Annotated in this window: 38 protein-coding genes and 6 pseudogenes (2 of these 44 only partly in view); 13 read left to right on the top strand and 31 right to left on the bottom strand. The window is 62.9% G+C overall.

What is annotated here, in order from left to right; genetic code table 11:
- The 6 genes from CR152_RS18965 to CR152_RS18990 all read left to right on the top strand — a co-directional run.
- Window positions 1–1,286, top strand: the 3' portion of a protein-coding gene (locus CR152_RS18965; RefSeq protein ID WP_208640145.1) for an AMP-binding protein. It extends 5,098 nt beyond the left edge of the window; the window shows 1,286 of its 6,384 coding nt (coding positions 5,099–6,384); its start codon lies beyond the left edge, outside the window; it ends in the stop codon at window positions 1,284–1,286.
- Window positions 1,283–6,247 carry a beta-ketoacyl synthase N-terminal-like domain-containing protein gene (locus CR152_RS18970; protein WP_099877113.1) on the top strand — a complete coding sequence of 1,655 codons (4,965 nt, stop codon included), beginning with the start codon at window positions 1,283–1,285 and terminating at the stop codon, window positions 6,245–6,247. Before CR152_RS18965 ends, CR152_RS18970 begins: the two co-directional genes overlap by 4 nt.
- 16 nt (window positions 6,248–6,263) lie before the next feature.
- Entirely contained in the window at window positions 6,264–7,367 is a 1,104-nt protein-coding gene (locus tag CR152_RS18975) for a cupin-like domain-containing protein (RefSeq protein WP_099877115.1), read from the top strand.
- Complete coding sequence (locus CR152_RS18980) at window positions 7,360–8,136, top strand: thioesterase II family protein (protein ID WP_099877118.1); 777 nt, start codon at window positions 7,360–7,362, stop codon at window positions 8,134–8,136. Before CR152_RS18975 ends, CR152_RS18980 begins: the two co-directional genes overlap by 8 nt.
- A gap of 83 nt (window positions 8,137–8,219) precedes the next feature.
- The gene (locus CR152_RS18985) at window positions 8,220–8,948 is read left to right on the top strand and encodes a GNAT family N-acetyltransferase (protein WP_099877121.1); all 729 of its coding nucleotides are present in this window, start codon (window positions 8,220–8,222) and stop codon (window positions 8,946–8,948) included.
- Between the two features lie 60 nt (window positions 8,949–9,008).
- Entirely contained in the window at window positions 9,009–9,860 is an 852-nt protein-coding gene (locus CR152_RS18990) for a 3-hydroxyacyl-CoA dehydrogenase family protein (protein WP_099877124.1), read from the top strand.
- A gap of 476 nt (window positions 9,861–10,336) precedes the next feature.
- On the opposite strand, the pseudogene CR152_RS18995 reads toward CR152_RS18990, so the two are convergent.
- Window positions 10,337–10,657, bottom strand: a pseudogene (locus CR152_RS18995) (IS6 family transposase); the annotation flags it as partial.
- Window positions 10,658–10,700: 43 nt separating this feature from the next.
- Here CR152_RS18995 and CR152_RS19000 point away from each other — a divergent pair.
- From CR152_RS19000 to CR152_RS35050, 3 genes and pseudogenes are all read left to right on the top strand, one after another.
- Window positions 10,701–11,415: pseudogene (locus tag CR152_RS19000) on the top strand (Tn3 family transposase); the annotation flags it as partial.
- Window positions 11,416–11,627: 212 nt separating this feature from the next.
- Window positions 11,628–13,835: a DOMON domain-containing protein gene (locus CR152_RS19005; protein ID WP_099877127.1), complete on the top strand. Its 2,208-nt coding sequence runs from the start codon at window positions 11,628–11,630 to the stop codon at window positions 13,833–13,835.
- A gap of 254 nt (window positions 13,836–14,089) precedes the next feature.
- Window positions 14,090–14,251 (top strand): annotated as a pseudogene (locus tag CR152_RS35050) (hypothetical protein); the annotation flags it as partial.
- A 26-nt stretch (window positions 14,252–14,277) separates the two neighbouring features.
- Here the strand turns inward: CR152_RS35050 and CR152_RS34255 are convergent.
- The 26 genes and pseudogenes from CR152_RS34255 to tssJ form a co-directional block, all read right to left on the bottom strand.
- Window positions 14,278–14,466 (bottom strand): hypothetical protein, encoded by a 189-nt coding sequence (locus tag CR152_RS34255; protein WP_099877129.1) that lies wholly within the window; start codon window positions 14,464–14,466, stop codon window positions 14,278–14,280.
- A 616-nt stretch (window positions 14,467–15,082) separates the two neighbouring features.
- The gene (locus CR152_RS19015) at window positions 15,083–15,436 is read right to left on the bottom strand and encodes a hypothetical protein (protein WP_099877132.1); all 354 of its coding nucleotides are present in this window, start codon (window positions 15,434–15,436) and stop codon (window positions 15,083–15,085) included.
- 3 nt (window positions 15,437–15,439) lie between these two features.
- A complete protein-coding gene (locus tag CR152_RS19020; protein ID WP_157778590.1) occupies window positions 15,440–16,090 on the bottom strand; it encodes a DUF3540 domain-containing protein in 651 nt (216 codons plus the stop codon).
- A 35-nt stretch (window positions 16,091–16,125) separates the two neighbouring features.
- The gene (locus CR152_RS19025) at window positions 16,126–17,208 is read right to left on the bottom strand and encodes a pentapeptide repeat-containing protein (RefSeq protein ID WP_157778591.1); all 1,083 of its coding nucleotides are present in this window, start codon (window positions 17,206–17,208) and stop codon (window positions 16,126–16,128) included.
- A gap of 8 nt (window positions 17,209–17,216) precedes the next feature.
- Window positions 17,217–19,655 carry a type VI secretion system Vgr family protein gene (locus CR152_RS19030; protein WP_099877140.1) on the bottom strand — a complete coding sequence of 813 codons (2,439 nt, stop codon included), beginning with the start codon at window positions 19,653–19,655 and terminating at the stop codon, window positions 17,217–17,219.
- Window positions 19,656–19,704: 49 nt separating this feature from the next.
- On the bottom strand, window positions 19,705–20,496 hold the full coding sequence (locus tag CR152_RS19035; protein WP_208640146.1) for a dienelactone hydrolase family protein: 792 nt from the start codon (window positions 20,494–20,496) through the stop codon (window positions 19,705–19,707).
- Between the two features lie 25 nt (window positions 20,497–20,521).
- The gene (locus CR152_RS19040) at window positions 20,522–20,875 is read right to left on the bottom strand and encodes a PAAR-like domain-containing protein (protein WP_054267264.1); all 354 of its coding nucleotides are present in this window, start codon (window positions 20,873–20,875) and stop codon (window positions 20,522–20,524) included.
- A gap of 37 nt (window positions 20,876–20,912) precedes the next feature.
- Window positions 20,913–23,570 (bottom strand): DUF2169 family type VI secretion system accessory protein, encoded by a 2,658-nt coding sequence (locus CR152_RS19045; protein ID WP_099877145.1) that lies wholly within the window; start codon window positions 23,568–23,570, stop codon window positions 20,913–20,915.
- A 222-nt stretch (window positions 23,571–23,792) separates the two neighbouring features.
- Window positions 23,793–24,554 (bottom strand): PP2C family protein-serine/threonine phosphatase, encoded by a 762-nt coding sequence (locus CR152_RS19050; RefSeq protein ID WP_099877148.1) that lies wholly within the window; start codon window positions 24,552–24,554, stop codon window positions 23,793–23,795.
- Window positions 24,548–26,008, bottom strand: coding sequence for a type VI secretion system-associated FHA domain protein TagH (gene tagH, locus CR152_RS19055; protein ID WP_099877150.1), 1,461 nt, complete (start codon window positions 26,006–26,008; stop codon window positions 24,548–24,550). Before tagH ends, CR152_RS19050 begins: the two co-directional genes overlap by 7 nt.
- Before the next feature lie 12 nt (window positions 26,009–26,020).
- On the bottom strand, window positions 26,021–26,521 hold the full coding sequence (locus CR152_RS33660) for a TssQ family T6SS-associated lipoprotein (protein ID WP_167399919.1): 501 nt from the start codon (window positions 26,519–26,521) through the stop codon (window positions 26,021–26,023).
- Between the two features lie 109 nt (window positions 26,522–26,630).
- Window positions 26,631–29,242: pseudogene (tssH, locus tag CR152_RS19065) on the bottom strand (type VI secretion system ATPase TssH); the annotation flags it as partial.
- Window positions 29,235–30,311 carry a type VI secretion system baseplate subunit TssG gene (tssG, locus tag CR152_RS19070; protein WP_099877156.1) on the bottom strand — a complete coding sequence of 359 codons (1,077 nt, stop codon included), beginning with the start codon at window positions 30,309–30,311 and terminating at the stop codon, window positions 29,235–29,237. The gene tssG and the pseudogene tssH, both read right to left, overlap by 8 nt.
- A complete protein-coding gene (gene tssF, locus CR152_RS19075; protein WP_099877160.1) occupies window positions 30,308–32,176 on the bottom strand; it encodes a type VI secretion system baseplate subunit TssF in 1,869 nt (622 codons plus the stop codon). Before tssF ends, tssG begins: the two co-directional genes overlap by 4 nt.
- Complete coding sequence (tssE, locus tag CR152_RS19080; RefSeq protein ID WP_099877163.1) at window positions 32,176–32,736, bottom strand: type VI secretion system baseplate subunit TssE; 561 nt, start codon at window positions 32,734–32,736, stop codon at window positions 32,176–32,178. Before tssE ends, tssF begins: the two co-directional genes overlap by 1 nt.
- Window positions 32,729–33,613, bottom strand: coding sequence for a type VI secretion system accessory protein TagJ (locus tag CR152_RS19085; RefSeq protein WP_099877167.1), 885 nt, complete (start codon window positions 33,611–33,613; stop codon window positions 32,729–32,731). The genes tssE and CR152_RS19085 overlap by 8 nt, the downstream gene beginning before the upstream one ends.
- Window positions 33,613–34,089, bottom strand: coding sequence for an Hcp family type VI secretion system effector (locus CR152_RS19090; RefSeq protein ID WP_099877172.1), 477 nt, complete (start codon window positions 34,087–34,089; stop codon window positions 33,613–33,615). Before CR152_RS19090 ends, CR152_RS19085 begins: the two co-directional genes overlap by 1 nt.
- Before the next feature lie 45 nt (window positions 34,090–34,134).
- On the bottom strand, window positions 34,135–35,643 hold the full coding sequence (gene tssC, locus CR152_RS19095; RefSeq protein ID WP_099877175.1) for a type VI secretion system contractile sheath large subunit: 1,509 nt from the start codon (window positions 35,641–35,643) through the stop codon (window positions 34,135–34,137).
- Window positions 35,636–36,187: a type VI secretion system contractile sheath small subunit gene (tssB, locus tag CR152_RS19100; protein ID WP_099877178.1), complete on the bottom strand. Its 552-nt coding sequence runs from the start codon at window positions 36,185–36,187 to the stop codon at window positions 35,636–35,638. Before tssB ends, tssC begins: the two co-directional genes overlap by 8 nt.
- 48 nt (window positions 36,188–36,235) lie before the next feature.
- Window positions 36,236–37,285 (bottom strand): type VI secretion system protein TssA, encoded by a 1,050-nt coding sequence (tssA, locus tag CR152_RS19105; protein ID WP_099877181.1) that lies wholly within the window; start codon window positions 37,283–37,285, stop codon window positions 36,236–36,238.
- Window positions 37,286–38,070: 785 nt separating this feature from the next.
- A pseudogene (locus tag CR152_RS35160) lies at window positions 38,071–38,946 on the bottom strand (serine/threonine protein kinase); the annotation flags it as partial.
- Window positions 38,943–39,647, bottom strand: a complete 705-nt coding sequence (gene tagF, locus CR152_RS19115; protein WP_099877187.1) for a type VI secretion system-associated protein TagF — start codon at window positions 39,645–39,647, stop codon at window positions 38,943–38,945. The gene tagF and the pseudogene CR152_RS35160, both read right to left, overlap by 4 nt.
- Window positions 39,647–43,273, bottom strand: coding sequence for a type VI secretion system membrane subunit TssM (tssM, locus tag CR152_RS19120; RefSeq protein ID WP_099877190.1), 3,627 nt, complete (start codon window positions 43,271–43,273; stop codon window positions 39,647–39,649). The genes tagF and tssM overlap by 1 nt, the downstream gene beginning before the upstream one ends.
- Window positions 43,270–44,604, bottom strand: a complete 1,335-nt coding sequence (locus CR152_RS19125) for a DotU family type VI secretion system protein (protein WP_099877193.1) — start codon at window positions 44,602–44,604, stop codon at window positions 43,270–43,272. The genes tssM and CR152_RS19125 overlap by 4 nt, the downstream gene beginning before the upstream one ends.
- A pseudogene (tssK, locus tag CR152_RS19130) lies at window positions 44,601–45,988 on the bottom strand (type VI secretion system baseplate subunit TssK). Before tssK ends, CR152_RS19125 begins: the two are co-directional and overlap by 4 nt.
- Window positions 45,985–46,503, bottom strand: a complete 519-nt coding sequence (gene tssJ / locus CR152_RS19135; RefSeq protein ID WP_099877196.1) for a type VI secretion system lipoprotein TssJ — start codon at window positions 46,501–46,503, stop codon at window positions 45,985–45,987. Before tssJ ends, tssK begins: the two are co-directional and overlap by 4 nt.
- A 242-nt stretch (window positions 46,504–46,745) precedes the next feature.
- On the opposite strand from tssJ, the gene CR152_RS33105 reads away from it, so the two are divergent.
- Genes CR152_RS33105 through CR152_RS19150 form a run of 4 tightly spaced genes read left to right on the top strand, consistent with a single transcriptional unit; the run spans window position 46,746 to window position 48,998 of the window.
- A complete protein-coding gene (locus CR152_RS33105; protein WP_157778592.1) occupies window positions 46,746–46,910 on the top strand; it encodes a hypothetical protein in 165 nt (54 codons plus the stop codon).
- 45 nt (window positions 46,911–46,955) lie between these two features.
- Window positions 46,956–47,267: a hypothetical protein gene (locus CR152_RS19140; RefSeq protein ID WP_099877199.1), complete on the top strand. Its 312-nt coding sequence runs from the start codon at window positions 46,956–46,958 to the stop codon at window positions 47,265–47,267.
- Window positions 47,264–47,515 carry a hypothetical protein gene (locus CR152_RS19145; protein ID WP_099877201.1) on the top strand — a complete coding sequence of 84 codons (252 nt, stop codon included), beginning with the start codon at window positions 47,264–47,266 and terminating at the stop codon, window positions 47,513–47,515. The genes CR152_RS19140 and CR152_RS19145 overlap by 4 nt, the downstream gene beginning before the upstream one ends.
- Entirely contained in the window at window positions 47,508–48,998 is a 1,491-nt protein-coding gene (locus tag CR152_RS19150) for a PepSY-associated TM helix domain-containing protein (RefSeq protein WP_157778593.1), read from the top strand. The genes CR152_RS19145 and CR152_RS19150 overlap by 8 nt, the downstream gene beginning before the upstream one ends.
- A gap of 28 nt (window positions 48,999–49,026) precedes the next feature.
- On the opposite strand, the gene CR152_RS19155 is transcribed toward CR152_RS19150, so the two are convergent.
- The 4 genes in view from CR152_RS19155 to CR152_RS19170 are tightly spaced (at most 14 nt apart) and all read right to left on the bottom strand, a layout consistent with a single transcriptional unit that may run on beyond the window.
- Entirely contained in the window at window positions 49,027–49,788 is a 762-nt protein-coding gene (locus CR152_RS19155; protein WP_099882497.1) for a thioesterase II family protein, read from the bottom strand.
- A gap of 14 nt (window positions 49,789–49,802) precedes the next feature.
- The gene (locus CR152_RS19160) at window positions 49,803–51,437 is read right to left on the bottom strand and encodes a cyclic peptide export ABC transporter (protein WP_099877207.1); all 1,635 of its coding nucleotides are present in this window, start codon (window positions 51,435–51,437) and stop codon (window positions 49,803–49,805) included.
- Entirely contained in the window at window positions 51,434–55,276 is a 3,843-nt protein-coding gene (locus CR152_RS19165) for a non-ribosomal peptide synthetase (RefSeq protein ID WP_167399920.1), read from the bottom strand. The genes CR152_RS19160 and CR152_RS19165 overlap by 4 nt, the downstream gene beginning before the upstream one ends.
- A gap of 11 nt (window positions 55,277–55,287) precedes the next feature.
- Window positions 55,288–57,671, bottom strand: the final stretch of a protein-coding gene (locus CR152_RS19170) for a non-ribosomal peptide synthetase (RefSeq protein ID WP_099877211.1). The gene runs 6,601 nt beyond the window's last position; 2,384 of the gene's 8,985 nt are visible here — the last part of the coding sequence; the start codon falls outside the window, past its right edge; its stop codon occupies window positions 55,288–55,290.

The following is a 57,671-nucleotide window of genomic DNA, read 5'->3' on the forward strand; positions in this document are numbered from 1 at the left end:
GAACGGCGGAAGCTTGTCTTGTATTGGCGCTAGAAGGCGAGGCAGGCAATCTGGCCGGGTTGCAACAGCACCTGGCCCGCTATTACACCCGCTCACACCTGCCGTCGGCGGTCTTCCCGGTGGAACGGCTGCCGCGTACCGATACCGGAAAGCTGGACCGGCCAGGGGTCGTGGCGCTGTTTCACGCTTGGCGCGAACGCGCCCGCCCGGCCGTAGAGGAAGAATCGCTGGGTGAGGACCTGCGGACCTTGATTGCCTGTTGGCGGCAGTGCCTGGATTATCAAGGACCACTGACGGAAGATTCCGACTTTTTCCTGGTCTCCGGCTCCTCGTTGAGCGCTGTCCGGCTGGCCAGACACATTGAAATTCGCTTCGACGTTGCGTTCAGTCCGGTCGATGTGTTCCGCAACTCCACCGTCGGCGGACAGTGGACGCTGATCGAGGCGCGCCTTCGCATGTCCGGAACCCCTCCTGGCCCAGTGGTCGAGGAGCGCTTCCTGAGTGCTGACCAGCCCGCCACGCCGAAGCTGGTCTTGCTACCGCCGGCGATGGGGAGCTTGCAGGAGCTGCAAGCCCTGGCCGAGCGCTGGTCGGGCAGGGTAACGACATCGGCGCTGACATTGGCGCCGGAAGCTGCGGCCGGGCTGTCGGCGCCGGAGCTGGAAGCGGCGCTGCTGGAGGCCTTGCAGCGCATCCTGACTGCCGATGACGACCGTCCTCTATGGCTTGGCGGCTATTCGCTTGGCGCAGAGATGCTGGCGGCCTTGCTGGAGCGGCATCCTTCGCTGTCCAAAGGCGTGGACCGGCTCATTTTTCTCGATCCAAATTTGCAGACCCGCGTATTCGATGGAGCAGGGCTGTTTCGCGAATTCATGGATTTCTTCCGCGATTTCAATCGAGAGGCCGGTTTGGCTGCCGCGAGGGAGGTTGCCGATGAAGCCGACCTGCGCGAGCGTTTCCCGGCGCTGTACGGTGAGTGGCGCCATTACCGGCTGCAGCACGCCTTCCTGTCCGGCCGCAGTTTTCTGGCCAGGACGCGGACATTGGCATCGCTGGAACCCGAGTTGGCGCTTCTGCTGTCCGCTGATGCGCAGGACGTCGCCGCCCTGCCGCACGAACTGTGGGAGCAGGGCATCGTGCGCCAGTTACCGGGCAGCCATGTCGGTTTCCTGCGCCTGCTCGAACCCGATGTGCTGATTCGCCCGACAACGGGTCAAGAAATAGAACCAGGGTGGGGACAAGGAGCCGCCACCCAATTGCTTGAACAAGGGGAAACACAACTATGAGCGCAGTAATCAGAGAAGATCTCGACATCGCCGTGATCGGCCTCGCTGGCCGCTTTCCTGGCGCCGAAAACTGTCAGGCATTCTGGCGCAATTTGCTGACGGGCGTGGACAGTGTGTCGCGTTTTTCGGAAGAGGAACTATTGGCGGCCGGCCACGATCCCGACAAGATCCGCAACAAGAATTTCGTACCGGTTAACGGCGTGTTGCAGGGAGCCGAGTATTTCGACGCCGAGTTCTTCGGTTACAGCCAGGCCGAAGCCGCGGTGATGGACCCACAGACCCGCCTGATGCTGGAGTGCGTATGGCATGCGCTCGAGAACGCGGGAGTCGATCCCGACCGACGGGGGCGCAACATCGGGCTCTTCCTGGGAGCACGCAGCACGGTGCAGTGGACAATGCAGGCCATGCTGTCCGGGCAGGTCGACAATGTGGGTGGCTTTCTGGCATCCCAGCTGTCGAACAAGGATGCAATGAGCACGCTGATCTCGTGGAAGCTGGGATTACAGGGGCCGAGCTTCACGATGCAGACAGCATGCTCGACCAGTCTCGTGAGCATTCACCAAGCGGTGCAAAGCCTCTTGAACGGTGAATGCGAATTCGCCGTTGCCGGTGGAGTCAGCCTGCTGCTGCCTCAGCAGAACGGTCATACCTACCAGGACGGCATGCTGTTCTCACGCGACGGCAAGACCCGTGCGTTCGACGCCGAAGCCAGCGGAAGCGTGTTCGGCAGCGGCCTGGGCGCCGTGGTGTTGCGCCGTGCCGGCGATGCGATTGCCGATGGCGATTCGATCTGGGCCATTCTCAAGAGCTCGGCCATCAACAACGACGGCGCCCGCAAGGTCGGCTACACCGCACCCAGCGTGAAAGGCCAGGCCGATGTGATTCGCAGCGCACTGGGACTGGCGGAAGTCGAGGCGGCCGACCTCGATGTCATCGAATGTCACGGCACCGCTACTGCGCTAGGCGACAGCATCGAGTTCATGGCGCTGCAGGAAGTCTTCAATGCCAACGGCGTTGCCGATGCCGTAACGCCTAACCGCTGCGCGCTCGGCGCGGTCAAGGGCAATATTGGCCACCTGGATGCCGCTGCCGGGGTGGCCGGCTTCATCAAGATGGTGATGGCACTGCGGTACGGCGTGATTCCACCGACCCTTCATTTCCAGCGACCCAATCCACAGCTGGAATTCGAACGATCGCCGTTTTACATCAACACTTGCGCCCAGCCCTGGACTGGTCGCGCCGGCAAGCCACGCCAAGGCGGCGTCAGCAGCTTCGGCATCGGTGGCACCAATGCCCATGTCGTGTTGCAGCAATACCTGCCGGCCAACGAACAGGGGCCGGCAGCAACCAGCGCCGCTCCGGCACTCCGGCTGTTCCCGTTCTCCGCCCGCAACCCGGCGGCGCTAACCCGACTGTTAGAAACGATGGCGCAGTGGCTGGTGACGCAAGACGTGCTGGACCTGCAAGCCTTGGCGCATACGCTGGCCAGACGGCGTAGCCTTCCCTGCCGCCTGCTGTTGGCGGCCGATTCGCGATCGGCCTTGCTGCAGGAAATCAAACGCTATCTGGCACAGGACGAAGGGGGCAATGCGTTGGCGTTTTTGCGCCCGGCATTGGAATCGAGCTCGTCGGACAAGCTGGAAGCCGTTGCCGGCTGGCTGGGTGGCAAGCAGCGCGACCTGCCTGCCAGCGCGCTCGAAGAGTATGTCGGGCCGCCGCTGATGGACGTGCCGGCATACCCGTTCGAGCGGGAGGCGCATGGCGCCAGCCATATTTCCGACAAGACGTGGGTGCAGATCGCCAATCTTCTCGCAGCGCCGGAAGAGCGCAACCGGTCGAACAACGAGGCAGGGCTGTTATTGCCGTTCTGGCGGCCGGTTCGGGTTCCGGCTGCCGCCACAGCATCGGCTGTCCGTGCCGTGCTGCTGGCCGATTCATCCCTGTCCACGCTGGCCGATGGCCTGGCCGGGCGCCAAGTCGAGACGAGGAGTCTGGACCTGCGGTGCCCGACCGCGCTGCGTTCCGCCTTGAGCATGCTCACTGCCGATGCGCAGCCGGACCGGCCGCTGGTCGTGGCGCTGGCCTTTCCGGCCGAGGCGTTCCTGCTGGCAGACGATTCGCTGCACCTCCTGGCCGAGCTGGGCAAGACCTTGGCGATGATCGATTTTTCCGGTTTCGCGTCGACCCATCTCTACCTCCTGGCGCCGCAAAGCCGCATGACCGGAGAGGCAAGCAGCCAGGCCCGTGCAGTCTTCACCGTGGCGGCACTCAAGGCGCTGGCCCTGGTTGCCCCACAGGAGATCCCCGGCATCCGCTGCGCCTTCCTTGGTATCGACGACGCCGGTTCGACAATGACGCAAGCCGCTCTTGCCGGTCTGCTGCGCGCACCACTACCGGGACCGCTCAAACTGACCGAGGAAGGCCTGTTCGTCGAGGACTTCCGCAGCCCTGATGCGGCGGAGAATGAAGTGCTCGACGCCGACCGGTTTGTAGGCAAGACCTTCGTCATTACCGGCGCCGGCGGCCGCATGGCCAAGGCAATGGCCCTGGTCTTGGCACGGCGCTTCCAGGCACGGCTGGCGCTCGTCAGTCGCCAGCCGGCCGATTCGCCCGCAATGCAGGAACTGCGCGACACCTTGCTGGCGGCGGGGGCCGCGGCAGTCGAGGTTTTCCCATTTGGGCTGACTTCGGCAGCAGAGGGGGTGACGCTGTTCGCGGCGATCCGCGAGCGGCTGGGCGATATCTTCGCCGTGATTCACGCTGCCGGGGTGACCGATGGCGATTCGTTCTCGCCACTGGCCAGCCTCGAAGCCGGTCATTATCAGGCCCAACTCGGCCCCAAGGCACTGGCTGCCCAGATCCTGGCCCAAGTGTTTGATGAAGTTCCAGTCGAGTATTGCTTTGTCACCTCGTCGATGTCCGCCTTCTTCGGTGGCATTGCCCATGCGCCGTACGCGGCGGCCAACCTGTTCTTGGATGGTTGGGGCCAATGCAGGAACCGGCGTCCGGGCGGGACGCGCTGGGTGGTGGTGAACTGGGAAACCGTGCATTTCGAAGAGCGGCCGCAGGGCGATTCCCACGCCTGGGGGGCCAACGAGGTTGCCTTCACCGGTGTTGCATTTCCCGCCTTGTTCGAGAAGAGCCTGCGCGAATACGATGGCGAGAGCCAAAAGATTTTCTCGGCGGGCAGATTCGTGGGCCGGCTGTATGCCTGGGGTGGCCGGCGTGCGCCGGCTGGCGCACGCAGTCAAACGGCAGCCGCCATCAAGCTGAAATCCCGACCGTCGGCCGTGAGCGCTGCCTATCGGGAACCTGGCACCCCAATGCAACGCGAGCTTGCCGCTATCTGGAGTGCGATCCTGGGTGTGGACGGCATCGGCGTGGATGACCATTACATGGAGCTTGGCGGCGACAGCCTGAAAACCATCGTCATGGCGGAGAAAATCTACAAGAAACTAGGCAAGCGCATCGCCATCCAGGCGTTTTTCGCGCAACCGACTATTCGTGAGGTGGAGCGCCAATGCCTGCAGGCCGAACAGGCGCCTTCCCGCTCGGTTTTGCCCGATATCGATCCCGCCGCGCCCATCGTCGCCAGTTCGGATCAGGAACGCTTGTACATCCACCAGAGCACGTTCCGGGATGCCAGCTATAACATGCCGGTGGCTTTCCAGTGTCCTACCAGATACAGTGCGGCTGCCATTGCCGCCGCCATCCGGCAGGTCGCTGACCGGCATCTGGTCCTGAAGTGCCTGTTCGAACACCAGGATGCGAAGCTCATGATGTTGCCTCAGCCCGATGCCGAGATCGATCTTAGCGTGGCGTTTGCCGCATCGACGCAGGCGGAAAACCTTGCCCACCTGGAGCAATTCGCTGCCATGCCGTTCGACCTGCGCACGGCGCTGCCAATCCGCGCCATGCTGCTGGAGTCGGCCGGGGCCGGGCAACCCCACCAAGTGCTGATCGTCGTCCACCACATCGTTTGCGACGCCGTGTCGCTTAGCATCCTGGCGCACGATTTTCAAAGTCTGCTCGAAGGCGCTCCGCTGCCGCCGTTGGAGTACAACTTTGCCGCCTACCGGCACCGGCAGCAGGTGTCCGAAAGCGCGAAGCAGGCGCGCAAGGACAAAGCCTACTGGTTGGCCAACTTGCTGCCGCTGCCCAAGCCACTGGAGCTGCCAATCACGCAAGGCGCGGCCAGCAGCATCGAGGCTGGCAGCCATCGGGGCGTTACCGTGGTCCGACCCGTTCCGGCTGCCATGAGCGAGGCGATTCGGCGTCTGTGCGATTCGCAGGGCATTTCTCCCTTTATTTTCTTCCTCGGCGCATTCGGCGCGCTGATGACCAAGATCGGCCGGACCGATGCCGTGCTCTTCGGCGTTCCAGTCACCGGTCGCAGCCAGCCCGAGGAGCTATCGCTGGTGGGCTATCTGGTCAACATGCTGGCGATGAAGGTGGAGCCGGACCCCGACTTCCCAACGGCGGATTATTTGCTCGACCTGCAGGCCCAGTGGGAGGAGAGCATGCCTTACCAGCGCTGTGCGCTGAACGATCTGCTGGACACGCTGCGCAGCGACCCGTACTGCCAGAACCGGCATGGACGGCATCCGCTGTTCGACGTGGTATTCGGCTACCTGCCGTTCAGCCTGAACGGCGCAGCCGAGGCCGCTCGTGACGACGGTTTCTCTCGACTCGAGCTGGCTGCCGATACCGCCAAGTTCGATCTGTTGATGGAAGTATCCGAAACGAGCGATAGCTTCGATTGCTTGATCCAGTACCGCGAAGGCCTGTTCAGCAAGGCGGTCATAGCCTCCACATTCGATTACTTCTTCATCCTGATCGAAGCAGTGCTGGCCGACCCCGACATCGAGCTTGGTCATCTGCTGCCGAGCTTGAACCCGCAGACCACACAGGCGCCGCCTGTCATGGCCCTGGAAGATGTGGATAAGGAATTCGATTTTTAATGAGAAAGAATACGCCATGAGTTTCTTGAGCAAGGCTTGGAACGCCCTTGGAGATGGTGCGCTATGGGCGTTCGAGGAAGTCAGCATCTACCGGCGCAAAAGGAAGCCGGCCCCGCGGATAGGCAAGGCCGAGGCGCTGGCGCGCCTGCGGGCAGCCGATTACGGCGTTGTCGAGCGTGTGAAGGATATGTCGAGTGCTGATTTTCTCGAGCGCTATCTGATGCAGCAACGACCCGTGATCGTTACCGATGGCCTACGCGACTGGCCAGCACACCAGCTCTGGAGTTTCGACTACTTCCGACGCGAATTCGGCGGCATGACCGTGCAGCTGCAGGACGCGGGGTTTCGGCCGGGCGCGCAGGCCCGGCTGGACAGCTACTTGGCCGAGATCGCCGCGCGGTCTCCGGTGGAGCTGGGGCAGTTGAACAAAGACCTGGATTACTTGCGCTATACCTACGACTCGTATGTCAAGCATTTGCTTTTCACCTGGGGCTTTGGCCATCACGTGAAAACACAGTCATTCAGCTTTGTGGCGTTCCAGCGCATCCGCGAGCACTGGGGCCGACCGTACTTCCTGCCGGCAGGCGGTTACCGGATCCCTTGGGTACAACTAGGCAGCCTGCGTCCGAACGAACGAATGTGCCAGGACTGGGGGCTGTATTTCTCCGCGCCGGGAGCCTGCACCCGTCTGCATGCCGACGGCATGCGCAGCAATGCCGTCCTTTGCCAGATTGCGGGCAAGAAGGCCGGGTGGATCTTCTCGCCTTCGCTCGAAGGCGCGGCAAGAAGCGCGGCTGAAGGCAGCGATGCAGAGGACTTCGCGGGCAGTGGCGCGGACTCGGCAGACCGCATATGGCGGTTCGATCTGGCGCCAGGGGAAATCCTCCTGATTCCACGTGGGTTGGCTCATGAGGTCCACACCTTGTCACCCAGCATTTCCCTGACCTTCAATTTCGTGACCAATCTGGAGTTTCAGGACTATTTCCGCTACAAGGCGGAGCGTGGTGCGGGCTGGATTGCCAGCGCGCCGATTTCCGCCGTCTCGGAATTTGCCGAGATCTACCGTGCCGATCCGAACTCGGTTGTGGCCGATGCCAACAGGGAGGTGCACCTTGCCTGATCCAATTTTGTCCATTGCGCAGAGAAGGCCGGGCGCAGCCGTCCAGCTACTCTTTCTGCACCATGCCGGCGGTTCCAGTTATCCCTACCTGCAGATCGGCAACCAGCTGTCGGCGTCGATCGAGCCCTTTTGTCTGGAGCTGGCGGGCCGCGGATCGCGCCTTCTAGAACCGCTGCAGGCAGACCCGGAGCTGACGCTGTCCGGCATTGTGGCAGCTATCGGTCACCTTGGACTGGGCCGTGACAAGCCCTTGCTGCTGTTTGGCCATAGTTTGGGTGCCGAGCTGGCTTACCAGCTCGCAGACCGGTTGCAACGCGAATCCCCGCAGATGGTGCTGGGCCTCATCCTGTCGGCCCGGTCGTTTGTCGGCCCTGACGCTGAGGGCGGCGCGCCTAGCATGCCGATGTCAAATGCTGAGATCCTGCACCTGCTCCAACAGTACGAAGGCACGCCAGCCGAGGTGCTGGCCGATGCCGAACTCAGACAGTATGTGATCGGCGTCATGCGCAATGACCTAGCCTTATTGGCGGCGCTTTGCCGCCTGCCCAAGCCCATCCTGCCGCTTGCCGCACATGTGGTGGGCGGCGACGGCGACAGCCGGGTTCCCGTTTCGCGGCTGGCGGACTGGGAGCGAGTGTTTGCCGCGTTAGTCACGCAGAGGCTCTTTCCGGGCGGGCATTTTTACCTGTTCTCTAGCCCAGAATTCATCCCTTGGCTCGAGGAACGGGCGCACAAACTTGCCCGGCAGGAGCCAGTCTTGTCCGGATAGATGGCCTAAAATTTTACCGGCCATCACTTTTTTACAGTCCATTTTCTCAAGCAAGTTTTCTCAACCAAGTCGAGTAGAAACACATGTCTAACTTTTCTAAAACCATCGAATCCTTCTGGCAGGAGTCTTTCCTCGCTGGCGACATCCTTTACCGCAGCGACACGCTGATCGTGGCGGCCAATCCAGATATGGAAGCCGGCCGGCAGTTGATGCTGCTGGAAACTACGGACGGCAAGGCGATGGTGGTGCTAACCCCTGCGCTGGCAGACAAGCTGGGACTGTACCACCAGCAGGACTTGACCGAGGCGATGTTACGCCAGAAGCTGCAAGACACCAATGTTCGGTTACATGGTGCCGACTATGTTTTCCACTTCACTGAGGCGGAGCGGCAGGCTCTGCTGCAGGAACCTCTGCCGGACGACCTGCGGCAACTCAGCGCGACTGACGACGCGATGTTTGCCGAGTTCCAGTCCAATGCGTCGGAGCAGGATCTTGACAATGCCTATGTCGAGCTCGATCACTGGGTCGTGTTCGGTTCGTTCGAGCAGGATCGGCTGGTTTGTGCCGCGAGCATGTATCCTTGGGATGACCAGAAGATTGCCGATGTCGGCGTCCTGACGCTGCCACCGTTCCGGAGCAAGGGTCATGCGCGCCGCGTCATCCGCGCGATTAGCCGTCATGCCTACGCACAGGGCTATGAACCGCAATACCGCTGCCAACTCGACAATGCGGCATCCGTCGCGCTCGCCAAGGGGGCAGGGCTGACCCTGTTTGGAAAGTGGGATGCGGTCCTGTCTGAGTCCGCCGAGTAACTCTTCACGGCCACATCCGGCCGAATCAGCCGCGGCTGTCCCCAAGAATAAGGAAACGTCATGTCACAACTAAAAATCGCCGTAGTTGGCGGCGGCAATATCGGTTCAAGTCTGGCCTTTGACTGCGCTCTGCACGACCAAGATGTAGTCGTGGTCGAGAAGGATGAGCCATCCTGTGCACAAAGCAGGGCCTGCGTCGAGGAAACCGCTAGCTACGCACCCCTGTTCAGCCCGCTGGCCAAGGGCAAACAGCCGCAAGACATACTGCGCCGCATCGTCTGGACGACCGATCTGCAGTCGATCGGAGATTGCGACTTCGTGGTCGAAAACATCCCCGAGAATGTCGAACTCAAGCAGGCGCTCTACCAGCGCATGGCCGAGTTCGTTGCGGCCGACGCCGTGCTGGCGGCCAACACCTCCTGTATTCCCATTACCAAGCTTGGCTCTTTCCATAGCCGGCCGGCGCAGGTGATTGGTGTGCATTTCATGAACCCCGTTCACATGAAACATACGGTGGAGGTGATCGTCGGCCTCAATACCTCCGACCAGACCCGCGACCGCTGTCTGGAGATGCTGACGGTACTAGGCAAGAAGTCGGTGGTGGTAAAGGATGGCCCCGGCTTCGTTTCCAACCGCATTTCCCATTTGTTCATGAACGAAGCGGCTTTTACCATCCAGGATAGTATCGCCAAGCCTGCCGACGTCGACACGATTTTCAAGGAATGCTTCGGCCACAAGATGGGCCCGCTCGAAACCGCCGATCTGATCGGTATTGACACCGTGGTCAACTCCCTCGACGTGCTGTACCAGCTGTTTCAGGACTCAAAATACCGCGTCTGCCCGCTGATGCGGAACATGGTCGACGCCGGCCATCTAGGGCGCAAGGTCGGCAGGGGCTTTTACGCCTACTGATCCGACAAGGCGGGGGCAGTGCGCGAAGCAAGCTGCCTGGCCTAGCGGGACCTGCCTTCCTGCTCCTGTTTTAAAAATTGAGGCAGGTAGAATGCAGGCGTCTGTTATTACTACTATGCTATGAAGCCATTTCTGTCAGTTCGTTCACTCATGCATGCAGGGAGTAGCCTACGCAAGCCATACTGGCTTGTTCTGTCGGCCCTTCTTCCTGCTTTGTCGCACGCTGCGGCGTTCAAGGCATACACGCTTGCCGCGGTTGATCAGCCCATCGCCGTCGACGGTCGGCTCGACGAGCCGGCTTGGCATATGGCCGCTCGTCACAGCCGCTTTTCGCAACTCTCTCCCGAAGCCGGCGGTGCGGTGCCGGACCATCTGCGGACCGAAGCCCAGGTGATTGTCGATGGCCACGCGCTGGTAATCGGAATCCGAGCCTGGGACAAGGAGCCTCCCCGGGTCATATTGTCGCGACGAGATGCAACCGTCTTGCCTGCCGAGTCGACCGCCCTGTAGAGATAAGCCCACTGACCGGGAATGTTGACGTAGGTCTCGTCAACGCGCCAAGATGTGTCTGCTTGAGTAGAAAAGCGGCCCCAGCGCTTGTCAAATTCAGGCGTGTAACGTCGTACCCAGCGCAGAATGGTCGAGTGGGCAACCGACAGGCCTCGCTCAGCCATCATCTCGACCAGGTCGCGATAGGAAAGTTTGTAGCGCAGGTACCAGCGCACGCACAGGACGATGATTTCTTGCTCGAAGTGTCGGCCCTTGAACAGGTCGCTCTTGCTCTGACGGTTACGCATGCGGAACAAAGCTCGTCATTTAGCCCAGCCGCAGATTTGCACCAGAGCCGGCGACATCTGGGTGCAGGGTTCGCGCCAATTCCGCGACTTCGAGGAATACCTGCTACCCACGGAAAAATTCGGGGCCATGAAAACGGCGCGCGAGTTGCCGATCGCCGTCACTAGGACTGCGACCAGTACCTGCACGACCGCCTCCTCTTGCTCGAACAGCAGCTGGCCATCGTCAACCGGCTCGCGCTGACGAACGAACTGCCCGATGCGATCATTACTGAGACAGGACTGAGGATCAGCCCCCGGACGCCGTGGTGCCGGATGAGGCCCAGGCGCTGATTGACTTCGCCGGCGGCACGCTTCCTCGGATCAAGATCACCGAACTGCTGATGGACGTGGACGACTGGACCGGTTTCACGCGCCACTTTGTCCATCTCAAGAGCGGGGAGCAGGCCAAGGACCGGACTTTCCTCATGTCCGCTATCCTGGTCGACGCCATCAACCTCGGCCTGACCAAGATGGCGGAATCGAGTCCCGGCGCCACTTAGGCGAAGCTCTCGTGGTTGCAGGCCTGGGACATCCGGGACGAAACCTATTCGGCCGGCCTGGCTGAACTGGTCAACGCCCAGTTCAAGCACGCCTTCGCGGCGCACTGGGGCGACGGCACAACGTCGTCGTCGGACGGCCAGCGCTTCCGCGCGGGCGGCCGAGCCGAGAGCACGGGCCACATCAACCCCAGGTACGGAGCCGAGCCCGGCAAGCTGTTCACAGTATGGACTCAGGGTATGTGCAACTGGGCGTGCGGGTAGGTTTGCTGGGATATGATCGAACAAATTGAGCTTAGCGCCCGATTTTTTCCGTTTTCCCTATCCGCCTCAACATACCGGCTATAACATTCATTCCACGCGCCAACGAAGTTCACTTGCATCTTTTGCAATGTTTCATGTAGAATTGTGGCCCCGCCCTATAAGTCGCCAGCATGTTCGTACCCTTTGTTACCTTCGCGGCCGCCGCGCTTTTCGGCGGGACGCTCCACGCGCAATCACTCACCGCGACACCCAACGGCGCAACGCCAGCCGTCATTATCGACGGCGCGCTTGGCGAATGGCAGTGGACTGACGCGCCGGCCCTTGAGCACTTTCTTGAGTATGAACCGAGCAACGGCGTCAAGGCGCCCGACCACCTGCGCACCAGCGTAAAGCTGCTGGTTGATGAACACGCTCTCGTTTTTGGCATCCGCGCCTGGGACAACCAAGCTGCGCGTATGCAAGGTTCACTGGGGCGGCGCGACAAGGTGGGCACCGATCAAGACTTCATCGGTATTTGGATCGACCCAACGGGACAAGGACAGTCAGCGCAGTTTGTACGGGTCAACATCGCCGGCGTGCTCACCGACGGCATCAGCCGCCGTAATGCCGACGACGACTTGGGGCCCGATTACCCGATCGATGCCGCAGTCAAGGTCCTGCCCGACGGCTACAGCATGGAAGTACGCTGGCCGCTGTCGAGCCTGCGCTTTCCTTACCGTGACGGCAAGCCCTGGCGCGTAATGATCGAACGCAGCGTGCCGCACGACGGGAGCAGATTGCTGCTGAGCGTGCCCTTGAAAACTGGAGGCAGCAACTACATGGCCGACATGGCGCCGATCGCGGGGATGGACCGGACTGTTGCAGCGGTGCGTGACCGCCGCTTTGTGGACGTGCGCCCAGAGCTGACTGTGCGCAGCGGCAAGGGACCCAGCCTGGGTGTGGAAGTGAACGCCCGGCCACGCGCCGACTGGGTGCTCAACGCCACGCTCAATCCCGATTTTTCGCAGGTCGAGATCGATGAACCGGTCAGCGGTGCCAGCCGCATTGCATTGAGTCTGCCGGAAAAGCGCGGCTTCTTCCTTGAGAGCGCCGATGTGCTCGGGCTGCCGCTGGCGCCATTCTATTCGCGGACGGTGGCCGATCCGGCCTGGGGCCTGCGCGCGACTTGGCGCTCGGCCGGCGCGGATGCCACGGCGATGAGCCTGCGCGACCGCGAAGGCGGCGTCGTTCTGCGAGGGGGCACCTATGAAACTGCCGCTCATGTTCAGCGCCACGAGACACTGGCCAGTTTCACGCGCATGCGCTGGCACCAAGACAGCGGCGTGGTCGGCGCTTTTGCCTCGATGCGCGACTATGGCGCTGCCGGCAGCAATGTGGTGGCGGGGATGGACGGCCAGCGTGACCTTGGCAGTGGTAACCAGGCCGCTTGGGTTGCCATGCACTCGCGGACCACGGCCGGCTTTAGCGACGCAGGCGCCACATTGGCGCCTGCGCGGCGCGGCAGTTATCTGTGGACCCAGTTCAAGCACAATTCCAACGACTGGATCAACGATTTAGAATTGCAAGCCATCTCGCCGGGATTCGTTAACGATAACGGCTTCGTGCCGCAGGCCGGCATTGCCGAGGCCAGACTCAACCTGGCCAAGCGCCTGGGCGAACACGACATCGGCATCAAACTGTATGAATCGGAAGCCTATGTGCGGCTGCACAAGGTCGTCACACTTTCCCACGCGGTCAATGGCCAGCGCGGTGGCGAGACGATATCGAGTGCGATCCATCCGGGTGTGTGGACGTTTGGGCCGCGCCAGACCCGGCTGTGGGCGGAGTACGGGTTTGATCGCCTGCGCGGAAAGCGCGACGGTAAGTTGCACGATATCCCCGCTCTGCACGCTGGTTTCGAAACCAAACCGGTCGCCTGGATCTCGCAAGTGGGCGGCGAAATGGTGCTGGGACGCAGGCTCGACGTGGAGGCTGACCGAGTCGGCCACGGCGGCGAACTGCTGGGCATACTCAAGCTTCGCTTCGCCTTGCCCTTTGGCTGGGCCACTGAGCTTGATCATCGCCTCAGCCGCACTTGGGTTGACGCTGGCGACGGCCGTGCCGCTTTTGCCGACACTGGATGGCGGTGGCTGGCCATGCTTCACTTCAGCCCGCGCGACTCGCTGCGCCTCCTGGCGCAGAACATGGCTTACGCACGCCACCTCGACGCCAGCGCGGGGATCGATGCCTACGCAGACCGCCAGCTGCACCGTTCGTTGTTATACCGTCACCTGTGGCAACATGGCCGCTCCATGTCACTTGCCTGGTCGGCCGACCGCACCCGCAATCCGGATGTGCTCGACAAGACCCTCACGTTCAAACTGCAGTGGGAAATGTAGCGTCCTGGGATCAAAGGCTGATTGGATGTCAGAACTCGCCGAATCATATCTTGTCCACACGCGCATGTTTGATTCATAGACCCCTACAGCCATCCCAGCGTCGCCAATGTGTCAGTTGCAGTTATTACCGGTTGGCGGCTCTGGAATGCAGGTCGGCGCCTATAAATGCAGGTTCATTTGCAGCTCAGTGACGGTCAGTGTCGAAATAGCTTTACGCCAGCCAGGTCTACGCGGCCGGGGCACTGGTCTCGAACGTGGACGACCTGGCGCGCTGGGAGCGTGCGATCGCCAGCGGCACGCTCATCAGCCCAGCGAACTGGACCCGCGCATTCACGCCCTACCGGCTGGTGGACGGTAACACGTGCGCGTACGGCTATGGATGGGAAATCGGCGCGCTACAGCAACGCCGGCTGCTGGCCCACAGCGGCGGCATCAATGGCTTTCAGACCTCGCGCTGCGCCTGCCGGAAGATCGGCTGTTCGTGGCCGTTCTCAGCAACGCGGACTTCGGCATCGTGGATCCGTAATATATCGCTCATAAAATCGGTGCGATTGCGCTCGGTGAGCCGCTTGTGGATTTCGAGGAGATCCACCTGGATATGGGTGTGCTCGACGCGTACGTCGGCGTGCAAGGCCTGGAGGCGATCGGTGCATTGGTCGGCCTGCCTCCCCGTTTGGGCGGATAAAGGGTGTGAGTCGTTCCACTCGATCGAGAGAGGATTGAGTGGAAGGGAACATGACAAGCAAGTATACGGACACCGTCCCCGCCGTTTTCTTCAAAGCATAAATGATAAAACGGCCTGCAAAAGATGCTGAACACGCAATAATCTATTATACGAATTCGCCGCCTGCTGAGGCGAAAGAGTTGCCTGTCTAACATAAAACTTTTACGGAAAATTTATCGAAAAGCGGTGAAAAAAGAGGTACTCGCGTAAGTCGTTGATTCGCAAGGTGGATCAACGGCCTGCAAAGCCGTTTAGACGGGTTCGATTCCCGTCCTCGCCTCCAGAAAATCAAGAACCTGGCTCACTGCGAGCTGGTTCGAACAAGGTTCGCATCTCCCGCTACGGGAGGTGCACCTCCCTCAAAACGGCCTGTTGGCCGTTTTTTGCTTTTCGGCGTTTGAATCCTGTCCTGGGTTCATGGCCTCGATAAAAACCACTCCCTCCAGGTACTTTCCAGCTCAGCGTGAAGAGCAAACGTCTGCACTGATTCCATGCTCGCCAAGTCGGACGCTCGATGCCGGGTTCAGGAGCGGGAAAAATCAATCAGTGCCCGCCCGCTTGAACGGTCTACCCGCAAGGCGACCGTACAGCCGGTTTGTATTGCCGGCAGATTGATCAGTTCGATGGGCTGGGCGATGTCGCGCTGCGTTGCGGGCGCCTGCACATCCACCAGGCGCACCACGCACAGCGGATGGTCATTGATCAGGGTGCCGCTCTGCCGCGCACTGACGACCTTTGCATAGCAAATATCGCCGTGCGCGAGCAGTTTGGCGTCGGCTGCCTTTGCTCGAAACAAGCCGCGGATCTGCCAGGCGGTGTGCCCGCCAACCAGCACGACCACTGCCGCTGCGATCGCGATATAGGTAAAGTTGCTCATGCGTCAGCCCAGATGAATCTGTTTTGAATCCATTTTCAACAGCTTGTCGCTGGTTACCATGACGTGGTCGCCATGCAGCCGCAGATAGTCCCTGGCCTGATAATCGAGCTGACCTGCGCGCAGGTGGTCGGTTTGCTCGACCTGGCGATAGCACACTCGTGCGACCTGGCGTACTTTGTCCAGCAGCATTTCCAGCGCCTGCCCGGTATGACGCAGTACCCCAAGTGCGCCTTGCCACTGCCGGCCCTGATAGCTCAGTTCCTGCGCGACGACGAGGGCGCTCTCGGCACGTATGCCCAACTGCCCCGATGCCAGGGACAGCGATGCGCTTTCCACGCTGATGGCCTCGTCGCTGAGGACCTGAACCGCGCCGCCGTACCCGATCGCCATGGCGCCCTCGACGCCGACCCGGGCGGTGCGCGCGCTATCGCGTTCCAGCACAGCGATCAGGTAACTTTGCTGGCGGCTCGGACCGGAAACCAGCACCTTGTCGCCCGTTTCCGGATGAAGCAGGCAGCTGACGGCGCGCTTGCAGGTCAGGGTGCCACCATGGAGGTCCAACAAGAAATTGCCATGACCAAGATCGGCGGCGACCGTGGCGATGGTGTGAATTGCCGCGTCAAGGGCGCTGGCGTGTTCGAGTACGGTATGCATCGTGGACATCCTTTAAAAAATAGGTGGAGGCAGGCTCAACGCGACCAGAGTTCGGCATGCAGGAGTGGCTCATCGTGTTCGATGACGCCGCGCCGGCTGGTCCATGTCGCGCCATCTTGCGCGCTGCGATGCAGCCGGGTGTGGTCAAAGCCGGCGTGGCTGAAGCTGGCATCGCGCAGATCGGCATAGGAAAAATCGGCGAAGCGCAGGTCGGTGTCGCGAAAGTCCGCTCCTTCGCAGCACGCCGCCTGGAAATTGGCGTAAGCGAGCCTGGCACCGCGCACGTTGGCTGTACGCAGACTGGCACGCGGCCACAGCGTTTGCTCAAAAAACCCGCCGGACAGATCGGCGCCGTCCAGGTTGGCCTCGGCAAACAAGGCAAAACGTGCTTGGACGCCTCGCAGTAGCGCGCCCTGCAGTTGCGCACCCTTGAACATGCAGTGCTCGATAGTGGCCCCGCTGAAATCGGACTCAGCCAGATTGCTTTCGACGAACTGGCACATCGGCATTGCCAGTCCGGCAAAGACATTTCCGGTCAGCTTCGCTTTGGCGAAAACAACGTTCTTCAAGCTGGCTGCGCGCCACAGGGCGCCAGCGAAATCGACCTCCATGAACACGGTTTTTTCCAGCAGCGCTTCGGAGAAATCGCAGCGATGCGCCGAGCATTCAGTGACACACAACACGTCTGCCCTGAGACCGGCCAGCCTGGCATCGTCGAGCTTGCATCGAAGTAGCGTGGCGTTGCTAAAACACGATGATTGCAGCTGCGCAGAGCGCAGATCGCAATTGAGCATGCTGGCGCCGTTGGCGTCCGCGCCTTCAAACCGGGCGTGGCTTAAATTGCAGTCATGCCAGGTTGTTTTAGCCAGTCTGGCTCCGCGCAGGTCGGCTTGCTCGAACTGGCAGTTCATGAAGTCGCACTCGGTCAGATCGGCACCTCCGAGCTGTGCACCGCGCAGGTCGACCCGGTCGAACTGGCCGCCTGAGAGATCGAGCCCGGTCAGTACGGCGCCGCGCAGGTCGCGTTTTTCCACGCCCTCGCCATTTCTGATAGCCGATTGCAGTTCTTGCGCCGACATAAGCGGGCTGGCGGTACTGGAGAAACTGGTGGAAGACATGGCGCGGCTCAAAAAATCAGGTTCATGAATCTGTTGTGAACAGCTACGCCACCGTTAACCGTCTCTACCGCGTTGGTTTGGTTGAACATGACATTGCCTTCGACTTTTGCACCGTTGACATCGCGCTTGAACACGGCGAAGTCGGTCTTGAAAACAAAGAAGCTTAATGCTTTGATATTGAAAGAAGAATGCAGCATCCGGAAGTTCAGATTAATTGGAACGATCGATACCGCACTCGTCGCGTAGGAAAATTTGACAATCCCGACTATGTCGACCGCGTAGGTAGCAGTAATACCGAGTTTATTGTCGTAGGTGCCTCCGCCAGTTGAACCGGCAGCCCCGCCGCCGCCGCCGCCCGCTTTGATGAACACGTCACCCGCAAAAATATTATGTACACCGGTCGTATGGTAATCGGCATTGCTAGCGGTCACTTTATGTCCGCCATGCACAACGTGAACGTGACTGCCATCGACGATATGGTCCTGGTTTCCAGTGACCGCGCGCAAATAATTACCGATGACGCTTTGTTCCTGGTTTCCGTTCAGCATGTGCGCCTGGTTGCCATGTAAATCGTAGTTGCGATGTCCATGCACAGTGTAATTATGGTCCCCGTGCAAGACGTAATTGTGATTGCCATAGATGGTTTCGTTGTAGTCGCCGGTGACGATATGCTCATGGTGCCCGGTGACTTTGTGCGCATGGCCACTGTGATGCTGCTCGGTGCTCGCGCCCGTGACAGTGCGGGTACTGGTGCCGCCAACCGCATGGGCATGATTGGCGCCGATGGCCGTCACCTTATTGGCGCCGACACTTTCCGTCAGGTTGGCCGCCACCGATTGGGTCGCGTTGGCGCCAATCGACTCCGTATGGTTGGCGGCAATGGTCTCTACCTGATTGTTGCCGACCGTATTGGTCTTGTTGTTTTCCACTTCGATCAGCATGTCTTTTTCTGCATGCAGCGCCAACCGTTCTGCGCCCATGGCGTCCTCGAACTCGAGCGAATTGGCATTGGCGGGTGAACCGCCCTTGGTCGAGCGCGACACGATACCGCTTTTGCTGGCAGCACCCGGCAGCCCGAACGGTGGCATCTGGTCGGCGTTGTAGGTGCTGCCAATCACAATCGGCCGGTCGGCCTCGCCACCGATGAAGTCGACCACGACTTCCTGCCCCACCCGCGGGATGTACAAGGTGCCGAAATTGGAACCGGCCCAGCTGGTTGCCACACGCAGCCAGCACGAACTGTTTTCGTCCATGTTGCCGTAGCGGTCCCAGCGAAACTGGACTTTGATGCGGCCGTATTCGTCGGTCCAGATTTCTTCGCCTGCCGGGCCGACCACGGTTGCCGTTTGCGGCCCGTTGGTGCGCGGCTTGGGCGTGACCCTGCGCGGGCGAAATGGCAGGCTGGCCGGCTGGGTGACGAAATCGCATTCGTAGCAGGCCGGAGTCGGGTCGCTGGCGTAACAAGGTTCCTGGAAGCGATACGTCACGCTCACCAGCAGATATTCGCGGTTGGCATCGTCGCGCGGGCAGTTGCTCAGGTTGAAGCGGTAGCCGGGCGCCAGGGCGCGCACAGTGGCGTGGCCATGGTCGCGCTCACGCTCGGACTGCAATCCTTCAAGGCGAATGCGGCTGTAATGGTCGGAATCGCCCATGTCGGCATAGCCACCCATCCAGTCGTAGATTTCCATGTCGCCATGCTGGTGCGAACCGGCATTGGCGCGCTGGTTCTGCAACCTCGCGCGCGGCTTGGTGAAATTGTAGTCGTCCGTCACGTAGCTGCCCGGCGCGATTTCCTGCGCCACGTGGTAGCGGTCGATGAACTCTTCCTGGGGCGTGGCCACGCGCTCCGCCTTGAAGAAGGGGATCGAGGCGTAGTCCGGCAGTGCCTCGTGCGCGCCAATATCGTCGGCCAGCACCAGGGTATGACTGCCCAGCGCATGCTTGAAGTAATAATAGATGCCTTCGTGCTCCATCAGGCGGCTGACGAAGTCGAAGTCGGTCTCCTGGTACTGCACGCAGTAGGTCCACGTGCGGTAATTGCCGGTCAGATTAAGCTCCAGGGCAAAGCCATATTCCCCGAGAACTTCCTGCAAGATCTCGGCGACGCTTTTGTTCTGGAAGATCTTGCAATCCTTGGTTTGTGTAAGCAGCCACAACCATGGGCGCACGATGGCGCGGTAGCGCCAGCTGCGCGCGGTTGCCCCTTCCCGGCCCACCAGCATGCCGCGCCCGACGATGCCGTCCAGGTAGCGCACTGCGCCGTCGCGCGTTTGGATTTCCAGCGTCAAAGGCTGGCCCAGCAGCGCCTTCAGGTCCAGCGCGTTACTGTCGGCAATCATGTCAACTTCAAATTCGAACAACTGCGACAGGGCTTCGGTGCCACGCAGGGCGCTGAAGAGCAGCACTTCGTCGCCGAGGGGAGTGTGGGCTTTTACAATGCGGTCCATATCAATTTCCTTCCAGGCTTAAACATAAATTCCGGATGCGAACAGTCGCTTATGCTTCGATTTCACGTAATAGTTCAGCCACTTTCGGCCACCAGAAGCCGACGCCATCCGGGTCCAGTACATAGCGGTGGGCGCACTCCTTGAAGTGGCCGAGGTTGACAAATTCGGCGTTGGCGCCGTGCTCGCAGTAGGCCTCGTGCAGCCCCCTGGCATAGTCCAGCGGCCAAAAGCTGTCGTTGTCGGCGTACAGCCACAGCGAGCGCACCCTGGCGCGCCGGCCGTAATACCGAAACGCGTCGCGCAGCGGCTCTTGCCAGCCCTGGTCCGACTCCCCGCGCAAGCCGCCCGCAAAGTTCACCAGCGCGCGTACGCCGGCATGTGGCTTCATGCCGTAGGCCAGCGTTCCAAGTGCGCCATACGAATGCCCGCTGACGATGATGCGGCTGGCGTCGATATACGGCTTGCCAGCCATGGCCAGCACCACGGTCTCGATGTCACGCGCACAGCACAGTCCGCCGGAAAGCGGGTTGGCCCAGTGGCTCAGATGCCGGCCGCCCGAGTCGGCAAAACCTCTGCGGTTGGGGGCGGCGACGGCATAGCCCTCGCGCAGCAGCACCTTGGCCAGGGCGTCTGGCCGGCTGCGCGCTTGATGCACGGGATTGCCGAAGTTCCTGCCGTGGTTAAATACCCAGAGAGGAAACGGGCCCGGCCCGCTGGGCAGGTACAAGGTGGTCACCATCATGACCGGGTCGGCCTCGCGCGAGGCAATATGCAGAAGACGACGGGCCCGCCCGGGGGCAGGGCAATAGGCCGGACTGGCGACGACGCTGCGGTACTTCAAGGGCAACCCTTTCTGAAGGCCCTGGCTAAAATGCCAGCACCTTGAACTGCCCCGGCACCAGATAGATACCCGGTGCATTGGTGGAATTTTGAATCGACATGCTGGTCATGCGCGTTGCCGGCGTCGCTTTGATCAGCAGGTTGTATTTGCCGGTCACTTCACGCGACGGTCCCATCACCGTACCGCTGGCCACGCCAACGCCGGGCAGGGTCATGGTCATCGGCGCAAAGGTGGCCAGGTTGTGGGCCGGGGTGCCGCCCACCAGGATGTTGAAGGCATTCGGGATGTGCATGGGCGCCGGCGCGGCGTTGGGCGAGGTAATGGGAATCTTCGCATCGACCGGCGCCAGGCTCAGGCCAAGCTGGGTTTTCAAAAACATGGGATGTCCTGCTGAAAGGGTAAGAAAAACATCGGCCTCAATCGGCCAAGGCGGTGTCCAGCACCAGCCGCGGCAAGAATTTGGTTTGCTCCAGGTAGGCCTGGTCGAACAGGGTCCCACCGTCGCCCAGCGTTTGCGCCAGGTCGGCGCGAAACAGATTGGCGCCGCGCAGGTCGCACGATCGCAAATCGGCCTTCTGCAGGCTCGCGCCGATCAGATTGGCGTCGCGCAGGTCGCAGGCGACCAGGATGGAACGGGTGAAAAAACTGCCGCTGGCGTTCATGCGCTGCAAGTTGGCGCCGGTCAGATTGGCTTCGGAAAAATCCGTGATCGCCGCTGTCGCGCCGCTGAAATTTGCTCGTTGCATGCTGATTTCACGGAAATTGCATTGGGAGAGTTGGGCATCCGTGAAGTCGGCTTCGTCCAGTGCGGTTTTGTCGGTGACCGCGCAGGTGCGCAGAACGCTGCCGCGAAAACTCAGCCGTGCCGCATCCGTCGTGACCCATGCACAGTCTTGCAAGGTGGCCCGGTCAAAACAGAGATCCTCTTGCCGGCCTTCGATAAAGACGCATTTCTCGAAATGAGCTTGAACAAAGCTGCAATTGCGTAGTCCAATCTTGTAGAAAGTTACCGAGAAAAAGCGCGCACCTTCAAAACTTGCCGACGCGATCTGCATCTCTGTCAGCATGACGTCACCGATCTGTGCGTGCGAGAAGTCGCCATGATCGAGTCTGGCTTCTTCCCATGCGCACTTGTTCAGTACGGCGTGCGCAAACGAGGCGTAGCGGGCGTCAGCTTGCGCCAGGCTGGCGCCATCGCACCTGGCGTGCGCAAAGCTGGCGCCGGCCAGCGAGGTGCGCGCCAGGACCGCTTCCGTAAAGTCGCAACCGTCCAGTTTTGCATCGCGCAAGTCGGCGCTTTCCAACATGGCACGACCAAAATTAGCATTGCGCAGATCCATGCCTGACAGATCCGCTCCAGTCAGGTCCAGGCCGGCAAAGTCGCGCGTGCCGGCGTAGATCGCCGCTACCTGCTCGCGCATGCGCCGGGCCGCTTCACCGACCAGCACGGCGGCTGGCGCGAAACTGGTCGCGCCATGCAAGTACATTCTGTGCATTGTCGATTTGAGCTCCGCAGCCGGGATGATCTCGGGAATGGGCGTACCTGAAAATGATTCTGCCTCGCTTGCCATGCCGGCGTGGCTGGCGCTGAACTCGGCGAAGCTGTGGGTGGGTGCCAGCGGCGGTCGCGTTACGCCGGTATCACTGTCGAGCAGAGGCGCCAACTGATCGAGCATCGCAAGCGGGCCTTGGTGTTCGGGCGGCAGATTGCTCGCCATTTCACCACGCGTCCTGGCCAGCGCCGCCCGGGCTTCCTCCATGTCGGCGGCGTGCAGCCGATCCACCTTTTCCATAAATTGCGGCAACTCTTCCAGGCGGCGCGGCAGCTCGGGGGCGGCGTCCATGGGCGGAAGTATCTCGTCGGGGTCGAGCCCTTCATCACGCGCCGTATGCGCACTCTTGTCGCGTTCGTTTTGCATGCGCTGCCGCTGATTGCGTTCCAGCGGGCCTGGCACCTTGTCGAACATGGTTTCCTCGCCGGGAAACAGGGGGCCCAGCGCCACGCCTTCAGGCAGCAGGTCGCCATCGCGAAAGGCGTAGTGACTGCCGGTTTTGGCGTCGAGCCGCTGTGCGAGCACCTTCAGGAAGTGAGCGTGATCGCGTTTTGCGTGGCGATGCTCCAGCGCTGGCATCAGTTGCACAACGTCGTGGGCATCGTCCTGGCCGATCTCGACCACGCCGTGATAGATCAATACGCTTTCCAGCCGGTGCGGGAAGAACCACGCTGTGGTGAGCCGCAAGTCGATGTCGGCAGTAATGTGCTTGCCATCCTGCCGTTTCACCACGAGGCAACGGCCAACCCAGTCGGGAATGGTTCCGCTCAACACCGGATGCTCCGGGTGCAAGTTGCGCAGCGTGTACGGCACGCCGGCAAGTTCAAAGCTGGCAGGGAAGTGCTGATCGTCGGGCGCGGCGTTCCATGCGCGCCAGTCCATGCTCCGGGCAAGGCCGGGGAAGTCGTTCTCGAACCAGCTTTGGTCGTGCACGCCCATGCGCGACTGGCGCTGCTGCCAGGCGAGGTCGATCGGTCCCATGCCGGCCGGCGCCGACGGTGGCCTGCCTGGCGACTGGTACAGTTCGCCGGCCAGCTCGACGTTTGGCAGCCGGAGCACCTTTTGACCGCCAATATTGTCGGCGTCAATGCCGCGACCAAGCGGATTGGTAGCGCAGCCCGCGCCGCCCAACGCATGAGTCCAGTCCAGCGGCATGGCATCGAACGGCGCCGGCGCACTGGCGCCACCGGCGATCCAGTACCGGTCGCCAAAGACGGTCAGGCGTTTCTCTATATGAGCAACCCGGGCGGAGACGGCGCAGCGGGTTTTGTCTTGCTGATGATGGGTGTAGCCAAAACCGGATACCAGAAACTCCGGATATTGCTTCGGCAAGCCCAGGTCGAGGACGCTGGTTTCCCCCAGCTCATTTGCCAGCATCGGCCACAACCCTTGTTCATTCAATAGTTGAGGATTGGGGCTCAGCGTGGCATGCGCGTACGCCGTCACGCATAAAAAATGCTTCTTCTGCCAGGTAAAGGGCCGGGGTAATACGCCTAAGCGCATCGGTTTGATGATCTTCATACGTGCTGGTTTATCCGGTGACGCTCGAACTGAAATAAATGTGGGCCGCGCGATATTCTATAAACTAAAATCTGATACGTAATATTGCAATTATTTTAATTGGCGAACTATGCTAACGTTATTGAAGCAGCCCGGTCAATAATGTTTCCCAACGTTTTGAATATATTAATTTGGTCATTAACAGGTAATATAAATATCGTATGGTTTGCAATCGATCGCTTATCAACCGCCATGCGCGCGGGTGACCAATTGCGGATCTCCGACCCATACTCCCAGCGCTGAATAGTTGTCTTGCGTGCCGTTGCAATCGCTGCGTTGACGCACTTGCTCGGCAAGCAGGGTGATCCAATCTGTCACATTGCCTGCCACTTGCAGGCAGCGGTGCATCGCCGCGTCATCGAGCCCATTCCACAAGCCGTCGGTGCACAGCAGATAGGCATCGCCGTCTTCAAGCGTGCAAGCCACTCCAGGCTCGATGGTGTCGGTATCGGCCTGGCCCAGCGCGTGGCTGAGCAAATGCGCCTTGTCCGGGCTGCAGGACAAGCCCGCCTGTTGCAGTTGGGAGGCCAGGCTGTGGTCTTGCGTGCGTCGCACCAGATGCCCGCGCCGGAACAGGTACAGGCGGCTGTCGCCGACATGAATCCACTGCGCCATCCGTTCGCGCCGGTCGATAAACAGCGCCACCATGGTCGCTGCCATGCGCGCCCGTTCGGGATTGCGCCGTTGTTCCGCGACGATGGCCGCGTCGGCGGCATCCACGCTGCCGTGCGTCATCGCTTGCAGGCCGACCGATTGCTTGTCGTCGAGTTGCTGCAAGGCCCAGTGCACCGCCAACCTGGATGCGATGGCGCCGCCGGCCTGGCCACCCACGCCGTCGCTGATCACAAAGCAGGCGTCGTTATCACGCACGCGAAAACCCAAGGCGTCTTCATTGCTGGTGCGGCTGCCCCGATGCGAGCATTGCGCCGTGGTCAAAGTCAGCATGCCTGTTGCATCCTCTGTGCGCGGTAGAGTTCGACTTCGGCGTCGTAGGCGGACAAAAATACCTGCCCAAACACGGTATGGAAGTCTTCCTCCACGGCGGTCACCGCCGCCTGGTGCAGCGCGCGATAACGCACCCACGCGCGCCCGTCGCGCCCCTTTGGCATCAGGCGGTCGTACCAGACGTCGGCGCCCATCTGCTTGTCCACCACTTCCGGACTGAAATTGCGTAACAGCTGATTGAGCGCGGCGCGCATGCCCGCCAGCATGCCCATCTGGTGGGCTTGCAAGTCATGGAAGGTATCGTCGACGGCGCGCTCGGACGTCATGAAGCCGGAAAACGGTGGCCCGAACATTTGTTTGAGTACGGTCTGGGCGTCCGGCAGCAGCTTGAGCGGATTGTTTTCCTTGTCGAGCATCATGGTCAGCTCTGCCTTGACTTCACGCTTGATGATCGTGCGGCTGGTCAACAGGTTCATGGAGCCTGCGACCAGTTTGCTCAACAGGCGACCGGCCTGATGAAAGTGCGCTTGGGTCAAGGTGCCTTCATTTGGCGTAAAGCCGGCGCCATCCAAAAACGCCGCGACCATGCTTGCTGCGTCCGCCGGTGGCGGCGCCGCCATTTGGATAGGCGGCGAAGCAATGTCAGCAGCGAACCGGCCTGGCGTGGGTTCAGCTTGCACGCCGCTGGCAAGGGATCGACCAAACAAGGAGCCGGTGTCGAAGGGGGCGCCAGCCGCATGTTCTTGTTGCACCAGTTCCAGCAGCGCAGTGCTGGTGTCGGGCAGGGCGCTGGCACTGTCGGCGAACAGATTGCTGTGCGATTCCGCGCCAGGGTTGGCAAAGAAATCGAGCGGATCGACCGACGGATTGCTCAGCGTCGCAAGAGCGTCATCCGGCAAGGGCACGTCTGGCGCTGCCGCCTGCACGACCGCCAGCGGCGCTGACACGGGCGCTGTGGCCGCAAAGTGCCTGGCGCTCGGCGCTGGTGCAAAGTCGGACACAAGGTTGTCCCAGAAAGAGTCGTCGGGAGCGACCGTCGCCGCTCGCGGGGCTGGCGCCGGTGCGACATTGACCGGATCAATCTTGATTGCGTCCTCCACCTCGGCCACAGTGGGCACCTGGCTGGCGCCGGTATCAACCACCTGCGCGTCGCCAACCCGCAGCAGATACAAACCAATCCGCACCTGGTCGCCATCCTGCAGGCGCCAGGGCCGGTCGCCCGTCAATGCCGTGTCGTTCACTTCCACCGGGCAGACCGTACTCAGGTTGGCCAGATAAGTACCACTGTCATCGATGCGCACCGATGCCTGCAAGCGCGAAATCTGCCTGGTGTCATCGACCAGCACCAGATGGTTGTCCGCGCCCCGGCCAATGGTTGCGCCAGGCCGGGAGAAGTCCTTGCTGACCGGCGGGCGTAGCGGCTGTCCGGCGTGTTCGAGGATGGTCAATCGCATGCGTGTTCCTGATTATGGCTTGGCTGGAAGTGCGGCTTTTTTGCGGGCGGCATCGAACGCCGGCCCCCACATCGGATGCGAGCGCTCGGCTTCGGGCAACTGAAAGCCCGGATCGAGCAGCATCACGCGCTCCGCTTCAGCATTGCAAAGCGCGGTTTTCTTTGTGATGCAGTAGCTGAACGCCAGGAGTTTGTGCGCCTGGACTTGCGTTGCGGCGCTCGAAAAATCGATCGCCTTGCTGGTGTTCAGGTGAGCGATGACTGCCTTGAAGTCACCGGCGGCAAATTGCTTGTTTGCTTCCGCAATGGCAGCCTGCGCGCGCTGGTCCATTCCGTTCAATATCACTGCTGCAGGCCGGGCGGCTGGCTCGGGAGCGGCAACCGGCACGGTGGCAGTGCTGGCGCATGCGCTTAGCCAGAGCGGGGCACTGATCGCCAACGCCGATGCGCCGGTTCTGACAACAGCGGCTCTGAACATCGATATCGGAAGGCGAACGTTAACAAGTCGGTTCATCAAAAAATCTTTCGTAATAGGTGAGGCAATGTCAGTGTGGGAGTGCCGACAGTTCGACGTCCAGGTCGTCGGCCCGCGCGGTCGGGGTGGCCGGCGCAGCGTGCGCATGCTCGAAGCGATACGTGAACTCGCCTCCCTGCGCGCCGATCGTCACACCCGTCAGCTTTTCGGGCGCCGACAAGCGCAGCAGGATTTCGCGGCTGATGTGCGGCAGCACCGTCTGGGTCAATACCGCGTCGACCATGCGCCCGCCGGATTCGAGCTGGGTGCAGCGTTGACCGAGCAGGGCCACGGCGGCGTCTTCATAGATGAACACAATGCGATGGTTGGCCAGCAGGCGGCTGCGGATGCGATCGAATTGCAGCGCGACGATACGCGCGAGCATGCTGTCCGACAGAGGGAAGTACGGCACCACCGACAGGCGACCGAGCAAGGCGGCCGGGAACACTTTCAGCACGGCTCGCGCAGCGCGCCGGCCAGCGCATCCACGTCCGGCATCAAGTCCGGGTCCTGGCAAAGGCGCATCAAGAGATCGCTGCCGACATTCGAGGTCAGGATGATGACGGTGTTCTTGAAGTCGATGTAGCGGCCTTCGCCGTCTTCCATCCAGCCCTTGTCGAACACCTGGAAGAAAATTTCGTGCACATCCGGATGGGCTTTTTCGATTTCATCGAGCAGGACCACACTATACGGACGCCGGCGCACCGCCTCGGTCAGCACCCCGCCTTCGCCGTAGCCAACATAACCTGGCGGCGCGCCTTTCAAGGTGCTGACGGTATGAGCTTCCTGGAATTCGCTCATATTGATGGTGATGAGATTCTGCTCGCCGCCGTACAGCGTTTCGGCCAAGGCCAGCGCGGTTTCGGTCTTGCCGACGCCGGACGGACCGGCCAGCAGGAACACGCCCACTGGCTTGTTCGGATCGTCCAGACGTGCGCGAGCGGTCTGCACGCGGCGCGCAATCGCTTCAAGCGCATGCTGTTGGCCGATCACGCGCTGGCCCAGCGTGTTGGCCAGTTCCAGCACCGCTTCGACGGCGTCGCCGACCATCCGTCCGACCGGAATGCCGGTCCAATCCGCAACCACTGCCGCCACTGCATGGGCGTCCACCGCGGTGTGGATCAGCGCTTGTTCTTCCTGATGCAGTTCCAACTGCACCAGTACCGCTTGCAATTCGGTCAGGCGCGCTGCGCGCTCGCCGGGAGCGGCCGCCTGCAAAGCTTCGCGCAGGGTAAATATTTTCTCCGCCATCAGCTTCTCGGCGTGCCAGCGCGCGCTGATGGTGTCGAACTCGTGCTGCTCGGCGGCGATGCGCCGGGCCAGTGGTTCAAGGCGACTGGCATCGCCGGCGCCGACATTGCATTCATTGGTCACGATGTCCTGTTCAACCAGCATGGCGTCGATCCGGCGCCGGCAGTCTTCCAGCATGGGCGGCTGGCTGTGCTGGCTCACTGCCACGCGGGCGCAGGCGGTGTCGAGCAGGCTGACGGCCTTGTCCGGTAACTGGCGCGCCGGAATGTAGCGGTGCGACAGCGCCACCGACGCAACGATGGCATCGTCCAGCAGCAGCACGCGGTGGTGGGTGGCCAGCTTGTCAGCCAGGCCACGCATCATGGTGACGGCGCGCGCCTCGTCCGGTTCTGCGATCTGCACGACCTGAAAACGGCGGGTCAGGGCGGCGTCTTTTTCAATGTATTTCTTGTATTCGGCCCAGGTGGTGGCGCCAATGGTGCGCAGTTCGCCGCGCGCCAGCATGGGTTTTAACAGATTGGCGGCGTCGCCGGTGCCGGCCGCGCCGCCAGCGCCGATCAGGGTGTGAATCTCATCGATGAACAAGATGACCGGACGGGCGCTGGCCTGCACCTCGGTGATCAATTCGCGCAGGCGTTTTTCGAATTCACCTTTGACGCTGGCGCCAGCTTGCAGCAGACCGATGTCAAGCAGCAGCAGGTCGACGTCGCGCAGCGGCGGCGGCACGTCGCCGTTGGCAATGCGCTGCGCGAGGCCTTCCACCACGGCGGTTTTGCCGACCCCGGCTTCACCGGCCAGCAGCGGATTGTTCTGGCGGCGACGCAGCAGCACGTCGACCATCTGGCGAATTTCTTCATCGCGTCCGGTAACAGGGTCGATCTCGCCAGCACGTGCGCGTGCGGTCAGGTCGACCGTGTAGAGCGCGAGGGCCTTGCCGCTTCCGGCTGGGGGCAAGCTGTCGAGGGGGCCGGCTGCGGCGGTGGTCGCCGCTTGTTCCGGCGAGCCGGACAGGATCTGGTCGAAGCTGCTGGACAGTACGTCTGGCAAGACCCGCTCGAACTGACGCGAGATACCGATCAGCACATGGCGCAGGCTGCCGGTTTTTAGCAAACCGAGCAACATATGCGCGCCACGAATCTTCTCGGCGCCGAACGTCAGGCTGGCGTAGACCCACGCGCGTTCGACGGCTTCGTCGATATGGCCGGACAGGTCGCTCACGGCGCCCACGCCACGCGGCAACCGGTCCAGCGCTGCCAGCAAGTCGCGCGTCAGCTGGTCCTGGTCCAGATTGAAGTGGCGGGAGACGTGCTGCAGATCGCCGTCAGGCGCCTGCCACAGCTGGTGGATCCAGTGTACCAGCTCGACGTACGGATTGCCGCGCAGGCGACAGAATGCGGTGCCGCTTTCGAGTGCCGCGTACAGCATGGGATTGAGCTTGCCGAACAGGGCCAGGCGGCTGATTTCAGACATGAAGTGTTCCTCGTTGAAGGTGAGAGTTGGCGCGCGGCGCGCCACGCTTGCTGGCCGCGCGTGCCGTGTAATCGATAATGAGGTGTGCGCTCGCTGCGCGCGGTGTGCCTGAAGGCCGTCTCCCCAGCCACGTCGACAGGCCGAGCGGCTGCATCTGGCTCAGCGCCGCCATCGGCTGCTGGTCGTCGGCCAGCAGCAGCTGGACATCCCAGCTCAAATCCATGCCGACAAATTCGTGGACCCATTCGACCAGGGCGGCGACATGTTCGCCGCCCGGCAAAAAGCGTTTGTAGTCGTCCAGGGTCAGCGGCCCCAGTACCAGCCGAAAGCGCGACTGGGCGTCGCGCACGGCCACGCCAAGCGTGCTGCCTCGGCCAAGCCCCATGCCCGCGCTACCGAGCGCCATGCGGTCTGCATCGGCCAGCCTGACCCAATGCGTCACATGCTCGATGACGTTGACCGGGATCTCGAAATAGCTGTGCAAGATGGCCCGCAAGCCTTCCGGATTGCGGCTTTGCCGGCCCAGATGGCCAGCCTGGCAGTAGCGCGCATGCAGACCGATGGCGCCAGGCCGTTTTTGTGCCGGCAGTCCCATGCCCAGCAGGCTGGCCAGATGCGCATCGAAACGCGCCTCGCCCGGACGATCCAGCGTGGCGGTCACCTGGCTATCGGCCCATGCCCGGTAAAACAGCGTAATGAGGCGATGATGAAACAGGTCGGCAAAAGCGACCAAGGTCGGATCGGCCGCCATGCGCTCGCGTTCACGCGCGTATTCGGTCAGGTGCAGCGGCAGCGGGCCGTTCGGTCCGAACAAGCCGAAGCCGTAAATGCTCAGTTGCGCCGCGCGGCCGTCCTCCTCGCGCAGGCCGGCGATCGAGGCGGGCGCAAAGGCGAGCGATGCCTGTTGCGCCAGACGCACCGGTTCCTCGGCCGGGTGACCGGTCCGGCCCAGCAACTGCGCGGCGCCTGCGCGCGCGTCGATCCAGCGCAGCAGCGCGAACAGATCGTGTTCGTACGGCGCCTCGCGTAGTTGCCGCCACGGCGCCTGATCGGTCCAGGCCGCGTTCATAACAGCGGCCTGTTGCCCAGGCGGGCCGGCCAGCTGGCGATCCGGCCCCGATTGCCGCTATGGAGTTCCAGCTCGGCGAACAGATTGATCGACACGTAGCGTGCGAAAAACTGTTCCAGCACCGCGCCGAACAGATACGGACTGTCGCCGGAGAATGCCTGCTCATCGACGGTCACGGCGATTTTCACGCCGCGGCCATGAACAGGCGGGCCAGGCTGGGGCAGGCGACGGAACACCGGTTGGTGTACCACCGAACGCACGCCTTCGACCTGGCGCTGCAATCCCGCCTGGCTGTCGTCCAGATACAGGCCCAGCAATTGACGCAGAATCGCCGCGCCTTGCTCGCCATCTTGCTCGAACAGGCCCTGGTGATTCAGGCCGAGGTGGCTGATCAGCTGCCAGGCCAGCTTGCCATCGGCCAGCGGCGCCTGGGGACGTGAAGGCGCGCGTACTGTCGTGATCGCACCAACCGGGGCGGAGACGTTCAGCGTGAAGTCGCTGTCGCCGCCGGTACTGAGCAGCAAGGCCAGGTCGCGGTTGGTGCACAGCGTATCGACCGACAGTTGGCGCAGCGTGTCGGCAAACGGCGCCTCGTGCTGATCGACCAGCGAAATATAGACATCGCTGCCGTTATACGAGGTGCGCGCCCCATGCTGGCGGGCGCGCTGTGACAGAAGGCGTGCTTCGCGCCGCAGGCAGTAGTAGGCGCCATGGTCGCGCGCATCGCGTGCGAACGAGGCATGAAATGGCCGGAACTGGCGGTCGTCGCCGCTGCCGTGACCAAGCATGGACGTCACGCTATGGACTTCAAAGTCCAGTGCCTTGCTGCGGTCGACCAGCAGATGGTATTCATTGACCTTGGGCGTGACCAATACCCGGTCCGCGCGCTTCGGAAACAAATTCACCACCGGCGTGCAATGCATGGCCAGGTCGCCCGTGCCAACCAGGCGCTCAAGCGTTGCGTCATCCTGGTCGAGCAGGATCGTTATTTCAACCTGCGTGCCGGTCACGCCGCGCAAGGCGCGCTGCAAGCCGGCGATACTGAAAAACAGCAGACGGGCAGGGTAGGCAAAATACTCCTGCAATATCCGGTAGCCCTGGAAGTGGCGCTGGTCGTCCGGCAGGAGGGCTTGTTCCATATCGAAGCCTTCATGGCGCACGGCGCTGGCGTCGAGCACCTCGCCCCATGGCCGGTAGGCTCCATTGCCGCTGTCGGTTTGCCGGCACAGCACGGCGACGGTGTGACCCGCCACCAGTTCCAGCAAGCGCAGGGCGCGCTGCTCGGGACCGGCCAAATGGAAAGTGAGCTTGTCGAGCGGCGACACTTCGCAGCGCTGGCCGCCGCCAAACTGCAGATTGATGCGCAGCGCGGCCATGGCCAGGTTGCGCAAGCGTGCCGGCACATCGCCCGGTGCAGGGCCGAAACGCACCTGGTCCAGGGTCAGCGGCCACAGTGTGACGGCGTGGCCGGTGCGAAACTCGCAGGCAGTCTGCTCACCGCGCGCCAGACCGGCGCGCAGCGAGGTTTTGGCCGGCAAGGTGAAGCCCGACGCCAGGCTGCCCACGGTCAGGTCCGGCTGCAGTTGCACGACCGCCATGGACGGCGTCGGCGCCAGATAGCCAGGATAGATCGACGTCAGCAGCTGCTCGGTAAAGCGTGGAAACTGCGCATCCATTTTCAGCTGCACGCGCGCCGTCAGGAAGCTGAAGCCTTCCAGCAAGCGCTCGACGTAGGGGTCGGCCACTTCAATGCCGTGCATGCCCAGGCGGCCAGCGACCTTGGGAAATTGTTCCGCGAATTCCGCGCCCATCTCGCGCAGGTAGCTCAGTTCGCGGTTGTAGTAGTCCAGCAGCCGTGCATCCATCAGTCGGCCACCAGGTTGTGCAGTTTGGTGTGGCCGGTTTCGATGTCCACGTCGGAACGCACCAGAAACTCCACCGGATACGGTTGCGACCATAACTGGGCGCGGATCTCGAACGCCAGTTCGTTGTGCAGCGACAGGCTGTCCGGATCGGATACGCAGCGAACGTGGAGCGTGTCCGGCAGCAGGCGCGGCTCGAATTTGAGAATCGCGCGGCGCAGGCTGCCGGCCAGTTCCTGGCTATCGAGCTCGGACAAGTGCTTGCCCGACAGCGGAAGGATGCCGTAATTAAGCACCGAGCGATGCACCTGCGGGTAAGCCTCAAGATCGACGTCGGCAGCCATGGCCGTGCAATTGAGCAGCCAGACCAGGTCACGCATGACGGCGCTGCGCAGGGCCGCACTGGACGTGCCGGGCGGCTCCATTTCGATGCGTTGCAGCCGATCGTGGTCGGTCAGGCGTTCCAGCAGGGCCGGGCGCAGACGGTCGCGCGCACCCAGGCGCAGGCGCTCGGCGTCGTCGTGCCGCCCGTGGAGGGGGACCTGATTGCCTGATTTAAACATTGCCAACCTGCGCGTCGTCAACGTCGAAAACAATCTCGGCGATATCAAGCAGGGCGTATTCACCCTGGTCGGTCACCAGCATGCGCTGGCCGATGCCCAGGTACTGGTCAGAGCCCGCCAGCGGCAGCCATTCGGTATAAGCGGCGGTCAGGATTTTTTGATCGCTCACGGCGGCAGGCAAGGGGTAACGCACCGGCAAAGCCGCGTGGATTTCCTTGCCGCTCACGGGATTGATTTCGCTATGGGACCAGACCAGCGCACAGCGGCTGGTCGGCGGCACAAAGCGAAGGCGCTGTACCTGGCTCAGCGGCAGCCAGAGATAGCGCTCGCCTGCGAACATTTCGAGCACTGGGCCAAGGCGGCCGTCGCCATCGGCCAGCCAGGCGAACGGGACAAGTGTGTCGCTGCCGTGCAGCCGCAGGTACCCGCTGCGCGCCGGCAGTTCGGCCATGGCAGCGGCGCGCAATGCGCCAGCCTCGGCATCGCTACCGAGTGCGTCGAGTTCAAGGGCGTCGACCAGGCGTTCCACTGCCGCATCGGCTCCGGAGACGTCGGGCCGCCGGGCACCGGCGAACACCTGCGCGCGCACCAGTTCGGCAGCGAGCGGCCGCAGGTAAATCCCCGCGAGCGAATGGGCGTTCGGATTGAGTTCCAGCGTCATCTTGAGCGCCGCTTGGGCACGGAGCCAGTCACCACGCAATGCCAGCACCTGGAACAGCTGCGCCCGCAAGTCCGCGTCTTCCGGCTTGCGCCGGATGCGCTCCTTGAGCTGCGCATGTTCTTCATCCAGACTGGCTACGTCAGCGATCGCGCTTTGATTCATGTTCCACCTTTGAGAAGGGGTTCGTCGAGCTTCGGCTCGATGAACCCCGAACATTACATTTCGATGTTGTCGGTGATGTTCCAGCCCATTGGGCTGCTGGCGCCGTTGCCTTGCTTGTCGGTATAAGCCTGACGCACTTTTGCAGCCTGGAAGCCATAGTTCATGACCAGACGCTCAAGCGTGTCTTGTGGATCGACGCCGACGATTTGCGCCGACGTCACCAGCACATCTTCCAGGGTGACGACGCAAAACTCTTTCTTCGTGCCGGTCGATTTGCATACGTGGACAATCACGCTGCCGAGACGCAAACCGCTTGCGCAGTGCTTGATCAAGGCCGGGGTGGCCTTGTCCATGAAGGCGACTACTTGCAGGTCATTGAAGCTGGCGCGGCCCGCGCCGCCACCGACGACCATGCCGCCCGGCTGGCTGGCGCCCCATGAGAACGATTTGATGTCGCTCCAATCCTTGTGCTTGTCATCGGTTGCTTCGCCGGTGACGCCAGTTACTTTCATAAACATCATTGCTGCCATGTAAAACTCCTAAATTGAGAAAAGACTTGCAGGGTTGGTGCTTGCTTAGCCATCCACTTTCTTCAGCGACGGCAATTTCGATACCAGACGCAGGGAGACGGTCAGGCCTTCCAGCTGGTAATGTGGACGCAGGAAAAACTTGGCGGCGTAATAACCTGGGTTATCGGCCAGTTCTTCCACTTGGACTTCGGCGGCGGCCAGCGGCTTGCGCGACTTTGTCTCCTGCGACGAGTTGGCCGGATCGCCATCGACGTAGTTCATGATCCAGCTGTTGAGCCAGCTGGTCATTTCATCGCGGTCCTTGAACGAGCCGATCTTGTCGCGCACGATGCACTTCAGGTAGTGCGCGAAACGGCAGCAGGCGAACAGGTAGGGCAAGCGGGCCGACAGGCGCGCGTTGGCCGACGCGTCGGCGTCGAAATACTCGGCCGGCTGCTGCAGCGATTGGGCGCCGATAAACGCGGCAAAGTCAGAGTTCTTCCGGTGCACCAGCGGCATGAAGCCGTTCTTGGCCAGTTCAGCTTCACGGCGGTCGCTGATGGCGATTTCCGTCGGGCACTTCATGTCCACGCCGCCGTCGTCGGTCGGGAAGGTGTGGCACGGCAGGTTGTCGACCGCGCCGCCCGATTCGACGCCGCGAATCGAGGTGCACCAGCCGAATTGCTTGAACGAGCGATTGATGTTGACGCCCATGGCGTAGGCCGAATTGGCCCAGGTATAACGCTCGTGCGATGCGCTGTCGGTGTCTTCTTCAAAACTGAATTCATCCACCGGATTGGTGCGCGCGCCGTAGGGCAGGCGACCGAGGAAGCGCGGCATGGTCAGGCCGATGTAGCGCGCGTCTTCCGATTCGCGCAGGCTGCGCCAGGCGGCGTATTCGGTGTTCTGGAAAATTTTGGTCAGGTCGCGCGGGTTGGCCAGTTCCTGCCAGGATTCCATCTGCAGCACGGTCGGGGCGGCGGCGGAAATGAACGGACAGTGCGCGGCAGCCGAGATGCGCGCCAGTTCCGCCAGCGTTTCAACGTCCTGCGGGCTGTGGTCGAAGTAAAAGTCGCCGATCATGCTGCCGAAAGGCTCGCCGCCGAACTGGCCGTATTCTTCTTCGTAGACTTTTTTAAAGAGTGGGCTCTGGTCCCACCCCACGCCCTTGTGGCGTTTCAGGTTACGTGCCAGTTCTTTTTTCGAGATTGGCAACACGCGGATCTTCAGCAGTTCGTCGGTTTCGGTGTTGGTGACCAGATGATGCAGACCGAGCCATGCGCCTTCCAGCTGCTGGAAGTCGGCGTGGTGCAAGATCTGATTGATCTGCTCCGACAGCTTCAGGTCGATCTCGGCGATGATGGCCTGGATCGAGCTGTAAGCGTCCGACGACATCGTCACCGTGTGCGCCAGCGCTTGCTGGGCCAGCGTGCGCACGGCGTTTTGCACCGCGTGGTTGGCTTGCTCGCTCTTTGGCTTGAATTCCTTTTGCAGCAGCAGCGCAAAGTCGCTTTCGGCGCTGGTGCTCTGGGCGGGCAGGGCGCTCGGTTCCAGCAGGGCGGAAAAATCATTCATGTGCGTCTCCCTGCACGGCCGCAGGGCCGGTAGCGATGTCATTGGCCGGCCGGGCGGCCAGGCTGCCGAGCAGTGCCGGATTCTTGAGCACCTTGTTAATCAATTCCTCGGCGCCGCTCTTGCCGTCCATGTAGGAAAGCAGGTTGGACAGCTGGGTGCGGGCGTCGAGCAGCTGCGCCAGGGAATCCACATTGCGCGCCACATTGGCCGGCGAGAAGTCGTCCATGCTGGCGAAGGTCAGATCGACTTGCAGCATGCCTTCGCCGGTCAGCGTGTTGGGTACCTGGAAAGCGGTGCGCGGTTGCAGCGACTTCATGCGTTCATCGAAATTGTCGATATCGATTTCCAGGAATCTGCGCTCTGCCAGGTCTGGAAGCGGGTTCAGCTGCTTGCCGGCCAGGTCGGCCATGACGCCCATGACGAACGGCAGTTGTACCTTGCGTTCGGCGCCATATACTTCGACGTCGTATTCAATCTGCACGCGCGGTGCACGGTTGCGTGCGATGAATTTCTGGCCGCTGCTTGCGGGCCGTCGGTTAGCCATGGAAATAACTCCTTGTGAAAGCTGTCAATAAAAGGGAGGGGTGCCGTGTCATGTCTGTGGGCCCATCAGCAGGTCGATCTGGCTGACGCTGTCCGGCGCGAGGTCGCGCATGATGTCGTAAAAGCTCATCTGCATCAGCCGTTGCGCGCGCCGCAGCAACAGCGGCGCCGGGTGACTCGGTTCGTGCTTTTCCAGGTAAAAGCAGATTTTTTCGAGCATCAGGCGTACGTCGTCCCGACTGTCAAGCTCCTGCGTGCGCCAGTCCGTTGCGCGCATGCCCGGCGCCGGCGGCGCGCCAGGCTGACCGGCTGCTTGCTCAGGCGCGATCTCGGCAGCAGCGTGGCCGCTGCCGCTGGTTTCGGTGATGCGTTGCAGCAGTTTGCTGACGTGCTGGTGCTCCGGCACCCATTCCGAGCCCAGGTGCTCCTGCAGCAGCGCGACAATCGTGTCGAGTGCCCAATGCGCTTCGCCCACGGCCAGCAGGGCCGGATGATGGTCGTGGCGGGCGCGCGCCAGTTCCATGCGCAGGCGGTCCGGTCCACCCGCATAGTTCACATGCTCCGAGGCACTGTTATTGAATACCGATTCAATCTCGCGCAATGCGAGGCTGTTGGGACCGAGCAGCGGCACTGCGCGCAAGTCGCGCAGCACGCTCTGCGGCTCGAACAGCGGTGCCAGCGCGTTGGTGCGCGGGAAAGGGTCGATGTCTTCGTCGTCCTCGTCGTCGTCCTTCAGGCGCGGGTAAAGATCGGTCCAGTAGCGGCTCAGCAGCCCTGCCACCAGGCGCAGGCCCTGGGCGTAGCCCTGCATGCCTTGCAGGTTGGTCCAGGCTTGCGCCAGCAGGCAGGCGATGCGCAGATCCTTGCTTTGCACAATCAGCAGCTCAGCCTGACGCGCGACCTCGCGCCAGTCCGGCGCTTCGGCCGCGATGATGGTGTCGCCGTATTGCTGCTCGGCGCGCGGCTGCGCGGCCTGCATCAGCGCCAGGAAGGGTGCGGCATATTCCAGGTTGGTGCCGCAAGGCGGCGCGTCACTGACCGGCGCGAGCAAGGTGCTGAGCAGGGCCGACTCGGCGCAGGGAGCGTCAAGCAGGTTCATGGCTGGCCCGATTTGAAAGCGTGGACAACATCGGGCGCGGCCGCGTCGGCGGTCACCCGCAGCTGCAGGCGGTGCGGCGCCAGCGACCCGTTGCGCACTTCGATCTTGTAGTCACCGGGCATCAGCTGGAGTGACTTCATGGGCGGGCTGACGCCGCGTTTTTTACCGTTCACATACACTTCGCCCCATGGGCTGATACGCAGCGCGACCTGTATCGGCTTGAGCACCGGCTTGGGCACGGGCGCGGAATCGACGACGGCCGGCGCAAGGGCTTCGGGTTCGCTTGTCTGCGCTGGCGGCGGCGGGGACACCGGCGCCTCGCTGCTGTTTACCTCTGGCGCAGGCACTACGGGCGCTGGCGGGGTCGTCGCGACCGGGGTTGCGGGCATCAGTGGCGGCTCGTCCGGCGCCGCCGCAGCGGTCATGCCTGCCGTGGATTGAGGCGGCTGCGCGCTTGCCGTCACCGGGGCCGCGGGAGCGTTCACCAGCCACAGCACCGCAACAACGGCCGCAGCCAATGCGCTACCGCCGAGTAACCACCAGCGTGCTGTATTTGTTGGCGCGACGCGCTCGCCGGAGGATGCTTGCGGCGTGACCGACGCGGACCTGACAAGGGCTTCGCGCGGCATGCCTTGCGCGGGCGCCGGGCTGGCTGGAGATGCGGCTTCTTTTGCCGCTGGCGCCGCAACGCCTGCCAACGGGGCCAGGTGATCGACTGCGCTGTAGTGTCCCGGCGTTGCCGAAGTCAGGCCCAGCAGAGCCGCAAACGCCCCGACCGATTGTGGCCGATCTTCAATGCGCTGGCGCAGGGCCGCATCGGCGGCGCGCAGCAGGGTGGCGCTGTAGCGCTGGGTGCTGCCTTCGAGCGGCTGGTAGTTGTCTGAAATGCTGCGTACGACCGCCGCTGGCGGCAGCTGGCCCGACACCAGGATGTGAATGACCGCGCCGAGCGCATAAATGTCGGTCCACGGTCCCTGGCGAAAGGCCGGGTCGTCGGTGTATTGCTCGATCGGCGAATAGCCGGGTTTGAGCATGATGCTGGAATCGTCAACGAGGTCGCCAATGAGCTTGCGGGCCGAGCCGAAATCAAGCAGGACCGGGGTGCCGTCCGGCTGCATCAGGATGTTGTCGAGCGCGATGTCACGGTGGAAGCACTGGGCGCGGTGCAAGGTTTCAAGCGCGCCCAGCAGGGCCGCCAGCATGCGCATGATTTCCGCTTCGCTGAGGGCGCGCCCGCCCGCCAGGCGCTGCTTGAGCGTCAGGCCTTCGTAGCAGGGCGTGGCCATGTAGGCGGTGCCATGGCCTTCCCAGAAACGCAGCACCTTGATCAGGCCCGGATGGTCGAACTTGGCAAGCAGGCGCGCTTCATTGATAAAGCCTGCCTGGCCGCTTTTGAAGGTGGCGGCGAAACGTTCGCTGCGCAGCGCAATACTCAGGTCGCCCTGGCGCACCGCCAGCATGGCCGGCATGTATTCCTTGATCGCCACGACCCGCGCAAGCGCATGGTCGAAAGCGCGGTACACGATGCCAAAGCCACCGACACCGAGCACGCCGGTAATTTCGAACTCTTCCATGCGGTGGCCGTTGGGCAGCGGGCTCGTGGAGGCGCCTGGCGCTGTCGCCGGGTCGATCAGGACGCTGGCGTTGGAAAAATCGGTCATACGGCTCCTTGTTGGGGACCGAACAGGCGGGCGAACAGGGCATTGTTCAACTGTCCGGTGTGGGTGCAGGTCTTCAGGGGCGAGCCGTCGCCCTGGTTGGTCCACCAGAAACTGGTGGCGCTGGCAGGGTCGAAATACAGCGCCAGGTCGGGACTGGACCTGGTGTGTCGACGGATGCCGGCCTGCGCCTGACGCCAGAAAGAGTCCTGGTCCACGGCGGCGCGCGTGCTCATCGGCGCGGTGTTTACCTGCGCCAGCGCAGCGCCGAGGCGGTCGATGGCGTGGCCGTGGCGGATCGCCTCCAGCAGCGCCTGGCCGAGCGCGCCGTAAAATTCGTCGCAGCCCTCCAGCATGCCGTTATGGAATGCGTCGATAGGCACCGGCCACAGCCCCGCGACCGGGTAGTAGCGGCCAACCCGGTCGCAACTGGGCGCCAGAACGCCGAGCTGAACCGAGTCGTGGCCGAGTCCCGCCGGGAGCAGGAAATTCCACAGCGGCGCCACGGCATAGTGCGTGGCCAGCATGTTGGGGCCGGCTTGCTGCAAGGCCGCCAAACCGTTTTGCAGCCAGTGCTCCCAACCGCCCAGCAGGGCGTAAGGCAGTTGCTGCCGGACGAAGTCGCCAGCCGACGGGATCTTGCCGAACCAGCCGACCGGTGCGCTTGCTGCGCCCTGGGCGACCTTGTTGAATGGGCCGTTCATCACACCCCTCCCGGGCAGGAAAAGCTGGCCAGCTGGGCCAGGCGGAACGGGTTGTGCGCACTGCTGGCGGTCACTTCGAACACGGCTTTGGCGCCGTTGACGTCGAACGTCGCCAGCATTTTTTCGGCGTCGCGCTGGGGCGCCAGGCTGGCGCGGTCGAACATGCGGTGCAGCGCCCAGGCGCCTTCGGTCATCAGCGAACCACTGCTGCCGTTGCTGCCGGTAACCTGCACGCGTACCTGGTTGCGCCCTGCCGGGCCGGGCCATTGAACCGGCGTCGACACTTGCGGGCCGTGGGCGTAGCGCACGGCCTGGCCGTCGATGTCGATGACAAACTGAGCGATGGAGGCGTCCATCTGAACCGGCTTGATATCGAGCCGGATGCTGGGCGTACGGGCGCCGCCGGCGAAATACACATCACGGATGACGACTGCCTGCTCAAAGGAATCGAGGTAGCCGGCACGGGCCTTCTGTTCGCCCTTGAAGCGCCATGGCCGCGCCGCCGTGTCAACCTGGTTTGCCAGGTTCTTCTGGAAAAACTCGTCCATCAGGGCGCCGGGCGCAAAGATCTGGGCAAAGTCGCCAAGCGCCATGTCACGCGAGGAGGCGCGCACGAACGGGTAGCGGCCAGCCACGCTTTGCCGGCAGTAGTGGCCCACGTTGGCGGCAACATTCTTGCCAAGCTGCTGTTGCAGTACCTGGGTCACATTGTTATCGGAGGAATTGGCCAGTTCGCCCAGCATGCCGCGAAACGGCGTCGGCAGGCGGCCGGCTTCGGCCAGAATTTTGCTGACCACCTGATTCGGTGGCGGAGTTACGCCGCCGCGCAGGGCGGTTTCGGTTGCGGTCAACTGGGCGTACAGCTCGCCCAGGGTCTCGACAATGCCTTCGATTGGCGCCTTGGCGCCTTTGTCGCGCGCTGTCGTAAATTCGCGCAGCGCGGCGAAACGCGTATCGACCAGCATTTCCACGCGTTCCGCGGCGGCCGTCTCCGGCTTGCCGCTGGTTAGGTCGTTGTGGCCAAAGATCTGGCTCAGGGATGAGCGCGTGCTGTCGAGTTTGTCGCGGGCCTTGTCGACGATGGTGGCGCCGTTGATCTCATCAAGGCGCACCAGTGTCGTTTCCCTTGCCGCGGCGTTCATCAGGCGCACCAGTGGCGAGTCGGTGGACGACAGGATGCGCGCGACCTGGATATTCTGGGCCAGGGTGCCGCCGGTCTTCAGGCGCAGGTCGCCCAGATAGTCTTCCCACACGCGAATGTAGTCGGTCAGGTACAGGCGTCTTACCTCGGCGCTCCACGCGGCCAGGTTATCGGCGCTCGCTGGCGCGCTTTTTGGCTGGGCCAGGACCCATTTCTCTTCTTCCGCCAGCTTGGCGACGCGCGCGTCCAGGCCGGGAGCGAACAGTTCCCAGTAACCGCGATAGGTGTACAAGCCGGCCACGCCCTGATTCAGGCTGCCGCCACTGGCGCGGCGAAACACCAGCGGGGCCTGGGGACCGACCACGGCGCCGACATTGAACGTTGGCAGTTGCTTGTTGCCTTGCAGTATGCGCTTCATGGTGCCGTAGGCGCGCTGGGCCAGGGTATGCGTCAGCAGCCGTTCACGCGTTTGCGCCACCAGTGGCTCGTCTAGCGCGAACGGCGACGCAACAATCCGTTGCGCAAGCAAGCGCTTCAGATGGGCGCGCAGTTCGTCGCGCTGGACGTTCGAGAGGGCGTTGCCCAATTGACGTTCCAGGTCCAGCGACAACCACGCTTGAAGAAAATCGGCGTCGTAATGCGCCGGGTCGAACAGCATCAGATACGCCTTGAGCGCGTTGTAGCTCAGTTCGACGTCGCCGCTCGGGGCCTGGCGCAGGCTGTCTTCCAGGCGGCGTGCCAGTTGCGGCAGAAACATGTCATCCAGCGCCCGTTCGTAAGCGCGGGTGGACGCAGCCTGCAGCTTGCCGCCCTGATACAGGCCGAGCTGGTAACCCAGCGCTGGACTGTCCACGTCGAGCACCGTGCTGACGGGCACGGCGTGCAAGGCGTCGAGCATCGGCATGACGGTGGTGATCTGTTCACGGTCGCTCAGCTTTACTGCGCCGAGGCGTTTTTCAAGCGCTGGCAGACGCGCTGCGACATCGTTGACGTAAGCCTGGTTGGCGCGGTAGCTGTTCAGCCATGCGAGCGAGACCGCGACCGCCAGCAGGGCGGTGGCGGCATAACCGGCTGTGCGCAGCCAGGTTTGCTTCTTCTGCCAGCGTTCATTGATGCCAGCCAGGCCCGCTTCCTTGAAAATGATGTCTTGCAATAGGCTGCGCAGAAAGAAACTGCGGCCGGGTTCGCCGATCTGCGGCGAACGCTGGCCGGTATTGATCTGCAAGAAGTTCTTGATGCCGCCGAGGACCCGGTCGAACACGGTGCCTTCCTGGGTGCCGCTGGTAAAGTACACGCCGCGCAGCAAGGCGTTCGACTCGAATTTCGACGAGACAAAGACGTGCGCCAGGAACTGGCTCAGGATACCCTCCAGCCCGGCAAATTCCTGCGGCAGCAGGTAGGCCAGTTCGCGCTGGCGCGGGTCGTGTTCGGCCAGCAGCTGCTCGGGCAGGCTGGCGTACAGGCGTTCCAGCAGTTGCTTATACTGTGCTGAAAAAGCGCCGGGCACATCGAAGCTGCTATCGCGCACGGCGTCCAGCTTGAAGGTCAGGCCCCATACCTGGCTGCGCTGTTCCTTGCTCAGTTGGGCAAAATATTCGGTAAAACCGGCCAGCAGATCGACCTTGGTGATCAGGACGTAGACCGGGAATTGAATACCGAGCTGATCGCGTAGTTCGTGCAGGCGCTTGCGCAAGGTGAGCGCATGCAGTGCGCGTTCCTGCTCGCCGCTGCTGAGCAGATCGGCGATGCTGATGGTGAGAATGGCGCCGTTCAGCGGCTGGCGCGGCCGGAACTTTTTGAGGAGGTCGACAAAACCCTGCCATTCGCCCTGATCGTGTTCACGATTACTCTCTTGCATGGTGTAGCGGCCGGCCGTGTCGATCAGCACCGCTTCATTGGTGAACCACCAGTCGCAGTTGCGGGTGCCGCCGATGCCGCGAATGGCTGCCTTGCCAAATTGTTCAGCCAGCGGGAATTCCAGGCCCGCATTGACCAGCGCCGTGGTCTTGCCCGAGCCGGGCGCGCCGATGAAGACGTACCACGGTAGCTGATACAGATACTGGCCCGAGAACCGCTGCAGGAAAGCCAGCTTGCCCTGACCGCCGTCGGTGGCAAACCTGGCCGTGCGTAGTTTCTCGGACGCGTCCTGAAAGCGCTGGCTCAGTTCATCCAGGTGCGGGTTGGCGGCGCTTGGTGCGGCATTGGGGCGTGCGGCGGGCGTGCGGATTTGCGTCAGCAGCTGGGAGTTCAGGCGGGCCGCGCGCCAGTTGCGGTACAGCGCGCGCAGCAGCCAGATGGCAAACACCAGGCCGATCACGCACCAGCGCGCCAGTTCGCTCTCCAGCGGGCGCATCTGGCCGATGGCGATGATCGGGCCGAGCAGCCACACCATGCAGCACAAGGCAAGCAGGCCAGAAAATATCCACAGCTGACGACCGAAGACGACACCGGCCACTCTGCCGAACAGGTTCATAACAAGATTCATGGCGCTGACTCTGTGGCCGGTGCCGCCGGCGGCACCATTAAGGTAATTTCGACGCGACGGTTGCGCGCCCGGTTGGCTGGACTGTCGTTCGGCACGGCCGGCTCGGCCGCGCCGCGACCCTCGGCGCGCAGGCGGCCTTGTTGATCGAGCAGCGGTTGCAGCAGGCTCTTGACGCTCTCCGCGCGCGCCACCGACAGCTCCCAGTTGGACGCAAAGCGCAAGCCGCGGGTGGGCACATCGTCCGTGTAGCCGACCACCAGCACGGCGCCGGGGACGGCATTGAGCGCCTTGCCGATTCGCTCCAGCAAGGCTGCGTGCGCAGGGCTGCTGCTGACAGTACCGGCGCCCGACTCGAACAAGCTGTCGCCGCGGATGATGACCGTGCTGCGGTCGCTCAGGTCCAGCACACTGACCAGCTTTTCGGCGATTTCCGTTTCCAGGAACTGCGCCAGGCGGCGCGTTTGCGGTGCAGGGGAGGGCTTGGCGGCGCTGGCGACCACGCGCGGGACGCGCAGTTGGTCAATCGCGGCATAGACCTCGTCGGAGCGCGACGACAGCGACCACTGCAGAGCGATGAACAAGCCGAGACAGGCCAGCGCCGCCACACTGGCGACTGCCCACAGCGGCACACTGCGCTGCGCGCGCGCAGCCATGACGGGATCATGCCAATGCGGTGACAGGGCGCTGGCATGCTCGCCGCGCTGGGTGCGGATCAGTTGCAGCAGGCGCTGCTTGAGCACCTCGAGCTGCGAGCGGCCCTGGTCGAGCACCCGGTAGCGTCCTTCGAAGCCAAGCATCAGGCAGAAATATTGAAGTTCAAGCAGATCGATGTGCTGGGCCGGATAGGACGCCAGGCGCGACAGCAACTGGAAAAACTTTTCGCCGCCCCAGGTTTCGTTATGAAACGTCACCAGCAGGCTGCTGGCCGACCAGACGCCACCGCCGCCCCAAGGGGTCAGCGTGGCGGCCTCATCGAGCGTGGTGCAGAGGCAGTAGCGTGCACCGATAATGGTTTCGTTCGCAATGCCCGCCTCTCTGGCGCGGGTTTCGAACTGGCGCAATTCGGCCAGCAGCTGCTCGCGCAGCATGGCCGGATCGGCGTGATGCACGGTCGTGCGAATCTGTGGAATGAGATTGAGCAGCGGGTTGGCCAGCGCCACCAGCGGGTTGCTGCCGCTGTGGATGCGTTGGCCGGGAGGCGGCGCAGCGGCGGCAGCGGCTCCAGCACCGGATGTGGTCGACGCGCCACCCGGATTGGGCGCGACAAAATGATCGCCGCGCCGGCCCAGCTGGCCGAGCGGATCGAAACCGAGGGTGTTGGTGGTGTTCATTGACGAATGGCCCAGAATTCCATGGAGAGGCCGGGGAAATCACCGGCCACGTGCAGCGCCAGTCCGCCGGACTTTTCCAGCTGCTTCCAGAACTCGCCGGTCTTGTCGAGCTCAAAATACGTGAAGCCGGCGTGGTACGGCAGATGCCGCGGCGCCACTGGCAACAGGCGCACGCCGATGCCGGGAAGCTGCAGGAGCACCAGGTCACGGATGCGCTCGACCGCGCCCATTTTCAGTTGCGCCGGGAAGCGCGTGCGCAGCAGGTCGGACGGCATATCGGCATTGACTGCCAATACAAACCCGGCGTCCTGGATCAATTCCAGCGAAGGAATCTGCGCGACGCGAATGCCATTGCCGCGTTCTTGCAGCGGGATGGCGATGGCGTGCTGCTCGAGAACGATGGACAGCGCGCGGCGCAGTTCCAGCATCAGTGGCGTAAAAGTGGCCTGCAGATCGTCGTGCAGATACGGCGGATAGACAGTCGGGCGGCGCTTGTCGCAGGTATAGGTGGCCAGGTCGCAAGCCAGTTTCAGCATGTCCTTGTAAAGCATCTCCGGATGCAAACGACTGCTTTGACCCGCATGCCAGGTGACGCCGGTGTAGCGGTTGATCACTTCAAGCAGCAGAAAATCGGCAAATTCAGCCACGCCGCTGCTGCCAGGCTGCGACAAGCGCTCGGCCAACGCATCGCCGCGCTGTTGCAGCAGACCGTGCAGTTGCGAGACAAATCTTTCCAGCACCGGATGCGCAGTAGCAGCCAACATCGGCGCGATGTAGCTTTCATCGAGCAGCACCTGGCCATCGTTGCGCCGTTCGTTCACGCGCACCACGCCCACCGACTGCCAGTCCGCATTGAGCGCGGACGCGGGCATCAGGCGCGGATTCAAGCGGCCAAATTGCAGCACGGCCGGGCCGAATGCATCGGTGTTGGCGTCTTCAATCTCAAATTCGCCGATGTCATGGCGGGTCCAGCCGGTGTTGCCGGCGGCGTCCTGGGCCGGGACCTCATCGGACCAGGAAAAATCGGGCCGGTTGGCACGCCACAAGGGCAGGGCCAGCACGATGTTCTGGTCCTTGAGCTGCGCCGGCACGGCCAGCATGCCAGGTGCATTGTCTGCTTCAAAGGCAAACGGCGTTCCATCAGGCATAACCCCAGCGCCGCTGCTGATTGCCAGCTTTCCTAGTGCAAGCGCATCCCGGTCCAGCACCAGGCGCGACCATCCCCAGTGAAAACCTTGCATCGGCAGCACGCGCGATTGCACGAAATTTTCTAGGTAGCGCTCCATCTGCTGGAAGTGGTGGGGACGAAGAACATGCCTTCGGTCCAGACGATACGCTGATGCATACTGCTGGCGATATTCGGATTGGGTGAATATGGTTTCATTTGGCTTTTTGAATCAATGCGATACCGCCCTTGTTAATACCGACCTGCAAGAGAAACTGATCGGGCAAGGTTTGCCAGAATTTAAAGGCATTCAATTGTTTCGGATCTGGCAGAGTAATTGTTTCGCGCCACTTATTCTTTTCTAATAGCCGGTATTCAGCGACGATGCCGATTGCAGTGACGTCAGGATTGCCCGGTTTTTTGATCGATCGGCTTTCACCTGGCGCCAGCACGATCTGTTCTATTTCAACCAGATCCTTGCCCAACACCGTTTCGGCCTGGCTTTGCAGCGCAAAGAAGTCGGCCGCCTGGAAGCTGGCCGGCGAGCGCAGCGCATATACCTTGACCTGGACCGGGGAAGGGCGCTGGCGACTGTCGCCATTCACGTCGCGGGCCGCCTGGAACTCGATGCGATAGGGCGACGCCTTGGTCGTGGCACTTGACGCACAAGCGCTCAGCACAATTGCAGCGCTGACGGTAATAAGTGAGCCAATGAAGCTGGATGTTGATTGCAATGGTGGCCTCTTGGCTAATGCGCTATTTCAAGGACAAGCAAATAAGTTATTACATCGTCGAGCGCTCTGATACAGACTGCAATCGCGGAGTCTGTAATGAACGAGAATGATTCTAATGCTCAAAAGTTACAGGGGCATGACGCAAGGGATATCCAGGGAAGCGAATAAACCGTCTGATCAGGCAGTCGTTATTCTTTTCTAAATTTACACTTCCCAAAGGAAATAATATTATGGATTTGGACATGAACCAGGAAACGCGACAACATCGCGCGGACGAAAGAATGGGTATTGTGAAAAGTACTTATATATATGTTGGCGGCGCGGCGCCTGATACGGCCTATGCCGGGGCGTTGTCATTGAGCGTTACCCAGCCTCTACGCCTGTTCAAGAAGTCGTTGACGACGTGATACGCTCACTGTAGAATCAAATGATAATCATTCTCGTTCGCATCCATGCCGACCTTCTTCGTCCTTCTTTTCTCGATGCAATTTCTGGTCTTGGCCCAGCGCCAGACCGGTGGGGGCAGGGTACGCAGCAGCCTCAGGGCGCTGGGCTTGGCCGGCCTGGGCGCCGGTTTCGCGCTGAGCGCCCATGTCAATGGTGTCGAGCGTGGCGCGGCGGTGTGGGTGGCCAGCCTGATGGCGGCCGGACTCATGGCGCCGCTTGTTGCAATCCAGACCGCCCGCCTCCTCGCCGCGATGCAGTCGAGCCGGATGTGGATGTTCGCTATGATTGGCCAGCGCCTGCAGGCTACGGCCAAGTGACATGCCGGATACTGGTCTCCTTCTTCGGGAGCCTGGTCCTGGCCGTCGGTTTTGGCCTGGCGTGGGCCTTGCTGTTCCCTTCCACACGCACCAATAATATTTTTTTCGGCGGCATGCTGATGCCGGTCGCCTGGGTCCTGGCCATGCTGTGGCTATGGTTCAGCAGTTGGAAGCAGCTATGGCTGCGCCTGCTCCCTGCGGCGATGCTGCTCTACAGTGCAGTCTTCCTGGGCTATCGCTTTGGCTGACCACCCGCAGGCCGACAGCCGCAAAGCCTGGTACCTTCTTCACTCGTGGGCTGGGATCGTCCTTGCCCTGGCCATCTATGTAGTCTGCGCATCGGGCTGCGTTGCGCTGTTCGTCCACGAACTCCAGCTCTGGCAATACCCAGAGTTGCAACGCATTGCCGCGCCCGCGGGCGGCGTGGTGAACGTGAAGGCTGTGCTGAACGAAGCCAAACTGGCCGGACTGATACAAGACCGCGCCACCTTGCAGCTGCCCCGTTATTCGAATGGCGTCATCCTGCGCCTGCAGGACGACTCCGGACGCATGGCCGTTTTCGATCCGACCTCGGGCGCACTGCTCGGTATCAAGCCAGAGGGCTTTGGACGCGCCCTGCGCGTGCTGCATTCCGACCTGTTGCTGCCGTTCCCGTGGGGGACTTTCCTGACCGGCTTCCTCGGCATCACCTTGATGTTCCTGGTGCTGACCGGGGTGGTCATGCATCGCCGTTTCTATCGGGATATCTTCACCTTGCGAACCGGCCGCAGCTGGCGTTTAAGCTGGTCGGACGCGCACAAGCTGGCGGGCACCTGGGGCATCGCTTTCCTGGGTATGATGGGATTCACCGGCAGCGTGCTCGGCCTTGCCGGCCTGTTGCTGCTGCAAACCGCGGTGGTGGCGCACAAAGGCGACTCCGGCAAGGCCTACGCCGAGATTGGGGGCAAGACGGAGAGCGCCAGCGGAACCCTGGCGCCGCTGGGCGCGACCGCGCCGATGCTGGCGCGCGACATTCGCGGCGAACCGTTCATCCCGCGCTTTTTTACGATCGCCCATATCGGGGATGAGAAGGCGACGGTCACCGTGGAAGGCGAGCGTCCCGATTACCTCAGCACCAACGACCGTAAGGTGTTCGATCGCGAGGGCCGCCTGCTGGCCACGCCGCGCGGCGTGGGCAATGGCGCCGGCTGGCGAACTTACTCCGCGCTGTTGCCGCTGCACTTCGCCGAATTCGGCGATGCCACGCTCAAGTTTGTCTATTTGCTGCTGGGGATTGCCGCATGCCTGATGCCGGTGTCGGGGATCCTCCTGTGGCTGGACCGGCACCGGCGCGACAACACCATGGCGCGCGCGCAGCATCTGATGCGCGGCCTGGCTGCCGGCGTGACGATCGGCTTTCCCATCGCGGTCGCTACCCTGTTCCTCGCCGCGCGCCTGGCGCCGCAGTGGATGGCACAGCAGGGGAACCCGGTTCTCGCCCTGTGCTCCGCCTGGCTGGCTACCGTGGCATGGGCCTTGTGGCGCGCCGAAAAGCCGCATGTCGAGCGCGGCTTGCTCGGCCTGGCCGGCATCCTGTTTGTGCTGGTGGCGCCCGTCAACGCTTGGGTGAGCGGCGATGCCGTCCTGTTTGCCCTGGCACAGCCACTCCACACCAGCCACGTTGTCGACGGCGTCATGCTGGCGCTGGGATTAAGCCTGCTGTCGGCCTATCGCCACTTGAAGCAGTACTGACGCGTCGCGGCTGCGAATAGCCACGGTGTCACGCTGCCGCCTCGATCATCTGCATCAATTCGGCCTGCATCTGTGCCAGCACCGCGTCGCGCGCGCTCTGGATGAAGAAGTGATCGCCCGCGAAGCGGTGCAGCCTGATCGTTTCGGTCGTTTCGTCCTGCCAGTTCGACAGGTCTTCAAAGGCCACATGCGGATCGCGATCTCCACCATACACGCTGACCGGTAGCGCGAGCAGGGGGCCGCTGCGGTATTCGTAGTCCGCCGCCAGCGCGAAATCGGCGCGTACCGTCGGCAGCATCAGGGCCATCAGCTCCGGCTCATCGAGGGCCGCGGCCGGGGCGCCGTTGTACTGGCGAAGGGCGGCGATCAGATCGGCGTCGCCAAGTTCGTGCAGGCGGCGCGACAGCAGGCGGCGGCGTGGCGCAACGCTGCCCGAGACGAACAGGCGTTCCGGCATCGGACCGCCGCGACGCTGGCAGTAGCGCGCCAGTTCAAAGGCAAGCAGGCCACCGAGACTGTGCCCGAAAAAGGCAAATGGCAGCTCGTCGCCCAGGTCGATCACCTGCGCCAGCGTTTCCACCACCAGGGCCAGTGAGCGCATGGGCGGCTCGCCGAGGCGGGCGCCGCGACCGGGCAGCTGGATGGCGCAGACTTCGATGGCGGGGTCCAGTGCGGCTTGCCACGCGTAGTAGCTGGCCGCACTGCCTCCGGCGTACGAAAAGCAGAACAGGCGCATGCGGCGCTGTGCGCCAGGCTGCCGGACCAGCCAGCGGTTAGGTTCAATATTCATGTGTGGTTCCTTGTTCAGGCGGCGCATGCGTCGCGCCGCTCGGGTACATGCAGGTGGCCGTCTTCAAGTTTGATGACCCGGTCCGCGGCCGAAAAATAGGCATCGTCATGGCTGATGACGAGGATGGTCTTGCCGCGCGCTTTGAGCTCGGGCAGCAGTTCAGTGTAGAAGACGCGCTTGAACACAGGGTCCTGGTCGGCGGCCCATTCGTCGAACAGGTAGACCGGCCGGTCTTCGAGGTAGGCGGCAACCAGGGCCAGGCGCTTGCGCTGGCCGGTCGACAGATTGGTGGTCGAAAAACGGCCGTCCTCTATCTTGACCTTGTGCTGCAGGCCGAGCGCCTTGACGTAATGTAGCGCGTGCTGATGGCGCGCCGCACCCGCTATTCCCGGCAGTTGTTCGAATAGGTGGAAGTCGGCGAAGACGGCCGAGAAGTGCTGGCGGTAAGCCTCGCGGTTGCTGTCCGTGACATCAATGCCGTTCAGCGCCACCGCTCCCGCTTCGGGCGCGTACAGCCCAAGCAGCAGCATGGCCAGCGTGGTCTTGCCGCTGCCGTTGCCACCCACGATGAAGATGAGTTCACCCTGGGCGATGCGCAAGTCCATGGGGCCCAGCATGAAGCTGCCGTCGCCGCTTTCACCCGGGTAGCGGTGGCAAACACCTTTCAGTTCGATCGACAGCGGCGCGCTTGTGTCGAAGGCGCGCGCGGCATCCCCGGCGGCTTCGGACGGGACGAGTTCCTGGTCGAGCTGGCGGATCTTGGCGAGCGAAAAACCGGCCTGGCGCAGGGTCGGCAGGGCGGTCATCAGATCGATAATCGGCCGGATCAGGAACAGCAGCGTGATGGTGAATCCGCTCAGGGTTTCGGCGGGCAGGCGCAGCCAGTGCGGTATCACGAACAGCAAAACGCCGATGTTAAGGTAGAACAGCAGCGTGCCGATGTTGGCGACAATGGCGTAGCCGCGCATGCCCCGCACGAACCGCTGCCTGAATTCGGCGGCTCCGGGCGCCAGCACGCCACTGACGAAATCCCTGCCACGCTCGGTGTTGAGCTGCAGCTCGCGCGCCCCTTCGATCAGGCTGCGGAAGTGCTGGTACAGCACGTCCTTCTGTTCGCGCACTTTGGCCAGGTGGGCCAGCGGGCGCCGTTCCGCCATGTGAAAGCCGAGCAGGCCCACGCTCAGGAACGCGGCCAGCATCAATAGCATCGGCCAGGACAGCCAGGCCATGTAGGCCAGGCCGCCGCTGACGACGATGGCGTTGATGAACAGGACGGGAATGAACTCGAACGCGTTGGTGAAGGTGTTGACATCGTCGGTGAGAATGACCAGCAGGCGGTGCTTGCCGAGGGTTTGTTGGCGATGCACGGACGTGGCCAGCAGCTTGGTGCTCAGGTCAAGGCGCAGCCGGTAGATGGCGCCCTGGGTCAGGTGCAGCAGGGAGATCTCGGCGACGAGTTTGGAAACGAGCATCAGCAGGCACAGGCCGAAGAAGGCAAGGCCAAACTCCCAAAGGCGGTCCGGCGCGTTGATGCCCTTGTTGATGACGGCCACCAGCGCCGCGCCGCTCAGGCCCGCGATCGCTCCTGCGATAGTGGCGAGCAGGAGCAGTTGGCGCGACTGGCGGTAAAGGTAGGAAAGCAAATTCATGCGGCAAGATCCCGTCTGGATGCGCGCAAGGCGGCGTTAAAGGTGGCGCTGAAGGCGGGGTGGTGCAGGATGTCGTCATGGTCGCCCGGCACATGCACGTGATGCGCGGCGGCCACGCTGTGGCGTGCCCAGTGCATTGGAAGGTCAGGCTGCCCGGCCAGGGTCGCCTCGGCCCACCACAGATGCAGTTCGGCCGACACGGTGGGCGGCGCGAAAGAGGCGACCCACTGGCGCGCATGTTCCATGGCGTCGAGCGTGGCGGCAACGATGGCCGCCGACGACTTCAGGGCCATGTTATGCGCGGGGCACCATTCGTCGAACGCGCGGCGCAGTTGCGCCATTTTGCCCATGCCCGCATCCAGTGCGCTCAGTGCGGCGAGCGCGCCGTGCGCGCTCGCCAGCCGGCGGCAGCTTTCGTCGGTCAATTCCTGCGCTACCAGTTGCAGCAGTTCGTCGTTGCTCAAACCCTCGTCGCCCGGGTCGAAGCTGCTGTCGACAATGGCCAGCATGCCGACGCAATCGCCTCCTTGCTCGATCACGCTGGCCATTTCCAGGGCCAGCAGCCCGCCCATCGACCAGCCGCACAGGAAATAGGGGCCGTGCGGCTGCACGCTTTTCACCTGGCCCAGGTAGCGCTGCGCGAGGTGTGCCAGGCTTGCCTGTTCCGGACCCACGCCATGCGGCAGGACGATGCCGTAAGCGGCCTGGCCCTCCGGCAGCGACGCGATCAGAGGGGCGTAGTGCTGCACGTCGCCGGCTGGGCGGTGCAGGAAGAACACGGGCGGATGATGCCCATCGCCGCTACGCAGCGGCAGCAGCGAGGACGCATCCGATGACGGTGCAAGCTGCGCCGCCAGCGAGCGGATGGTCGGATTGCGGAACACTGCGCCGACAGGGATGTCGCTTCCCATGGTGGACTTAATAAGATGCACCAGCCGTACGACCAGCAGCGAGTGGCCGCCCAGGGCAAAGAAGTCGTCGTCGGCTCCAGGCGCCTCGCAGTCCAGCAGCTGTTGCCACAACTGGGCCAGTTGGCGCTCGGAGGGTGTGGTGGGGGCCGCATAGGGCGGGCGCTGGTGGCTGGCGCGCAGGGCCAGCAGGGCCTTGGCGTCAACCTTGCCGTTGGCGTTGCGCGGCAGGCTGGCCAGCACCTGGATATCGGCCGGTATCATGTAGTCCGGAAGCCGCAGCGCAAGTGCGGTGCGCAGCGCGGCAAGGTCGGTCTTGTTGCGCGTTTCGATGAAGCCGCGCAGCAGCGTTGCGCCGTCGCGCGTCTCGGCAAGCGCCATCGCCAGCGAGGCGCCGCTGGCATCGCGCAGCGCCGATTCGATTTCACCAAGCTCGATCCGGTAGCCGCGTACTTTGACCTGCGCATCGGCGCGGCCGGCGAATATCAGCGTGCCATTCTGGTCAAGGTAGCCGATATCGCCGCTGCGGTACAGCCGCTCGCCGTCCAGCAGTGGGTGCGAGGCGGTGATGAATTTCTCCGCGCTCAGTTCTGGACGATCCGCATAGCCGGGACTCAGACCCGGACCGGCAATGTGGATCTCGCCCAGCATGCCGCGCGCGGCCGGCGCACCATCGTCATCGAGCACGTAGACCCGGGTGTGCGCAATGGCGCGGCCGATGGCCACCGGCTCCTGCAACAGCGCCACGCTGCACCAGACCGATGCCTCGGTAGGGCCGTATTCGTTATACAGCCGCGCCTGGGGCCAGGCGCGGTGGTGAGCCTGCACCAGCGCGGGCGGGCATGTTTCACCGGCCACGATGACGGTCGACAGCGCCGCTGGCGGGGTCCCGGGCTGCTCAAGCAGCAGGGCGTACAGCGAGGGCAGGGCCAGCATGTGCGTGACCGCGCCGGAGCGGATGATGTGTGCAAGGCGGGCCGGATCCTTTTGATCGTCCTGGCTGCAGATCACCAGCGTGCCGCCTTGCGCCAGGCTCCAGAACAGGCCTGCGATTGAACTGTCGAACGCAAATGAGGACAGCAGCAGGAATTTGCGCACCGGATCGGGGTAGTAGGCCACCCTTGCGGCCAGCGAATGCAAGGCGTTGGCGTGGGTGATCTGCACACCCTTTGGCTGGCCGGTGCTGCCGGAGGTGTAGATCAGATAGGCGCAGTCCTGCCTTGCGCCAGGAGCGACTGGTACGTCAACCGGCGCTGACGCAGGCAAGGTATCGATGACAAGGGCGCGCGCTTGCAGGTGCGGCGCCAACGTCGCCAGCAGCGAACTGTGGGTGATGATGACCGGTGCGTGGCAATCTTCGAGGATGAATTGCACGCGCTGCGCCGGATAGCCGGGATCGACCGGAACGTAGCAGGCGCCCGCCTTGAAAATGGCCAGCATGGCGACCACCGCGTCAATGTCGCGCGGCAGCAGGTGCACGACCCTGGACTGCGGCGCCAAGCCACGCGCCAGCAAATGCTTGGCCAACACCGTCGAGCGCTCATCGAGTTCGCGGTAACTCAGTTGGCCGCTCGCGCCTTCGACGGCCGGCAGGTCCGCATGCGCGGACACTTGCTCGCTGAAGCACTGCGCCAGGGAGCCGAGCGCATTGATGGCGTCATAGCGTTGCTGCTGATCGGCGCCGAGCGGCAGGGAGCCGCTTAGTTCGCGGGCCAGTAGCTGCTGTTCGCGCGGGCTGCATGCCGACAGTTCGCGCAAGGGGCGGACGGGCTGGCGGCATGCGCTGTCGAGCAGGGTTGCCAGCTGATCGCTCAGCAATGCCACGGCGGCGTTGTCATACAGCGCCCGGTTGACATGCCAGCACAGGCCGGAGTCGCTGGTCTCCAGCAAAATTTGGAACGGTGCGGCCGGGGCGCACACGCGCTCGACGCGCCATCCCGCCTGCGCCAGGGCAGGGCAGGCCGGTGCAATCCATCGGAAGCCAAGCGCGAAGGGCTGGTCGAACAGGTCGGCGGGATAGCTGTCGCGCCACTCCGCCAGCAGTGCGCACTGGCGTTCCAGTTCGCCGCACAAGCCGGCAAAGTCCAGCGCGTCCAGACGGCCGGCCGCCAGTGGCAAGGCTTCGCCGTACAATCCAAGCGCGTCGGCCGTGGCGTCGCTGCGCTGCTGCGCATCGAAGCCGATGGTCAGACGCTCGGCGCCGCTGTGCTGGTGGCACAGCGCGATCCAGGCGGCCAGCAGCACCAGTTCGGGCGCCTGGCCGTTCTCGCGCGCATAGTCCTTCCAGCGCTGTTCGATGGCCGGATCGAGCGCGCACGGGACCATATCATGCTCGATCACGGCGGCGGCGGCCCCGGGCCGCAGCGGCAGCGCTTGCGACGACAGGGCCTGGTTGCGAAGCGGCTCCCACAGCGGATGCGGATCGTTCTGGCTTTCCAGCAGCTCGCCGCGCCACGCCGCATAGTCGGCGTATTGAAGCGCCACATCGGCGAGCGGGCCGCCCTGGTAGACGTCAAGCCAGTCGCGCGCCAACGCCATCATGCTGGCCGAATCGGCCTGAAACGCGGGCAGCCGCAGGCACAGACGCAGCGTGCCGTCGGCACCGGGTGTCATCTGTACTCCGGGACCCTGGTCATCCGGGTCGAGCCAGGGCATCTCCCCTGAAGGCGCGATGATTTGCATCGGCAGCGCCATGCCCGGCAACTGCTGGTATGCGGTGCGCAGGATTTCGTGGCGCGCCACGACCTGGGCCAGGCTGGCGCGCAGGCGGGGCAGATCGACCGGAGCATCGATGCGCAGCCACAGGCTGGCCTGCGGGACGGCGGTGGCGCCGTACGCCTGCTGCCATCGCCACTGGCTGGCCTGCTGGGGCGACAGGGCATAGCCTTCAAGGACGCCGTCCACAGGTGCCGAAAAATAGGGAGAGTTCAATGAAGTTCCTTTCAAAGCGTGACAGGCTTGCGGCGTACGCTGCCGAGCGTGGGGCGGGACGCCGCCTGTGATTGATGCAAGTTCCGCAGTACGCCCTGGACCAGCTGTTCGCACACCTGGCCAACCTGAAGCTGCTCGCCGCTGACCATCAGGTGCAGGGTGGCCGCGAACAGCGCATCGAGCTGCGCGATGGCGGCGGCATCGTAGCGCTTGCGCGCGTAGTCGTAGACTATCGTGTAGCTCTCGCCATCGGGAATCACATTGATGAGCAGGTCCAGTTCCGTATCGTGCGGCTCCAGCTCAAGTTCTTCCACGGCCAGTGCGCCCAGCACCAGGTCGCGCTGCGGTATGTTCTGGAGTATCAGCTTGATCTGGAAAAAAGGCGTCCGGTCCGAATCGCGTTGCGGCAGAAGGTCGGCCACCAGCGCCTCGAACGGCAGGTCCTGATGCTGGTAGGAGTCGAGCGCGATACGGCGGCAGTCGGCCACCAGGCTCGCGATGGTCTGCTCTCCGTTCAGGCGGCAGCGCAGCACCAGCTGATTGACGAAAAAGCCCACCATGGCTTCCGTTTCGCCATGATGGCGATTGGCGACATCGGTTCCGATCACCACGTCGCTGCTGCCCGTTTGCTGGTGCAGCAGCACGTTCAGCGCTGCATACAGCACCATGAAGGGCGATGCGTTATGGCGTTCGGAAAACTGACGCAGGCCGTGCGACAGCGCGGCTGGCAGCGCGCCGCGGTGGCGTCCCGCCTCCGCTCCTGGCGCTGCGGTGAAACCTGGAAGCGACAGCGGACCGGGCGCATTCTCGAGCTGCGAACGCCAGTAGTCCAGCTGCTGTTGCCATGCAGGGCCGGGCAGGTGGCTGCGTTGCCACTGCGCGTAGTCGGCATACTGCAGCGCCTGGGCCATGAGCTCAGGGTCGGCGCCTGCGCACAACGCACGGTAGGCGTCAGCCAGGTCGTTCACCAGCAGTGCCAGCGACCAGCCGTCGGCCGCGATGTGGTGGAGCGCGACCGACAGATACGCCTCGGTGTCGTCCGCCAGCAGCAGTTCGGCACGCAGCAGGGGCGCACGGGCCAGGTCGAAGCCCTGTTCCAGGCCGCTGCGGATGACCTGTTCAATGCTTGCGCGCGGCATGCCGCGGCAGTCCCTTACCGGTAGTTCGAAGCGCTCCGCGGCCGCGATGCGCAAGCGGGGCACGCCATCGATGCTGACGAAGGCGGTACGCAGGACTTCATGGCGCGCCACCAGCAGCTCGAAGCTGCGGCGCAGGGCCTCGGCGTCGAGCTTTCCTGTCAGGCGCAATGCAAACGGCAGGTTCAGCATGCCGCTTCCCGGTGCCAGCTGCTCCAGGAACCACAAGCGCTGCTGCGCAAACGACAGCGGAAGTACCGCATCGCGCGATGCTGCCGCAATCGGCGGCAGGACCGCGCCGGCGCGCGTGGCGGCCAGCGTGTCGAGCACGCCCGCCAATGCCGACAGCGTCGGGTGGTCGAATACCGCGCGCAGCGGCAGGTTGACGGAGAACCCGGCACGGATGCGCGACGCCAGCTGCGTCGCCAGCAGCGAATGGCCGCCCAGCGCGAAGAAATTGTCGTGCATGCCGACCTGCTCGACCTTCAGCAGGTTTGACCATATCGCCGCCAGGCGCACTTCGCTGTCGCTGCGCGGCGCGATGAGCGGGACGGCGGCGTCCACCTGGCCCGGTACGGGAACCAGGCGGGCCAGCGCGATGCGGTCAAGCTTGCCGTTGGCGTTCAAAGGCATGTGTTCCAGGCTGACGAACACCTGGGGCGCCATGTAGGCGGGCAGCACTTCCTCAACGAATTCGCGCAGATCGGCGCTATCGGCCGTGGCGCCATGTTTGGCCTGCCAGAACGCCACCAGCCGCTGTCCGCCGTCGGCGGCGGGCAGGGCCAGTACCGCAGTCGTGCCAACCGCCGGGTGCTGCATCAATCGGCTTTCGATCTCGCCCAGCTCAATCCGATGCCCCTGCACCTTGACTTGCTGATCGCGGCGGCCGAGAAATTCGATGGCGCCATCGGCGCGGTAGCGTCCCAGGTCGCCGGTCCTGTAGAAGCGGGCACCGGGTTCGAACGGGTGCGCTACGAACACGGCGTCGGTGCGCTGCGGATCGTTCAGGTAGCCGCGTCCGACGCCAGCGCCGGAGGTGCAGATTTCGCCCGGCACGCCAATCGGCACCATGCGCATCTCCGAATCGAGCACGAAGAGCTGGTTGTTGGCGGTGGGCCGGCCAACCGGCATGTGCACGCAGTCGGCTTGCGGCGCAGTGTCGATGGCGTGGAAGGCGATGTTGTCGGCACATTCGGCCGGGCCGTACAGATTCATGAGCGGCACCGCCGGGTAGCGTTCCAGCCAGCGCGTGCACAGAA

Source organism: Massilia violaceinigra (genome assembly GCF_002752675.1).
Classification (GTDB): Bacteria; Pseudomonadota; Gammaproteobacteria; order Burkholderiales; family Burkholderiaceae_D; genus Telluria_A; species Telluria_A violaceinigra.

What these genes read in the sequence shown, in the direction of transcription:
- CR152_RS18970 (WP_099877113.1), top strand. Translation starts at nt 1,283, where the DNA reads ATGAGCGCAGTAATCAGAGAAGATCTCGACATCGCCGTGATCGGCCTC.
- CR152_RS18975 (WP_099877115.1), top strand. Translation starts at nt 6,264, where the DNA reads ATGAGTTTCTTGAGCAAGGCTTGGAACGCCCTTGGAGATGGTGCGCTA.
- CR152_RS18985 (WP_099877121.1), top strand. Translation starts at nt 8,220, where the DNA reads ATGTCTAACTTTTCTAAAACCATCGAATCCTTCTGGCAGGAGTCTTTC.
- CR152_RS18990 (WP_099877124.1), top strand. Translation starts at nt 9,009, where the DNA reads ATGTCACAACTAAAAATCGCCGTAGTTGGCGGCGGCAATATCGGTTCA.
- CR152_RS19005 (WP_099877127.1), top strand. Translation starts at nt 11,628, where the DNA reads ATGTTCGTACCCTTTGTTACCTTCGCGGCCGCCGCGCTTTTCGGCGGG.
- CR152_RS19015 (WP_099877132.1), bottom strand. Translation starts at nt 15,436, where the DNA reads ATGAGCAACTTTACCTATATCGCGATCGCAGCGGCAGTGGTCGTGCTG.
- CR152_RS19020 (WP_157778590.1), bottom strand. Translation starts at nt 16,090, where the DNA reads ATGCATACCGTACTCGAACACGCCAGCGCCCTTGACGCGGCAATTCAC.
- CR152_RS19025 (WP_157778591.1), bottom strand. Translation starts at nt 17,208, where the DNA reads ATGTCTTCCACCAGTTTCTCCAGTACCGCCAGCCCGCTTATGTCGGCG.
- CR152_RS19030 (WP_099877140.1), bottom strand. Translation starts at nt 19,655, where the DNA reads ATGGACCGCATTGTAAAAGCCCACACTCCCCTCGGCGACGAAGTGCTG.
- CR152_RS19040 (WP_054267264.1), bottom strand. Translation starts at nt 20,875, where the DNA reads ATGTTTTTGAAAACCCAGCTTGGCCTGAGCCTGGCGCCGGTCGATGCG.
- CR152_RS19045 (WP_099877145.1), bottom strand. Translation starts at nt 23,570, where the DNA reads ATGAAGATCATCAAACCGATGCGCTTAGGCGTATTACCCCGGCCCTTT.
- CR152_RS19050 (WP_099877148.1), bottom strand. Translation starts at nt 24,554, where the DNA reads ATGCTGACTTTGACCACGGCGCAATGCTCGCATCGGGGCAGCCGCACC.
- tagH (WP_099877150.1), bottom strand. Translation starts at nt 26,008, where the DNA reads ATGCGATTGACCATCCTCGAACACGCCGGACAGCCGCTACGCCCGCCG.
- CR152_RS33660 (WP_167399919.1), bottom strand. Translation starts at nt 26,521, where the DNA reads ATGAACCGACTTGTTAACGTTCGCCTTCCGATATCGATGTTCAGAGCC.
- tssG (WP_099877156.1), bottom strand. Translation starts at nt 30,311, where the DNA reads ATGAACGCGGCCTGGACCGATCAGGCGCCGTGGCGGCAACTACGCGAG.
- tssF (WP_099877160.1), bottom strand. Translation starts at nt 32,176, where the DNA reads ATGGATGCACGGCTGCTGGACTACTACAACCGCGAACTGAGCTACCTG.
- tssE (WP_099877163.1), bottom strand. Translation starts at nt 32,736, where the DNA reads ATGTTTAAATCAGGCAATCAGGTCCCCCTCCACGGGCGGCACGACGAC.
- CR152_RS19085 (WP_099877167.1), bottom strand. Translation starts at nt 33,613, where the DNA reads ATGTTCGGGGTTCATCGAGCCGAAGCTCGACGAACCCCTTCTCAAAGG.
- CR152_RS19090 (WP_099877172.1), bottom strand. Translation starts at nt 34,089, where the DNA reads ATGGCAGCAATGATGTTTATGAAAGTAACTGGCGTCACCGGCGAAGCA.
- tssC (WP_099877175.1), bottom strand. Translation starts at nt 35,643, where the DNA reads ATGAATGATTTTTCCGCCCTGCTGGAACCGAGCGCCCTGCCCGCCCAG.
- tssB (WP_099877178.1), bottom strand. Translation starts at nt 36,187, where the DNA reads ATGGCTAACCGACGGCCCGCAAGCAGCGGCCAGAAATTCATCGCACGC.
- tssA (WP_099877181.1), bottom strand. Translation starts at nt 37,285, where the DNA reads ATGAACCTGCTTGACGCTCCCTGCGCCGAGTCGGCCCTGCTCAGCACC.
- tagF (WP_099877187.1), bottom strand. Translation starts at nt 39,647, where the DNA reads ATGAACGGCCCATTCAACAAGGTCGCCCAGGGCGCAGCAAGCGCACCG.
- tssM (WP_099877190.1), bottom strand. Translation starts at nt 43,273, where the DNA reads ATGAATCTTGTTATGAACCTGTTCGGCAGAGTGGCCGGTGTCGTCTTC.
- CR152_RS19125 (WP_099877193.1), bottom strand. Translation starts at nt 44,604, where the DNA reads ATGAACACCACCAACACCCTCGGTTTCGATCCGCTCGGCCAGCTGGGC.
- CR152_RS33105 (WP_157778592.1), top strand. Translation starts at nt 46,746, where the DNA reads ATGAACCAGGAAACGCGACAACATCGCGCGGACGAAAGAATGGGTATT.
- CR152_RS19140 (WP_099877199.1), top strand. Translation starts at nt 46,956, where the DNA reads ATGCCGACCTTCTTCGTCCTTCTTTTCTCGATGCAATTTCTGGTCTTG.
- CR152_RS19155 (WP_099882497.1), bottom strand. Translation starts at nt 49,788, where the DNA reads ATGAATATTGAACCTAACCGCTGGCTGGTCCGGCAGCCTGGCGCACAG.
- CR152_RS19160 (WP_099877207.1), bottom strand. Translation starts at nt 51,437, where the DNA reads ATGAATTTGCTTTCCTACCTTTACCGCCAGTCGCGCCAACTGCTCCTG.